At 65.2% G+C, this 57,671-nt stretch carries 48 protein-coding genes and 3 pseudogenes (1 of these 51 running past the window's edge); 22 read left to right on the plus strand and 29 right to left on the minus strand.

What is annotated here, in order from left to right; genetic code table 11:
• The 4 genes and pseudogenes from DN412_RS44020 to DN412_RS10125 all read left to right on the plus strand — a co-directional run.
• Nucleotides 1-269, plus strand: a 269-nt coding sequence (locus tag DN412_RS44020; protein WP_208647589.1) for a hypothetical protein, incomplete at its 5' end; no start/stop codon positions are given.
• A gap of 296 nt (nt 270-565) precedes the next feature.
• Nucleotides 566-685 (plus strand): annotated as a pseudogene (locus DN412_RS10115) (cytochrome c biogenesis protein CcdA); the annotation flags it as partial.
• An 83-nt stretch (nt 686-768) separates the two neighbouring features.
• Nucleotides 769-1,298, plus strand: a pseudogene (locus DN412_RS10120) (thioredoxin family protein).
• Between the two features lie 256 nt (nt 1,299-1,554).
• Entirely contained in the window at nt 1,555-2,904 is a 1,350-nt protein-coding gene (locus DN412_RS10125) for a nucleobase:cation symporter-2 family protein (RefSeq protein ID WP_115014517.1), read from the plus strand.
• Nucleotides 2,905-2,996: 92 nt separating this feature from the next.
• Here DN412_RS10125 and DN412_RS10130 read toward each other — a convergent pair whose 3' ends face one another.
• Complete coding sequence (locus DN412_RS10130) at nt 2,997-4,637, minus strand: hypothetical protein (protein ID WP_115014519.1); 1,641 nt, start codon at nt 4,635-4,637, stop codon at nt 2,997-2,999.
• A gap of 149 nt (nt 4,638-4,786) precedes the next feature.
• Here DN412_RS10130 and blaOXA point away from each other — a divergent pair, with 149 nt between their 5' ends.
• The 9 genes from blaOXA (at nt 4,787) to DN412_RS10175 (ending at nt 15,717) form a co-directional block, all read left to right on the plus strand.
• Entirely contained in the window at nt 4,787-5,626 is an 840-nt protein-coding gene (gene blaOXA, locus DN412_RS10135; RefSeq protein ID WP_115014522.1) for an OXA-1206 family carbapenem-hydrolyzing class D beta-lactamase, read from the plus strand.
• A gap of 293 nt (nt 5,627-5,919) precedes the next feature.
• The gene (locus DN412_RS44025; protein WP_208647590.1) at nt 5,920-6,249 is read left to right on the plus strand and encodes a hypothetical protein; all 330 of its coding nucleotides are present in this window, start codon (nt 5,920-5,922) and stop codon (nt 6,247-6,249) included.
• Nucleotides 6,250-6,522: 273 nt separating this feature from the next.
• Nucleotides 6,523-7,791 carry an ROK family protein gene (locus DN412_RS10145; RefSeq protein ID WP_115014525.1) on the plus strand — a complete coding sequence of 423 codons (1,269 nt, stop codon included), beginning with the start codon at nt 6,523-6,525 and terminating at the stop codon, nt 7,789-7,791.
• Nucleotides 7,778-9,361, plus strand: a complete 1,584-nt coding sequence (locus tag DN412_RS10150; protein WP_115014527.1) for a sugar ABC transporter ATP-binding protein — start codon at nt 7,778-7,780, stop codon at nt 9,359-9,361. The genes DN412_RS10145 and DN412_RS10150 overlap by 14 nt, the downstream gene beginning before the upstream one ends.
• Nucleotides 9,362-9,440: 79 nt before the next feature.
• A complete protein-coding gene (locus DN412_RS10155; protein ID WP_078200294.1) occupies nt 9,441-10,472 on the plus strand; it encodes an ABC transporter permease subunit in 1,032 nt (343 codons plus the stop codon).
• 91 nt (nt 10,473-10,563) lie between these two features.
• A complete protein-coding gene (locus DN412_RS10160) occupies nt 10,564-11,484 on the plus strand; it encodes an ABC transporter substrate-binding protein (RefSeq protein WP_244222623.1) in 921 nt (306 codons plus the stop codon).
• A 44-nt stretch (nt 11,485-11,528) separates the two neighbouring features.
• Entirely contained in the window at nt 11,529-13,025 is a 1,497-nt protein-coding gene (gene zwf, locus DN412_RS10165; protein ID WP_115014531.1) for a glucose-6-phosphate dehydrogenase, read from the plus strand.
• 45 nt (nt 13,026-13,070) lie between these two features.
• Nucleotides 13,071-14,717: a glucose-6-phosphate isomerase gene (gene pgi, locus DN412_RS10170; RefSeq protein WP_115014533.1), complete on the plus strand. Its 1,647-nt coding sequence runs from the start codon at nt 13,071-13,073 to the stop codon at nt 14,715-14,717.
• 28 nt (nt 14,718-14,745) lie between these two features.
• On the plus strand, nt 14,746-15,717 hold the full coding sequence (locus DN412_RS10175; protein WP_115014535.1) for a carbohydrate kinase family protein: 972 nt from the start codon (nt 14,746-14,748) through the stop codon (nt 15,715-15,717).
• On the opposite strand, the gene DN412_RS10180 is transcribed toward DN412_RS10175, so the two are convergent.
• The 4 genes from DN412_RS10180 to DN412_RS10195 all read right to left on the minus strand — a co-directional run bounded on the left by DN412_RS10180 (nt 15,699) and on the right by DN412_RS10195 (nt 19,348).
• Nucleotides 15,699-16,670 carry a Bug family tripartite tricarboxylate transporter substrate binding protein gene (locus tag DN412_RS10180; RefSeq protein ID WP_115014537.1) on the minus strand — a complete coding sequence of 324 codons (972 nt, stop codon included), beginning with the start codon at nt 16,668-16,670 and terminating at the stop codon, nt 15,699-15,701. The two genes, DN412_RS10175 and DN412_RS10180, sit on opposite strands and share 19 nt — an antisense overlap.
• A gap of 220 nt (nt 16,671-16,890) precedes the next feature.
• Nucleotides 16,891-17,589, minus strand: a complete 699-nt coding sequence (locus tag DN412_RS10185; protein WP_115014539.1) for an EthD family reductase — start codon at nt 17,587-17,589, stop codon at nt 16,891-16,893.
• A 26-nt stretch (nt 17,590-17,615) separates the two neighbouring features.
• The gene (locus tag DN412_RS10190) at nt 17,616-18,554 is read right to left on the minus strand and encodes a dihydroorotate dehydrogenase (RefSeq protein ID WP_115014541.1); all 939 of its coding nucleotides are present in this window, start codon (nt 18,552-18,554) and stop codon (nt 17,616-17,618) included.
• Nucleotides 18,548-19,348, minus strand: coding sequence for a dihydroorotate dehydrogenase electron transfer subunit (locus DN412_RS10195; protein WP_244222613.1), 801 nt, complete (start codon nt 19,346-19,348; stop codon nt 18,548-18,550). The genes DN412_RS10190 and DN412_RS10195 overlap by 7 nt, the downstream gene beginning before the upstream one ends.
• Nucleotides 19,349-19,929: 581 nt before the next feature.
• Here DN412_RS10195 and DN412_RS10200 point away from each other — a divergent pair.
• Nucleotides 19,930-21,354: an amidohydrolase gene (locus DN412_RS10200; RefSeq protein ID WP_115014546.1), complete on the plus strand. Its 1,425-nt coding sequence runs from the start codon at nt 19,930-19,932 to the stop codon at nt 21,352-21,354.
• 137 nt (nt 21,355-21,491) lie between these two features.
• Here DN412_RS10200 and DN412_RS10205 read toward each other — a convergent pair whose 3' ends face one another.
• The 17 genes from DN412_RS10205 to DN412_RS10285 all read right to left on the minus strand — a co-directional run bounded on the left by DN412_RS10205 (nt 21,492) and on the right by DN412_RS10285 (nt 38,352).
• Nucleotides 21,492-22,610, minus strand: a complete 1,119-nt coding sequence (locus DN412_RS10205; RefSeq protein WP_115014548.1) for a porin — start codon at nt 22,608-22,610, stop codon at nt 21,492-21,494.
• 172 nt (nt 22,611-22,782) lie between these two features.
• A complete protein-coding gene (locus tag DN412_RS10210) occupies nt 22,783-23,475 on the minus strand; it encodes an ethyl tert-butyl ether degradation protein EthD (protein ID WP_115014550.1) in 693 nt (230 codons plus the stop codon).
• A 35-nt stretch (nt 23,476-23,510) separates the two neighbouring features.
• Nucleotides 23,511-24,941 carry a M20 family metallopeptidase gene (locus tag DN412_RS10215; RefSeq protein WP_115014552.1) on the minus strand — a complete coding sequence of 477 codons (1,431 nt, stop codon included), beginning with the start codon at nt 24,939-24,941 and terminating at the stop codon, nt 23,511-23,513.
• The gene (locus tag DN412_RS10220) at nt 24,938-26,416 is read right to left on the minus strand and encodes an amidohydrolase (protein ID WP_167471080.1); all 1,479 of its coding nucleotides are present in this window, start codon (nt 26,414-26,416) and stop codon (nt 24,938-24,940) included. The genes DN412_RS10215 and DN412_RS10220 overlap by 4 nt, the downstream gene beginning before the upstream one ends.
• A gap of 45 nt (nt 26,417-26,461) precedes the next feature.
• Complete coding sequence (locus tag DN412_RS10225; RefSeq protein WP_115014556.1) at nt 26,462-27,802, minus strand: MFS transporter; 1,341 nt, start codon at nt 27,800-27,802, stop codon at nt 26,462-26,464.
• 322 nt (nt 27,803-28,124) lie between these two features.
• Entirely contained in the window at nt 28,125-29,102 is a 978-nt protein-coding gene (locus DN412_RS10230) for a LysR family transcriptional regulator (RefSeq protein WP_115014558.1), read from the minus strand.
• Between the two features lie 614 nt (nt 29,103-29,716).
• Nucleotides 29,717-30,322, minus strand: a complete 606-nt coding sequence (gene maiA / locus DN412_RS10235) for a maleylacetoacetate isomerase (RefSeq protein WP_115014560.1) — start codon at nt 30,320-30,322, stop codon at nt 29,717-29,719.
• 65 nt (nt 30,323-30,387) lie between these two features.
• Nucleotides 30,388-31,482: a porin gene (locus tag DN412_RS10240; protein ID WP_115014570.1), complete on the minus strand. Its 1,095-nt coding sequence runs from the start codon at nt 31,480-31,482 to the stop codon at nt 30,388-30,390.
• A gap of 182 nt (nt 31,483-31,664) precedes the next feature.
• Nucleotides 31,665-32,579 (minus strand): dioxygenase family protein, encoded by a 915-nt coding sequence (locus tag DN412_RS10245; RefSeq protein WP_115014573.1) that lies wholly within the window; start codon nt 32,577-32,579, stop codon nt 31,665-31,667.
• Nucleotides 32,580-32,610: 31 nt separating this feature from the next.
• Complete coding sequence (locus DN412_RS10250; protein WP_115014578.1) at nt 32,611-33,660, minus strand: asparaginase; 1,050 nt, start codon at nt 33,658-33,660, stop codon at nt 32,611-32,613.
• Complete coding sequence (locus DN412_RS10255; protein WP_115014582.1) at nt 33,657-34,031, minus strand: non-heme iron oxygenase ferredoxin subunit; 375 nt, start codon at nt 34,029-34,031, stop codon at nt 33,657-33,659. Before DN412_RS10255 ends, DN412_RS10250 begins: the two co-directional genes overlap by 4 nt.
• Nucleotides 34,032-34,065: 34 nt before the next feature.
• Entirely contained in the window at nt 34,066-34,620 is a 555-nt protein-coding gene (locus DN412_RS10260; RefSeq protein ID WP_115014586.1) for a nuclear transport factor 2 family protein, read from the minus strand.
• Nucleotides 34,617-35,852, minus strand: coding sequence for an NAD(P)/FAD-dependent oxidoreductase (locus DN412_RS10265; protein ID WP_115014589.1), 1,236 nt, complete (start codon nt 35,850-35,852; stop codon nt 34,617-34,619). The genes DN412_RS10260 and DN412_RS10265 overlap by 4 nt, the downstream gene beginning before the upstream one ends.
• Nucleotides 35,849-36,229 (minus strand): cupin domain-containing protein, encoded by a 381-nt coding sequence (locus tag DN412_RS10270; protein ID WP_115014592.1) that lies wholly within the window; start codon nt 36,227-36,229, stop codon nt 35,849-35,851. Before DN412_RS10270 ends, DN412_RS10265 begins: the two co-directional genes overlap by 4 nt.
• The gene (locus tag DN412_RS10275; RefSeq protein ID WP_115014595.1) at nt 36,226-36,651 is read right to left on the minus strand and encodes a cupin domain-containing protein; all 426 of its coding nucleotides are present in this window, start codon (nt 36,649-36,651) and stop codon (nt 36,226-36,228) included. Before DN412_RS10275 ends, DN412_RS10270 begins: the two co-directional genes overlap by 4 nt.
• 26 nt (nt 36,652-36,677) lie before the next feature.
• Nucleotides 36,678-37,064: a hypothetical protein gene (locus DN412_RS10280; protein ID WP_115014598.1), complete on the minus strand. Its 387-nt coding sequence runs from the start codon at nt 37,062-37,064 to the stop codon at nt 36,678-36,680.
• 19 nt (nt 37,065-37,083) lie between these two features.
• Nucleotides 37,084-38,352: an aromatic ring-hydroxylating oxygenase subunit alpha gene (locus tag DN412_RS10285; protein ID WP_115014601.1), complete on the minus strand. Its 1,269-nt coding sequence runs from the start codon at nt 38,350-38,352 to the stop codon at nt 37,084-37,086.
• 238 nt (nt 38,353-38,590) lie between these two features.
• Between DN412_RS10285 and DN412_RS10290 the strand changes: the two genes are divergently transcribed.
• From DN412_RS10290 to DN412_RS10300, 3 genes are all read left to right on the plus strand, one after another.
• A complete protein-coding gene (locus tag DN412_RS10290) occupies nt 38,591-39,244 on the plus strand; it encodes a TetR/AcrR family transcriptional regulator (protein ID WP_115014604.1) in 654 nt (217 codons plus the stop codon).
• A 459-nt stretch (nt 39,245-39,703) separates the two neighbouring features.
• Nucleotides 39,704-41,041 carry an MFS transporter gene (locus tag DN412_RS10295; protein WP_115014607.1) on the plus strand — a complete coding sequence of 446 codons (1,338 nt, stop codon included), beginning with the start codon at nt 39,704-39,706 and terminating at the stop codon, nt 41,039-41,041.
• A gap of 70 nt (nt 41,042-41,111) precedes the next feature.
• A complete protein-coding gene (locus DN412_RS10300) occupies nt 41,112-41,843 on the plus strand; it encodes a maleate cis-trans isomerase family protein (protein WP_115014610.1) in 732 nt (243 codons plus the stop codon).
• A 19-nt stretch (nt 41,844-41,862) separates the two neighbouring features.
• On the opposite strand, the gene DN412_RS10305 is transcribed toward DN412_RS10300, so the two are convergent.
• Both DN412_RS10305 and DN412_RS10310 read right to left on the minus strand, forming a co-directional pair.
• A complete protein-coding gene (locus DN412_RS10305) occupies nt 41,863-45,276 on the minus strand; it encodes an adenylate/guanylate cyclase domain-containing protein (RefSeq protein WP_115014612.1) in 3,414 nt (1,137 codons plus the stop codon).
• 134 nt (nt 45,277-45,410) lie between these two features.
• Nucleotides 45,411-46,316 carry a LysR family transcriptional regulator gene (locus tag DN412_RS10310; RefSeq protein ID WP_115014615.1) on the minus strand — a complete coding sequence of 302 codons (906 nt, stop codon included), beginning with the start codon at nt 46,314-46,316 and terminating at the stop codon, nt 45,411-45,413.
• A gap of 98 nt (nt 46,317-46,414) precedes the next feature.
• On the opposite strand from DN412_RS10310, the gene DN412_RS10315 reads away from it, so the two are divergent.
• From DN412_RS10315 to DN412_RS10335, 5 genes are all read left to right on the plus strand, one after another.
• Entirely contained in the window at nt 46,415-48,034 is a 1,620-nt protein-coding gene (locus DN412_RS10315; protein ID WP_244222616.1) for an ATP-dependent acyl-CoA ligase, read from the plus strand.
• A 136-nt stretch (nt 48,035-48,170) separates the two neighbouring features.
• Nucleotides 48,171-49,514, plus strand: coding sequence for an MFS transporter (locus DN412_RS10320; RefSeq protein ID WP_115014621.1), 1,344 nt, complete (start codon nt 48,171-48,173; stop codon nt 49,512-49,514).
• Nucleotides 49,515-49,549: 35 nt separating this feature from the next.
• Nucleotides 49,550-50,719 (plus strand): thiolase family protein, encoded by a 1,170-nt coding sequence (locus DN412_RS10325; RefSeq protein ID WP_115014624.1) that lies wholly within the window; start codon nt 49,550-49,552, stop codon nt 50,717-50,719.
• Entirely contained in the window at nt 50,716-51,015 is a 300-nt protein-coding gene (locus DN412_RS10330) for a Zn-ribbon domain-containing OB-fold protein (RefSeq protein WP_115014627.1), read from the plus strand. Before DN412_RS10325 ends, DN412_RS10330 begins: the two co-directional genes overlap by 4 nt.
• Before the next feature lie 96 nt (nt 51,016-51,111).
• Nucleotides 51,112-51,882: a cyclase family protein gene (locus DN412_RS10335; RefSeq protein WP_115014629.1), complete on the plus strand. Its 771-nt coding sequence runs from the start codon at nt 51,112-51,114 to the stop codon at nt 51,880-51,882.
• Between the two features lie 114 nt (nt 51,883-51,996).
• On the opposite strand, the pseudogene DN412_RS10340 reads toward DN412_RS10335, so the two are convergent.
• The 5 genes and pseudogenes from DN412_RS10340 to DN412_RS10360 all read right to left on the minus strand — a co-directional run.
• A pseudogene (locus tag DN412_RS10340) lies at nt 51,997-52,458 on the minus strand (DUF6537 domain-containing protein); the annotation flags it as partial.
• A gap of 176 nt (nt 52,459-52,634) precedes the next feature.
• On the minus strand, nt 52,635-53,801 hold the full coding sequence (locus DN412_RS10345; RefSeq protein WP_115014632.1) for a xanthine dehydrogenase family Fe-S subunit: 1,167 nt from the start codon (nt 53,799-53,801) through the stop codon (nt 52,635-52,637).
• Between the two features lie 8 nt (nt 53,802-53,809).
• Nucleotides 53,810-54,637, minus strand: coding sequence for an FAD binding domain-containing protein (locus DN412_RS10350; RefSeq protein WP_115014635.1), 828 nt, complete (start codon nt 54,635-54,637; stop codon nt 53,810-53,812).
• Nucleotides 54,638-54,640: 3 nt separating this feature from the next.
• Nucleotides 54,641-57,028, minus strand: coding sequence for a xanthine dehydrogenase family protein molybdopterin-binding subunit (locus DN412_RS10355; RefSeq protein WP_425267405.1), 2,388 nt, complete (start codon nt 57,026-57,028; stop codon nt 54,641-54,643).
• 136 nt (nt 57,029-57,164) lie between these two features.
• Nucleotides 57,165-57,671 carry the 3' portion of an N-carbamoylsarcosine amidohydrolase gene (locus DN412_RS10360; RefSeq protein ID WP_115014642.1) on the minus strand. The gene runs 120 nt beyond the window's last position, so 507 of the gene's 627 nt are visible here — the last part of the coding sequence; its start codon lies off the right edge, out of view; the stop codon is at nt 57,165-57,167.

Genomic DNA, 57,671 nt, shown 5'->3' on the forward strand with positions numbered 1-57,671 from the left:
GAAATAAGTCTGTCGAGAAGGTGCGCGAGCCTAGGAGCGAAGCGCAGCAAGGCTGGAGCCTTGCGAGCATTCGCGACGACGGATCGTGCAGCTTATCGGCAGACTTATGCAACGAACTTGCGACTCAGGACACTAGTGTCCTACCGGTGAGGCTTCCTGCCTATACCACCCTGGTCACGGGATGGGAGCCGGCCATCGTCGCGTCGGCCGTCAGCAGGGTCATGCCTTCGCTGAGCGCCTGGGCCACCAGCATGCACACGCAACCCTAGCTAGAAAACTTAGCTAAGCATAGTCCGTCCGGAAATTGCGCCATACCCCGCGCAGTCATTGCGCTGCGGCCGCCTGGGTACTTTGTATCGCTCTGTATTCGGGGCGACGCACGACAAGAAACATTGCATTCCAGGCGGGATGCGGAAACATCCGGGATACGCACGGACGGTGAAATGCGGCTATCACCAGATCAGGAGGCCACCGCCATGCGCATCGCCGCCAGACACTATCCCCAGGCACCCCGCCGCTGGTGCCATGCCCCGCACTGCACGTCGCAGGCCAGCCGGAGGCAGCCATGATCGACACCTTCCTTGCCTTCGCCGCCGGCGTGCTGACCATTGCCTCGCCTTGCGTGCTGCCGGTGCTGCCGATGCTGCTCGGCGCGTCGCCGGGTGAAACCAGCCGCCTGCGCCCGCCGCCATGTACTTCCAGTACGACACCCTTGCCGTCGCCTGGCTGACCTCTCTTTTCCCTGCCGCTCAACCTGGAGCCTGAACCATGCACCGCATCCTTCGCACCCTGCTGGCGACTACTGTCATCGTTGCCGCCCCCTTGTCGCCCAATATGCCGTCGCGGCGCCAGCCGATTACGGCAAGGCGCCCGAATTCACCGGCATCGACAAATGGCTGAACTCCGAACCGCTGACCGTAGCCGGGCTGCGCGGCAAGGTCGTGCTGGTCGACTTCTGGACCTACAGCTGCATCAACTGCATCAACACGCTGCCCCATGTCCGCCAGTGGTACGACAAATACCGCGACAAGGGCCTGGTGGTGGTCGGCGTACACACGCCGGAGTTCGCTTACGAGAAATCCACCAGCAACGTGCAGGCGGCGCTCAAACGCTTTGATATTCACTACCCGGTAGCGCAGGACAACGCCTATGCCACCTGGAACGCCTGGAGCAACCAGTACTGGCCGGCGCTTTACCTGATCGATGCCAACGGCACCGTGGTCTACAAGCACTTTGGCGAAGGCCAGTACGCGCAGACCGAGGCGGAGATCCAGAAGGCCCTGGCAGAGCGCCACTGACCCCGGGGCGCCACGCTGGTTCTTGTCGTTCCGCGCACGGGAGTTGATACAAATTGTATGCAATCTTTGTATCACGGAACGCTTATCCCTGTTATTCTTGCACGCCTGTTGAGGCGGGAGATATCCTCCCCCGCCTCGCTCGCGGGGCAGTCGCCTCTGGCCCGCAGCGTGCAACCAGCGTGCCGGGGCTCCCCCGCCCGGCACCAGAAAACAAGACAGGCCGGAACCATATCCGGCCAGACGACAGGAGACATGAATGGCGCCCTTGCTGTTCAAGGTGGAAGACCGCCCCCCACGGTTGACGACGTTCTTGCTTGCGCTCCAGCATCTGCTGGCGGCCCTTGGCGGCATCATTGCGGTACCGCTGGTCATCGGCGGTGCCCTGAAGCTGCCGCCTGACCAGGTCGTGGCACTGGTGAATGCCGCCCTGCTTGGCTCGGGCATCGTGACCATCATCCAGTGCAAGGGCGTCGGCCCGGTCGGCATCCGCATGCCGTGCGTGATGGGCACCAGCTTCGCCTTTGTCGGCGCGGCCATCAGCGTGGGCATCGAGCACGGCGTGGCCGGCATCCTGGGCTCCGCGCTGGCGGGTTCGCTGGTGATGATCCTGGGCAGCTTCTTCATGCCGGCGATCCGCAAGCTGTTTCCGCATACCGTCACCAGCGTGGTTGTCACCATGATCGGCCTGTCGCTGATTCCGGTAGCCATTGACTGGGCCGCCGGCGGCCACGGCAGCAGCCGCTATGGCTCGCCCGGCAACCTCGCGATTGCCGTCACAGTGCTGGCGCTGGTGGTGGCCGTGGTGCAGTGGGGCAAGGGCATGCTGTCGGCCTCGGCCATTGTCGTTGGCATTGCCGGCGGCTACCTGCTGTGCCTGGCACTGGGCCTGGTCGACTTCACGCAGTTTCACCAGGCGCCGATCATCGCGCTGCCGCAACCGCTGCACTTCGGCATGTCGTTCCCCATCTCGGGCATCGTCGCCATGTCGATTGCCTTCCTGGTGACCATCGTCGAGTCGACCGGCACGTTCATGGCGCTCGGCGCGGCCACGCAGCGGCCGATTTCCGGCAAGTGCCTGTCGCGCGGCATCCTGTGCGATGGCTTTGGCTCCGCCTTTGCGGCGCTGGTTTGCAGCCCGCCGCTGTCGACCTTTGCACAGAACGTCGGCGTGGTCTCGCTGACCGGCGTGGCCAGCCGCCATGTGGTGGCGCTGACCGGCGTGATGCTGCTGCTGGCCGGGCTGTTCCCGGTGCTGGGCGCGCTGGTGGTGACGATCCCGCAGCCGGTGCTGGGCGGCGCAGGCCTGATGATGTTCGCGATGATCGTGTCGGGCGGGATCCAGATGCTCAGCACGGTCAGGTTCACGCAGCGCAATACCCTGATCGTGGCGGTGTCGATCGGCTGCGGCCTGGCGGTGACGTTCCGCCCGGAACTGCTGTCGAAGCTGCCGGCCTTTGTCAACGAAGTGTTTGGCTCGGGCATCACGGTGGGCTCGCTGTCAGCGGTGATCCTCAACCTGCTGCTGCCTGGCGGCAAGGATGAGGAGCAAACGGCCGACGAAGGGCAGCATGGCGGCGTTGGCACCACTGCCGGCGAAGCAGCCTGAGCTGCCAGACATCGAAAAGGCGCGCGGGCAACCTTGCCCGCGCGCCTTTTGCCTGTGATCTGCCCTGAATTCTGAGGCAATAGGTCCCGCACTCACGCCGCCTTGCGCGTTCGCCGCGCCGCTTCCGCTGCAGCATCGCGCAACTCCGGCGGCAGTACGCGCAGTTCCGCGGTGAAGAACGCCCGCTCCGCCGGCCGCAGCGCGGGCAGCTCGGCGGCCAGCCGCTCCACCGCGGCGCACGCCCTGATGGTGGCGCCTTGCTCATGGGCGAGATACCAGGCCAGTTCGAGCAGCAGGTTGGCCAGCTGCAGCGGCCCCAGCCTGACATGGCCGGCGTCGTGGTCTTCCAGTGCAAACGCGGCGACGGCAGACCAGCGCACGAAGCCCTTGGCCGGGGCAAACGGCGCATGGAACGGCCGCAGTGCGTCGATGGCATCGGCCACGGACAGCGGGCGCTGGCGGCGGAACGCGGCCATGCTGTCGCTGGACCTGGCCGGGCGGTCGGACGGCGGCGTATCGGGCCCGCAACTGCCGCGCGCGATGCGCAGCAGGAAGATCGCATTCCACGCGGTACCGCCGCCCACGCCGAACCGATCGCAGATCCACTCCGACAGCCCCAGCCAGCGCATGGCCTGCTGCTGCACCGCGCTGGCGGACAGCGTGCGCTCCGCATCGATCAGCCCGTGCCGCCAGAACAGCCACAGGCTCAGCCCGATATTGGCCGCTGCGTGCTGCACGGCATCGACGGAATCGGCCTCGTACGCGGCCTGCAGCGCGCCCGCGAACGCATCCAGCGCCAGTTGCGCGGCCTGCGCAGTGGCGGCATGCGTGGCGCGCATGGCATCGGCCTTATGCAGCAGCGCTTCCAGGTTCAGCACTTCAAAGCGCACGCGCGGGTTGTAGCGCACCACCAGGCGCAGTTCCGGATCGGCGTGCAGGCGTTCCAGCCCGGCGCGTGCGCCGTCGCCATCGCCGCGCGTATAGCACTCCCATGCCCTCACGACGTGCGCCATGGCCAGGAACGCCGGTGTCGCCGCACCCGCGTCGGCAGCCTGCGCCAGCCGGTCGAAGCGCCTGAGCGCGGCGCGGCTCTGGTCGAGGCGCCCGCAGCGACGCCAGGCCTGGCTTTCCTTGAGCAGCGTCAGCGCCTGCTGGAAACCATCGCCGGCACTGCGCCGTGCCGCATGAAAGGACTCTGCCACCGCTGAACCGTGCGCCCCGGCATGGCCGTCCTGCGCGCTGCGCATGGCCTGCATCAGCTCGCTCCAGAAGGCCATGTCGCGCATCACGTAGCCGACGCCGTCCGACTGGCTTGCCGGCGCCGCCTTCCCGCCGGCGTGAAAACCGAAATGCCGGGCCAGGGCGGCCGGGCCCAGGGTGCGCCCATCGGCAACAAAGCGCAGCCGGCGCGCGCTCGCCGCCGTGATCCAGAACGGCCCGCGGCTGCGGTGCGCCGGGTTGGCCGCGGCGGGATCGCGCTCGCGGTCCGCGCCCCAGCCAACCGCGACCTGCCAGCGCGTAAAGTCGGCAAACGCGCGCGACACCAGCATGCGCAGGTTGGCCGCAGTTGGAAACGCGCTGCGCACCACGGCGGCAGTGACACCGTCCTCGCCGCTGCGCTGGGCATGCCAGATGCGCGCCAGCAACCAGACCGACTGGTAGCGCGCGGGTTGGCCGTCGACCCGGTACGGGGCCGATACATCGATACGGATCGGGGCGGGCGTGGCTGGCATCAGGCAGTCAGGGATGGATCAAAACGCAGGCAGCGCCGCCATGTTACGCAAGTTACAGGGCGTGTGGTTGGCGTTGCGCAAGCGCTCTCCTATGCTGCGCACCACGGTCCGGGCCCGGATTGCCATCCCCTCAACTCCTCTGCACAGCCATGAACCATCGTCTTGCTCGTTTGCTGACGCCGGTGGCGTTCGGCCTCGGCCTGCTTGCCTCGACCCTGCCCGCGCTGGCGGCACCGAATGAAGTCCCGCTGGATGCCGCGCAACTGTTCCGCCAGGCCGATACCACCGGCACCATGGTGATCTACGACCTGCGGCGCGACCGCATGCTGACCTTCAACAAGGCGCGCGCGGCCACGCAGTACTCGCCGGCATCGACCTTCAAGATCCTGAACTCGATGATCGGCCTGGAGACCGGCGCCGTGGCCGACGTCGACCATGACAAGCTGCCGTGGGACGGCAAGGTCTGGCTGGTCGGCGGCAAGGCCATCCTGCCCGACGCCTGCAACGCCGACGTACCGCTGCGCGTGGCTTTCCCCAACTCCTGCGTGCCGGCCTACCAGGCGCTGGCGCGGCGGGTAGGCGGCGCGGCCTACCAGCGCTACCTGAGTGCATCGCACTATGGCAACGCCGATAGTTCCGGGCAGGTCGACCGCTTCTGGCTGAACGGCACGCTGCAGATCTCCGCCTACCAGCAGGTCGACTTCCTCAAGGGCGTGGTGCAGCGCACGCTGCCGTTCTCGCCCGCTACCTTCAGCGCCGTGGACGACATCACGGTGATGGAGCGCACCGCTGGCTACACCCTGCACGCCAAGACCGGCTGGGCCGATTCGACCAGGCCGGCGGTGGGCTGGCTGGTGGGCTGGGTCGAGCGTGGCGGCGACGACTACCTGTTTGCGCTCAATCTGGACATGCTGCGGCCCGAGCATGCGAAGGCGCGGATGGAGATTGCACGCGCGGCGTTGCGCCAGGCGGGGGCGCTGCCGGATTGAGGCGAGCGAGCCGGCAAGATGTCGCGCAGACGCCGCGCCCGCTGGCCGTATCCCCCAGCCTCGGCAATTTCCGCTGATTCTGGACGCTGAGCACCGACACCCTGTATGAAGACGGCTATCTCAGCCTGGCAACCGGGACCGGCACCATCACGCCGGGCCAGCGTCTTAGCGGCAACTTCGTCAAGACATCGAGTCGCACGTCCACCGCGCTACTCAACACCTACGATCCATCCAACGCACTGGCCGAGAACCAGACTGCCATCGCCGGCAACTGGAAGTAGGATGGATTTGCCATGCAGATCGACGACGCGGGCAACCTCGCGGGCACCTATACCAGCGGCACCCGCATCTGCAACCTGCAAGGCACGGTGAAGCTTGCCGAGCCCGGAACGGCCAAAAACTTGTATGCCGTGAACGCGACCGCCGCCAATTCGACTCAACCGAACAGCACGGGCTGTGTCATGTCGACCGGCGTGTTGCACAAGGGCTTTGCCGCGATCCGGCTGATGCCAGCCAACGGCAGCATCGTCGCGACCAGCAGCATGCGCTATGTGCGGACACTTCTGATGGCCGGCAGCACGGGCTACGGCGGCTATTTCACCACGCAGATGTCGAAGCAATAGAGGAAGCCAACGGCAGTCTGCACGCGGGCAAGCACGCATCCAGCCTGCAAGACTGCCACCCGCCTTCTTTTAGCGGCCCACAGATGCGACGGAGCCGCCCTTTCCTTGCCTGTTTCCGATCGGCCGCTGTGCCGCATCCGGCATAAATCCGTCCGTCCTGGGGTTTTCCCGTGGTTGAGTTCTGTTCGCGCATATCATTTAATTCACCATGAATTAATTAATAGCGCTGACCATTCAAGGATCGTCGGGCCAGCCGAACAGGACGGAGACAAGATGACCGCATCCAAAGCGGGCCGTGGCGTGAATTCCGCCAGCCTGCGCCTGTACAACGAACGTGCGCTGCTGCTGGCGCTGCGCCGAGCCGGCGAGGCCTCCAAGGCCGACCTCGCGCGCATGGCGCAGCTGACCAATACGGCGGTCGGCAGCATCGTGCAGACCCTGTCCGAAGAAGGCCTGGTCGAGCAGTCCGGGCGTCGCACGGAAGGCCAGCGCGGCCAGCCCGCCAGCCTGATCCGGCTGCAGCCCAAGGGCGCCTTCGGCATCGGCGTGCGGCTGGACCGGGGCAGCATCGAGGTGGCGATGGTGGACTTTGCCGGCCATATCCTGGCCAGCCGCGCCCACCAGCTGGTCCTGCCCCACCCCGACCAGGCGCTGGAGATGGTGCGGCACGACATCGCCGAGCTGCGCGCCCTGCTCACCCCCGCCGAACAGAAGCGGCTGCTGGGCATCGGCGTGGCGCAGCCCTATAACCTGGGCGCCTGGCTGCGCGAACTGGACGTACAGGGCGAAGCCTTCCAGGCGAGCTTCCGTGCATGGGACCAGGCTGACTTCCCCGCGATGCTCAACGCCGCCACCGGCCTGCCGGTCTTCGGCGAAAACGACGGCACCGCCGCCGCGGTGGCCGAGCTGTTCTATGGCCGCCACCATGCCCAGCATTTCCTCTACGTGTTCCTTGGTCCCGCCATCGGCGGTGGCGTGGTGCTCAATGGCGATTGCGTGCGCGGCGTCTCAGGGAACGCCGGCGATATCGCGATGATGCCGGTGCCGCCCAGCACCCTGCCCTCAGCGCCGTCGGCAAATGGCAACGGCAAGCGCCGTGACATCCTGATCTCGCGCGCGTCGCTCAACGCCCTGACCCGCCACCTGCGCCACCACGGCGTGGTGGTCAACGGCCATGCCGACCTGCAGCGCCAGGTTGAACTGGCGCACCCCGCGGTCGAGGAATGGATTGCGGATTGCGTCGATGCGCTGGCCCCTGCGCTGCAGTCGGCCCTTGCCGTGCTCGACGTGCCGCTGGTGATCTTCGATGCCGATATCGACGGCGGCCTGGTCGCCACGCTGATCGCGCGCCTGCAGCAGGCGCTGGATGAGAGCGCCCCCGAGGCCCGCGCGCCCGCCACCGTGGTGCGCGGTTGCTTCGGCGCCAACGCCGGCGCGGTGGGTGCCGCGTCGCTGCCGATGTTCATGAATTTCTCGCCGCGCGCCGAGCTGCTGCGGGGTGCGTCCGCCATCGTTCCGGAGGCCAGCCATGCCATTGTCTGAAGCACCGCGTACTTCGCCCACGCCAGCCCATTTGCATGGCAGCCATGCGCCGTTGCTCGAACTGCGCAATATCTCCAAGACCTTCCCCGGCGTGAAGGCGCTCACCAACATGGAGCTTACCGTCTACCCTGGGGAAGTCCATGCCCTGATGGGCGAGAACGGCGCCGGCAAATCCACGCTGATGAAGATCCTGTCAGGCGCCTATATCGCCGACCCGGGCGGCGAGTGCCGCATCGCGGGCGAGCCGGTGGCCATCGACGGCCCGGCCACGGCGCGCGCCCACGGCGTGGCCGTGATCTACCAAGAGCTGAGCCTGGCACCCAACCTGAGCGTGGCCGAGAACATCTACCTGGGCCGCCACCTGCACCACCGCGGCATGGTCGACCGAGCCGCCATGGCGCGTGCCTGCGAGGCCACGCTGGCCCGGCTGGGCGCGGACTTCACGCCGCAGACGCCAGTGAATACGCTGTCGATCGCGCAGCGCCAGCTGGTGGAAATTGCCCGCGCGGTGCATTTCGAGACCCGCATCCTGGTCATGGACGAGCCCACCACGCCGCTGTCCACCCGCGAGACCGACCGCCTGTTCGCGCTGATCCGCCAGCTTCGCGCCGAAGGCATGGCCATCATCTACATCAGCCACCGCATGGCGGAAATCGATGAGCTGGCCGACCGCGTCACCGTGCTGCGCGACGGCTGCTTTGTCGGCACGCTCACGCGTGAGGCACTGACGCAGGCCGCACTGGTCAAGATGATGGTCGGGCGCGACCTGTCGGGCTTCTACACCAAGACCCACGGCGAGACCGCGCCGGGCGAGATCATGCTGTCGGTGCGCAATATGTCTGACGGGCGCCGCGTGCGCGGCTGCAGCTTCGACCTGCGCGCCGGCGAGGTGCTGGGCCTGGCGGGGCTGGTCGGAGCGGGGCGTACCGAGCTGGCACGGCTGGTCTTCGGCGCCGATACCCGCACCGATGGCGCCGTGTTCGTGGCGGGCACGCCGCTGGCCGTCGGACCGCGCCAGGCGATCGATGCCGGCATCGCCTACCTGACCGAAGACCGCAAGCTGCAGGGCCTGTTCCTGGACCAGAGCGTGCACGAGAACATCAACCTGATCGTGGCCGCGCGCGACGCCTTGCGCGGCGGGCGACTGAACCGCGCCAGCGCGCGGCAGCGCACGGCCGCGGCGATCCGCTCGCTCGGTATCCGCGTGGCGCACCCGCAGGTCAACGTGGGAGCCCTGTCCGGCGGCAACCAGCAGAAGGTGATGCTGTCGCGCCTGCTGGAAACCCGGCCGCGCGTGCTGATCCTGGACGAGCCCACGCGCGGTGTGGATATCGGCGCCAAGGCCGAGATCTACCGGCTCATCAACGAGCTGGCGCGCTCCGGCGTGGCGGTGCTGATGATCTCCAGCGAGCTGCCCGAAGTGGTCGGCCTGTGCGATCGCGTGCTGGTGATGCGCGAAGGCGAGCTGGCCGGCGAGGTGCCGGGTTGTGCCGATGCCGCCGCCATGCAGGAACAGATCATCGCGCTGGCGACCGGCGCCGGCGAGCAAAAGCCCCCGGTCCTGCATTGAACCGTTGAATTCCGCTACAGGCCGGCAAAGAACGGCCGCGCCGGGGCGGCAAGCCGCCTCGCAGCATCAGGAGACACTTATGCGCAATCCCCTCTCGTCCACGGCCAACGCAGCCCATGGCGCCACCACACCGGCCTCCGCGCCGCTGGCGCGCGCCACCGGGCGTGCCACCACGCAGGAACGCCTGCGCGCACTCGGCATGCTGCCGGTGCTGGTGCTGCTCTGCTTCGGTTTCACGCTGCTGACCGAGAACTTCGCCAGCCTGCAGAACCTGTCGATCATCGCCCAGCAGGCCTCGATCAACCTGGTGCTGGCCGCGGGCATGACCTTTGTGATCCTGACCGGCGGCATCGACCTGTCGGTGGGATCGATCCTGTCGATCTCGGCAGTGGTGGCGATGCTGGTTTCGCTGATGCCGCAGCTGGCCGCGCTGAGCGTGCCGGCGGCGCTGCTGTGCGGGCTGCTGTTCGGCCTGGTCAACGGCGCGCTGATCGCCTTCATGAAGCTGCCGCCGTTTATCGTCACGCTGGGCAGCCTGACCGCGGTGCGCGGGCTGGCGCGGCTGGTCGGCAACGACAGCACGGTCTACAACCCGGACATCTCGTTCGCCTTCATTGGCAACGGCGACCTGCTGGGCGTTCCCTGGCTGGTGGTCATCGCCGTTGCGGTGATCGCGGTGTCGTGGCTGGTGCTGCGCCGCACGGTGCTGGGGTTGCAGATCTACGCGGTGGGCGGCAATGCCGAGGCCGCGCGCCTGTCGGGCATCAAGGTCTGGGTGGTGCTGCTGTTCGTCTATGCGGTGTCGGGGCTGCTGTCGGGGCTGGGGGGCGTGATGTCGGCGTCGCGGCTGTATGCGGCCAACGGGCTGCAGCTGGGCCAGTCCTATGAGCTGGACGCGATCGCCGCGGTGATCCTGGGCGGTACCAGCTTTGTCGGCGGGGTCGGTTCGATCGCAGGGACGCTGGTGGGCGCGCTGATCATCGCGGTGCTGTCCAACGGGCTGATCCTGCTGGGTGTGTCGGACATATGGCAATACATCATCAAGGGCCTGGTGATCATCGGCGCGGTCGCGCTCGACCGCTATCGCCAGAAGGGCTCGGCCCGTACCTGAGATGCGGCCGCACTGGAGACAAAGCGTGATCAAACCCATCCTCAAGGCCCTGGCGGCGGGCTCGCTGGCAGCGCTGTGCGCGGTGCCAGCCATGGCACAGGTGCCCGCGCAGACGGCGCCGGCTTCAGACACGCAGGCCGCGCAACGCCCGCTCAGGAAAGTCGGCGTGACCCTGGGCTCGCTGGGCAACCCGTACTTCGTCGCGCTGGCCCGCGGCGCCGAGGCCGCGGCCCGGCAGGTCAACCCGAAGGTAAAGGTGACCGTGCTGTCGGCCGACTATGACCTGAACAAGCAGTTCATGCATATCGACAGTTTTATCGTGGCCGGCGTCGACCTGATCCTGATCAATGCCGCCGACGCCCGCGCCATCGAGCCTGCGGTACGCAAGGCGCGCAAGGCCGGCATCGTGGTGGTGGCGGTCGATGTGGCCGCGGCCGGCGCCGATGCCACCGTGCAGACCGACAACATCCAGGCCGGCGAGCTTGCCTGCGGCTTTATCGCCGACCGGCTCAAGGGCCGCGGCAATGTCATCATCCAGAACGGCCCGCCGGTGTCGGCGGTGCTGGACCGGGTCAAGGGCTGCAAGACGGTGCTGGCGCGCCACCCCGATATCCGCATCCTGTCCGACGACCAGGATGCCAAGGGCTCGCGCGAAGGCGGGCTGAACGTGATGCAGCTATACCTGACACGCTTTCCCAAGGTGGATGCGGTCTTCACCATCAACGACCCGCAGGCCGTTGGCGCGGACCTGGCCGCGCGCCAGCTCAACCGCCGCGGCATCCTGATCGCCTCGGTCGACGGCGCGCCTGACATCGAGGCGGCGCTCAAGGCCGACACGCTCGTACAGGCCTCGGCCAGCCAGGACCCGTGGGCCATTGCGCGCACCGCGGTGCAACTGGGCGTTGGCATGATGAATGGCCAGCGCCCGCCCAACCCGACCGTGCTGCTGCCGTCCACCCTGGTGACGCGCGCCAATGTCGGCCAGTACAAAGGCTGGGCCTCGCCGCGCTGAGCGGCATGGCCGGTCCCTCCACCCTTTCTTCTATTTGCTGATCCATGATGGCTAGCCACCCTGCCGGCGCTCCGGCGCCTGAACCTGCCCCGGAGTTCGATTTCGTATTGTTCGGCGCCACCGGCGACCTGGCCCGGCGCAAGCTGCTGCCGGCGCTGTTCGACGCCCATGCCGCCGGCTCGCTGCATCCGCGCGGGCGCATCCTGGCGCTTGGCAGCCAGCCGCTGTCGCACGACGCCTACCTGGCCATGCTCAACGATGAAGTGCTGCCGGCACTGGCGGGCAATGCCGCGGCGGCCGCGTGGCAGGGTTTTCTCGACCGCATCCTGTACCTGCAGGTCGATGCCAACGCCGATGCCGGCTTCGATGCGCTGGCCGAACTGGTCAATGCGCGCGCGGCACCGGTGGTGGTGTTCTACCTGGCCACGGCCCCGCACCTGTTCGTCACCATCTGCGAGCAACTGGCGCGCGTGGGCCTGACCGGCCAGCGCAGCCGCATCGTGCTGGAAAAGCCGTTGGGACACGACCTGGCCTCGTCCGAAGCCATCAACGCGGAAGTGGCACGGCACTTTGCGGAGGACCAGATCTACCGGATCGACCACTACCTGGGCAAGGAGTCGGTGCAGAACCTGATGGCGGTGCGCTTTGGCAACGTGCTGTTCGAGCCGCTGTGGCGGCGCGAATGGGTGCGGCAGGTGCAGATCACCATTGCCGAAGAGCTGGGCGTGGAGCGCCGCGGCAACTTCTACGACGGCATCGGCGCGCTGCGCGACATGGTGCAGAACCACCTGCTGCAACTGCTGTGCATGGTCGCGATGGAGCCGCCCACCAGCCTGTCGGAAGACGCCATCCGCGATGAAAAGCTCAAGATCCTGAAGGCGCTGCGCCCGATCCGGCCCGAGGACGTGGCCGAGAAAGTGGTACGCGGCCAGTACACCCGTGGCGCCGCGGGCGGCGACCCGGTGCCCGGCTATGCCAGCGAGCCTGGCATAGCGCCCGACAGCCGCACCGAGACCTTCGTCGCCATCCGCGCCGAGATCGCCAACTGGCGCTGGGCCGGGGTGCCGTTCTACCTGCGCACCGGCAAGCGCATGCAGTCGCGCGTGGCGGAGATCGTGATCCATTTCCACGACGTGCCCTACCCGCTGTTCCCGCATCCGCTGGGGGTCATGTCCGGTAACCGGCTGGTGATCACGCTGCAGCCCGAGGAGAGCATCCGGTTGTATTTCCTGACCAAGCAGCCGGGCGACACGCAGGCGCTGATTCCCGCGTCGCTGGACCTGCAGCTGACCCATGCCGCGCCGCGCGTGCGGCGCGTGGGCGCGTACGAGCGCCTGTTGCTCGACGTGATCCGCGGCCGGCTCGGCCTGTTCGTGCGGCGCGACGAGCAGGTGCAGGCGTGGCGCTGGGTCGCGCCCATCCTGAAGACGTGGGAGAACTCCCCCACGCCGCCCAAGCCCTACACCGCCGGCTCCTGGGGCCCGGCGGCCTCCAGTGCCCTGTTGTCGCGCGACGGCATGGCCTGGCATGAAGAGATGTAGTCCACGTATTGACTTGTATTGCCCAAGTATTGCGGAGCACCCGAGATGACCACTTCCCTACCCGCCTGGCAAGCCCTGCGCGCGCATGCCGACACGCTGCGCGGCAGCCATATGCGCGACTGGTTCGACGGCCCGCGCGGCCCGCTGCGCGCCGAGCGCTTCACCGCCGAAGCCTGCGGCCTGACGCTGGATTACGCCAAGAACCGCATTACCGACGAAACGCTCGAATTGCTGTTCACCCTGGCTGATCAGGCGCGCGTGGCCGGGCGGCGCGACGCCATGTTCGGCGGCGACCCGGTCAACACCACCGAACACCGCGCCGCGCTGCATATCGCGCTGCGCGCCTATCCGGAGGATGGCTATCGCGCGCTCGGCGTGCCCGTCGGCGCTGACGTCGCCGCGGTGCTGGCCCAGATGGAGCGCTTTGCCGGCGCGGTGCGCTGCGGCGCCTGGACCGGCTTTGATGGCCGCAAGATCACCGACATCGTCAATATCGGCATCGGCGGCTCGGACCTGGGCCCGCGCATGGTCTGCCGCGCCCTGGCGGACGCGCAGGCCAGCGAGCAGAACACTGGCCCGCGCATGCACTTCGTGGCCAACGTCGACGGCAGCGACCTGGCGCGCACGCTGTCCGGGCTCGATGCCGCCACCACGCTGGTGATCGTCTGCTCCAAGACCTTCACCACGCTGGAAACCATGGCCAACGCCTGCACCGCGCGCGACTGGTTCCTGCAGCAGGGCGTGACCCGTGCCGGACTGGCCCGGCATTTCGTGGCGGTGTCGACCAACCGCGACGCGGTGGCCGAGTTCGGCATCGACCCGGCCAATATGTTCCCGTTCTGGGACTGGGTCGGCGGGCGCTTCTCGCTGTGGTCGGCGGTGGGCTTGTCGATCGCCGTGGCCATCGGCTTCGAGCGCTTCCGGCAGCTGCTGGACGGCGCGCGCGCCATGGACCTGCATTTCGCCAGCGCACCGCCTGAGCGCAACCTGCCGATGATCCTGGGCCTGCTCGACGTCTGGTACCGCAGCTTCCTCGGCGCCGGCAGCCGTTGCGTGGCACCGTACTGCGAGCCGCTGGAACTGCTGCCGGCCTTCCTGCAGCAACTGGAGATGGAAAGCAACGGCAAGTCCGTGCGGCTCGACGGTGGCGCGCTCGATGCTGGCTCGGCCGCGGTGGTGTGGGGCACGACCGGCACCAATGGCCAGCACGCCTATTTCCAGATGATGCACCAGGGCTCGCAGCTGGTTCCGGTAGACTTCATCGCCACGCTGGAGCCGGTCAGCGACCTGCCCGGCCACCATACCAAGCTGCTGGCCAACTGCTTTGCCCAGGGCGAGGCGCTGCTGCGCGGACGCACCGCAACCGAGGTGCGCGCCGAAGGCGTGCGCGACGAGGCCCTGGTGCCGCACCTGGTGTTCGAGGGCAACCGGCCCAGCAACACGCTGCTGCTGCAGCGCCTGGACCCGTACCACCTGGGCGCGCTGCTGGCGCTGTCGGAGCATCGCACCTTCGTGCAGGGTGCGCTGTGGCAGATCAATTCCTTCGACCAGTGGGGCGTGGAACTCGGCAAGAAGCTGGCCGCGCCGATCCAGCGCGAACTGGAGGGCATGGCCGACGCGGGCGCGCACGATGCCTCGACCGCCGCACTGATCCGCCGCGCGCAGGCGGTGCGGGCAACGACCGCGAGCTAACCCGCAGCAGACAACACAGGAGACACCGATGTCCACGCCCCTTCCCCGCTATGTGGTGTTCGGCGAGGCCCTGACCGATATGGTCCGCCAGGCCGATGGCAGCTGGCTGGGCCTGCCCGGCGGCTCGTGCTGGAACGTGGCGCGCGTGGGCGCCCGGCTGGGCATTGCCACCGCCTTTGCGGGAGCTGTCAGCCAGGACCTGTTCGGCGATGATCTGGCGCAAGCCAGCGCCGAAGCTGGCCTGGACGGCCGCTTCCTGCAACGCGTGGCACGCTCGCCGTTCCTGGCCTTTGTCGCCTCGCGCCATCCGCCGCAGTATTTCTTTGTCGGGGACAACAGCGCGGACCTGCATTTCGAGCCGTCACGGCTGCCGCAAGGATGGCGGCAGGCCGCGCAGGTGGTCCATTTCGGCTCGATCAGCCTGGTGCGCCAGCCGCTGGCCGCACGGCTGTGCGAAGAGGCCACGCAGGCCGCGTGCGCCGGCAAGCGCATCGCCTTCGACCCCAACTTCCGCGACCTGATGCGCACGCCCGGCTACCAGGACGTGCTAGCCCATATGCTGCGCCTGGCCACCTACGTCAAGATTTCCGACGAGGACCTGGCCGGGCTGTTCCCCGCGCTCGATACCAGCGCCGCGCTGGCACAAGTCCGTGAGATGGCGCACGATGCCACCGTGATGCTGACGCGCGGCGCGCACGGCATGACGCTGCTCAAGGGCGATACCGCCATCGAGCAGCCGGCCATGCGGGTGGAAGTGGCCGATACCGTGGGCTGCGGCGACGCGGCCATGGGCGGCTGGATGGCCGGTGTGCTCGGCAATGCCGCCGACCTGGCCGCACAGGCGCGGCTTGCCAGCGCGGCGGCAGCAGTCGCCGCGACCCGCGCCGGCGCGTATCCGCCGCTGCGGCAGGAAGTGGATGCGCTGCTGGCCGCTACGGCAGGAGCGCCGGCGTCAGCAGGCGCAGGCCAAGCCTATAGGCCTCACGACCCCGCCTTGTAATTCGTATCCTTGACGATCTTCACCCACCTCGCCGCATCCTCGGCAATGGTTGCGCCGAACTGCTCCGGCGTGCCGCCCACCACCTCATAGTCGATCGCGGCCAGGCGCTGCCTGACTTCCGGCTGCGCCAGGATGCGGTTCACTTCCTGGTTCAGCCGCGTGACGATCTCCCTGGGCGTGCCGGCCGGCGCCAGCAGGCCTGCCCGGGAATTGAAGGCCATGCCGTCAAAGCCGGCCTCGTGCATGGTCGGCACATCCGGCAGCGCGGGCGAGCGTTTGGACGCAAGCACCGCCAGCGGGCGCAGCTTGCCGGCCTTGATCATCGCCATCCCGTTGAACGGGTCGATGGTCATGTCGACCTCGCCCGCCACCACCGCCTGCATCTGTGGCCCGGTGCCGCGGTAAGACACGCTGACCACGTCCGGCGTACCCGCCGCGGCCTTGAAGCTGGCGCCGATCAGCTCGATCATGCTGCTGCCGGCCGACAGGCTCAAAGGCCTGGTCTTGGACTTGGCCAGGGCCACGAACTCCTGTACGGTCTTGGCCGGCACCGAGGGGTGGACCACCATCACGAAGCCGATATTGCTGATCTGCGAGATCGGCGCAAAGCTCTTCAGCGGCTCATAGCCCGCCTTGTACAGCACCGGGCTGAGCGTCTGCGCGCCGGCGGTGTTCAGCAGCAGCGTGTAGCCGTCCGGCGCCGCGCGCGCCACCATGTCCGTGCCGATGATGCCGTTGGCGCCGGGGCGGTTTTCCACCACCACCGACTGCTTGAGCGCCTCGCCCAGCTTCTGCGAGATCAGCCGCGCCACCACGTCGGTGGCCCCCCCAGGTGCGAACGGCACCACCATGCGGATGGGCTTGCTGGGATAGGTGTCGCTCCAGGCCAGGGCGGGCATGGCGCCCAGCACGGCGGCGCACAGCATCAGCCGGCGGCGCGAGTTCGGTTTCATCGGGTTGTCTCCTGGACGGCGGTTGTCATAGGCCGGCGCCGGCATGGCCAGCCTGCCATGCCGATATTCATAATTATGAATTAGATTTTACGCACATAAATTACATCGTCAACCGAGGGTATGTGCGGACAGCCGCCGGGCCCAGGCATGGGCAGTGCTGCGCGGTAAAAAAGGGGGGCGTGCACTGGCCGGCGAGGTTTGGCCGGGGTGTGCATTGCGATCAAAGCATGTAGGTGTACGTTGCCATCGGGAAGTGGACGTTGCTGCCGTGGAAGCGGGGGAACATCTCGAAATCCGCGCGCATGTCATGCCGGACAGGGGAATTCATCGCCGCGGTAATGGCTGCCGCACTGTCGAAGACCAGCTTGTTCCGTTGCATGTAGTGAACGCGCTTCCATGGCATCGCATCCACCCAGTCCACCCGCGTGAAGATCTCGATTTCGCGTACCCCTGGAAAGAAGCGCATGATTTGCGGATGGTGGGACAGGTAGTAGTTCAGCCACGCATCGAAATCGTCGGCGTATCCGGGATAGTGAACCAGGAAGCTGCATGGCACGCTGTCGGCGGGCGTCCGGCCGACAGGATCGTCGACGGGGAACGGACGCCGGGCCATGACCTGTTGCGTGACTGTGCACCCTTGCAAGCCCGGCAGCGCAAGCCGCGCCACGGCCTGAAGGTGACCGTCCGCCGCGATTGCCGCTTCCAGCGCCGCGAGGGTGTCGAAATCCAGCTGCATCGCAAATGGCGGAGAAGGACCGTCATCCGTGTAGTAGTCCTTCGCGCTTTCGGGCGTATAGAGCCGCGCGCGACGCAGCTGTGGCGTGCCCCTGACGATGTCGGCAACCCGCTGGAAGTCCTCGGCCCCAATACGGACAGCCAGATCCGCGCTCTCGAAGGTGACAAGATAAGAAAATTGCACGATGTGTCTCCCGAGTCCTGTGCCCGTCAGTGCCCTGCCCCCGCCGCAATGGCGGGCGCATCGAACAACTCCATGGCGCCGATGAGGTCACGCACCCGGGCGACACCCTTGCGCTCGCAGTACGCCACGATGCCATCGACGACGTTGAGCATCGTTTGCGGAGAGAGGAAGCTGGCCGTGCCCACCTGCACGGCTGTCGCGCCAGCGAGCAGGAACTCGATGGCGTCCTCCGCTGTCGTGATGCCGCCGCATCCGATCACCGGAATCGTCACCGCCTGCGCGCACTGATAGGCGATACGCAACATGATCGGCTTGGTGGCCGGCCCCGTCAGGCCGCCCATCAGGTTGGCAACCCGGGGACGGCGCGTCTCCACATCGATCGCCATGGCCAGGATGGCATTGCTGACGACAAGCGCGTCCGCGCCAGCGGCCTGGGCCGCCAGTGCAACTTCCACGACATTGCCCGCATTGGGTGTCATCTTGGGCCAGACTGGCAGGTCAGAGGCGGCCTTCATGGCGCGAACCACCTGAAAGGTCGCATCGGGGTCCATGCCGAAGGCCTGCCCGTCCTTCTTGAGGTTTGGACAGGACACATTGGCCTCGATCGCCGCCACCCCCGGTACGGACAGCTTGCGCGCCAGCCTGCCAAACTCTTCCACCGTGTTTGCCGAGATACTGGCGATCAGCGGCGGCTGGTATGCCCGATAGAAAGGCACCGTCTCCTTCAGATAGTAGTCCCCGCCCTTGCTCGGGATACCGATCGAGAATAACGTCGCGTCCTTGAATTCCGCCACGCGAGGCGGCGGATTGCCTTCCCGCAAGTCGTCGGTGATCGTCTTGGTCACGATGGCGCCAAGCCGGTTCAGGTCGAACACATCGGCCAGGCCTTCCGCAAAGGTGCCGGACGCCGGCATGACCGGATTCTGCAACCTGAGCGAGCCAATTTCCACACTTAGATCTACCACGATACGGTCTCCTGGAGGTCGAACACGGGGCCTTCCCAGCAGACCCTGCGATAGGTGAGATCCTGCGTGTCCGCCTGCTTGCGGAACGGCCGGACGCAGGCAAAGCACGCGCCCAGTGCGCAGCCCATATGCTGCTCAAGTGCAATCTGTCCCGGGACGTCAAGGTCGGCGGTAATCCGCTGCAGCAACTGCAGCAGCCGGTTCGAACCGCAGGTGGCAACGTAGTCCAGCCCGCGCGCCGCGTGCGTGCTGCGGATCAGGGCCTCGACGTGGTCCACCTGGCTGGTGCCGTCTTCGTCCGTGACGATGAGCACGTTGGCGCCGGCCTCCTTGAGGTAGTCCGCCGACATCACCAAACCCTCGGACCTTGCGCTTAGCACAGCGGTGACCGACACCCCCTTGCTGCGCGCCCAGTCTGCCAGGGGCGTCAGGGTCGCCAGCCCCACTCCGCGGGCCAGCAACAGGATGTGCCCGGCGCTGGCAGGCACGGTGAAGCCGCGGCCCACCGGTCCCAGCGCATCCAACGTATCCCCGGCGCGCAGGCCGGCCAGGCCTCGCGTGCCCAGGCCCTGGACCTTATACAGAAACTCAATCGTCCCCTCGTGCGGCGACACCCTGTACAAGCTCATGGGCCGGCGCAACAAGGCGGCACCGTTCTGGTCCGGCGGGCAGGCCAGATGGAAGAACTGCCCAGGCTGTGCGCGTAATGCGACTTCGGGCCCATTGACGATGAGATGCTTGTATTCGTCGTTCACCCACTGGTTGCTGACCACCCGGCAAAGATTCTCGGCCACCGCGAATTGCGGCTCTGGCGCGCAACCCTGCGATGAATGGCAGCACTGCGGTGCCTCCACTGCGTCCTCTAGCTCTAACATCCGACTTCCTCCATATAGGGGTTGCTATGTCCTCGGCGGGTGGCGCCTCCTCCATGTCCACCGGGCTACGGGTACCAGTCCGTGAGGCATGCGCGTCTCGGCGACTGCGAACTACCTCTGCCGATATCGATGGCGTCACCGCAATCGAATAACGAATATCATTCTATTTTTCGGCCAGGCGAAAGTCAAGGAAGGTTACTTGCGTGTACAGCGTTCGCCGGTCTATTGCCAGCCGTGTGCGTCCCTGGAAGACAATCGTCCCATTAGCGAATTATGTTTTCCTATCAGGGATACCCATTTACGCGGTCCCCGCTCCAGCCAGATGCTGAAACCGGTGGGCAACGCCAGGCCGTCGTGACGCCACGGGGCCTTCCGCACGCGGGTGAAACCTCGCTTCAAGGGGGGCAACCAGCAGTGAACGCCGGCACGTGCGCCAGCCTTCCGCAAGCCCGGTGGGAGGACTAGCCTGTCAGGCCAAGTGACCATCCACCGGAGTTCCAGTGAAACACATAGAAAGCGTCGTCGACCTCGTCGAGACGAAGCGGCACCAGTACATCTCCCTGGCCAACAATATCTGGTCGTTCGCCGAGATGCGTTACGCGGAGTTCCGCTCGGCGGAGCTGCATGCCGCGCAGATTGAACAGAGCGGCTTCAAGGTCAGGCGTGGTGTGGCTGGCATGCCAACTGCCTTTGTCGCCGAGGCCGGCTCCGGTGGGCCGGTCATCGGTTTCCTTGGCGAGTATGACGCGCTCGCGGGCCTGAGCCAGGAAAGCGGCGCGCTCAGCTGCATGCCGGCGGCCGGGGCTGAAAATGGCAACGGGCACGGCTGCGGCCACCATCTGCTTGGCACCGCAGCACATCTGGCCGCGGTGGTGGCGCGAGACTACTTTGCCGCCAACAATATCGGAGCGACCGTCCGCTTCTATGGATGCCCGGCCGAAGAGGCTGCCGCGGGCAAGACATTCATGGCGCGCGATGGCCTGTTTGACGACCTGGATGTCGCGCTGAGCTGGCACCCTTCAGTCGCCAACTCCGTCTTCATGAACGCAACCCTGGCAAATGTCCAGGCGTATTTCCGCTTTCATGGAAAGGCATCGCATGCTGCCTTGGCACCCCACCTGGGACGCAGTGCGCTGGATGCGGCCGAGCTGATGAATATCGGCGTCAATTACCTTCGTGAGCACATGCCAGATCAGGCTCGGGTACATTTTGCGTACATCAATTCCGGGGGCATCTCGACCAATGTGATTCCCGTGCTTGCGGAAGTCCTCTACACGATCCGGTCCCCGCGGAGCGACGACGCCATGGACCTTTTCAAACGGGTCAAGGATATTGCCGAGGGCGCGGCGCTCATGACCGGAACCCGCCTGGAGATTGTCTTCGACAAGGCGGTCTCGAACGTCCTGCACAATGACACCCTGGATCACGTCCTGGATCGCAATATGCGCGCGATCGGCGGCTTTGACGTCAGCGCCGACGAGACCCGCTTTGCTACCGCGATCCAGTCCACGATCGCCGAGGAGGATCTTGCCAACTCCTCCCGCCACTTTGCCGCCGCCTTGCGCGACCCGCGGCCGATCGTCCCTGAGATTCTTCCTTATTCCCCCGACGTCGTACGTCCCGTCACGGGATCGACCGATGTCGGTGACGTGAGCTGGGTCGTTCCTACCACCCAATGCCTGACAGCATGCTACGCATTTGGCACCGGTTTCCATTCCTGGCAGATGGTGTCGCAAGGGAAGCTCTCGCTGGCGCACAAGGGCATGCTGCTCGCAGCCAAGACGCTCGCCGCCACGGCAATCGATCTTGCCGGAAAACCGGACACGCTACTGCAAGCCAGGGAAGAACTCCTGCGCAAGCGGGGTCGTCGTCCGTATGCATGTCCGATCCCGCCAGATGTCCTTCCGCCGCCTGCGCGCGCATAGGCAGGAAGCGTGATTTCCGGGGGCGCTGCCAGGCGCTTCCCCGGGATATTCATCCCCACTTTCTCACCTTCGAATCCTTCCACACCGAGCGGCGCCGCGCATTTACGTGCGCGGCGCCGCGCTCATTTCGATGCCCGTCAAAAGCGCGTCCGAATACCCAAGGCAACGATGCTGACATCGTCACCGGGCTGGCTGAGCACCACATTCGCCAGTGAACCGATGGCCTTCTTCTGGTTCAGCACATAACCCAGACGGGCATACAAGGCCGACGTCTTCGACAGGTTGTAGTCGTAGCCAAGCCCGATAGCGAGGGAATTACGGTCCGATTGCCCGGCAACGGTGCGGTAGACCGCCGAAAACTTGATCCAGTCACGACCATTCGGCACACTGAGCCCGATCATGTGGCTGTTAGCGACCAGGTAGCCCTCCTTGTCCGGGTTGGTCATGTTGTACTCGTATGTCAGATTCACGCCGCCCTTGAACGTGTACATCCCGCCTGCGCCCAGCCACCGGTTCTTGAAAGAGCTCAGGCCTGCCGTGGGGTCGGTCTTGATCACATCGTAGAAGGCACCAAGGTAAAGCGGTCCGTTCGTATATTCGACCTGCGCGCCCTGGAAGCTCGCCTTGGGAAACCCCGGGGTCGTGACGCCGCGCGGCGCATACAAGTATTCCACCTGGAACCCGCCGATGATCGGCGTGGTGTAGGAAATCGCGTCGCTGATCCGGGAGTCGCCAATGGTCGCTCCCTTGCCAAGATCGGAACTCAGCGCCACCAACGATGCGAGCGGCGAGAATGCGCCGACGCCATAGAAGGGATCGATATTGGTTGAGAGCTCGGTCGGATACTGCCGTCCGAGCCGGATGCGCCCCCATTGCGTGGACACCAGGGACACGTTCGATTCCCGGTTGAACAGGCTCGAATCCCCCTGCATGGTGGTGCCACCGGCAGTGCCGTTCTTCAGCTTGAGCGCACTTTCCAGATTGAAACGAACGGACCAGCCATTTCCCAGCTGCTCGACGCCCGCAAAGCCGATGCGGGATGTAGCGCCGGCACCGCTCTCCTCCTGTAGCAGCCGGTTGCTTCCCGCGCGGGAATACTGGATCCCTGCGTCCGCTACACCATAAAGGATGAGGCCGCTCACTCCTGCCAGGACATCCGGCCCCAGTATCTGAAACGGCTCCTGTGCATAGCCCACGGAATAAAAGGCAAATGAAGATCCGGCAACAAGGCGTGCGACCTGCTTCATGGATAACATGATTTCTCCGACTACTTTATTAGGGATGATGAAATCCCGTCCGCTAGGAGCCAGGCCGTGCGGACAAGTTATTGTTTTCAACGGACGAAGCCCCCCACGGCCTTGAAAACCAAGGCCGGCCCATTTGAATTGAGGGGAAAATGCTGCCGCCCGACCGCGGGCGGCCAGTGAATTACGGCGTGATGACCCGGGTGAGCATCGGGTAATGAATCGCACCGCCACTAAATGCCGGGAACGATGCGGAATCCGCCCGCATCTTGTCTCTCACCGGTGAACCAAGCGCTGCCAGCAACGCCTCGGCAGAGGGAAAGGACAGCATATTCCTTTGCATGTAGTCCACCCGCTCCCATGGCATATCGTCGTACCAGTCAACGCGCGTGAAGACGTTGATCTGGCACACGGAAGGATATTCCCGCATGATTTGCGGATGGTGCCTCAGGTAGTATCCGAGCCAGTCATTCAGGTTTTCCGCAGCCCCGGGGTAATGGACCAGATAGCTGCAGAGTTCGGTTTCCAGACCTACGGGATTCAAGCGGTGGAAATTGCGCGTCAGCATCGCCTGGTGATTCACGCGCATGCCTGGCTGAGCGAGCAAGGTCGATGCGCCAAATTCGCGGTACAGAAACCCGCCCCGACAAACCTGGGACTCAAGTTCCGGCAGGGTGGCGAATTCCAGCCGCAAGGCAAGCATCGGTCCGGATCCGTCGCGGTGGTAGGTCTGCACTTCGGCAGGCGTATATAGCTCCGCGCGTACCAGCCCCGGCGTCATGCGGACGGTATTGGCCAGTTGCGATATCTGCCCGGAATCAAGACGCAGCGTAGGATCGGATGGATTGGGGGCGGTGAGGAAGTACGAGAATGTCATGACACGAAGAATGAATATCAGAGAACCAGGCCAACTCAGCGGCCTCGTAGTGGCGCCGCAATAACGTCCGGCGGAATCGGGCTGATGTAGCTGCGCCCACCAGTGCGCCACCGGTGCTCTGCCTTTGCTTCGGCAATCCACTCCGGATGTCGGAACATATCCAGGGCGGTCGCCGCCATGACCTTGGCAGCGTGCAGCATTCCCTTATGGGCAGCCGGCAGCTTGCCCTGGGCAACGAGCTGCCAGGTGTGCATATGGGTTCCCACGGCGTAGCAAGCGCCGAGGTACTGGGTCGTCGGCGCAATCCAGCTCACGTCGCCCACATCGCTGGACCCCGTCAAGGTGCCAGGCTCGCCTGCCAGCGCAAGCGGCGCCTGCCACAGCCCGCGGGCGTTTGCCGGGCCGTTATATGAAGCCATGCACTCACGCAGATCCTCGTCGGTGAAACTGGCTTCCAGCCGCGCGGCAAAAGCGTGGTCGGACTCGTCAAAAGGCGGACTGCCCAGCGCCTCGAGATTGCGCATCATCAGGTTCTCGATGACGCCGTTGCGAATGACATTTGAGCAGGCCCGGTCAAACTCCATCGTGACAGATGTCTCGGTCATTAACGCCGCCGCCTCTGCGATCTGCTGGACGCGCTCGAACAGCTCACGCGCCCCCACGATATCCGGCGCGCGCACGACATAGAGCACCTCTGCCTTCTCCTGCACGACATTGGGCGCCTTGCCGCCTGCGTCGGTGATCGCGTAATGCACCCTGGCCTCCTGGGGCATGTGCTCGCGCAGGAAATTCACCCCGACGTTCATCAGCTCGACAGCATCGAGCGCGCTCCGGCCCAGGTGCGGCGATGCCGCGGCGTGTGACGCAATGCCCGAGAAACGGAATGCAGCCTGAATGACAGCGAGCGCCTTGTACTTGAAGATTCCGGAGAAAGGCCCGGGATGCCAGGTCAACGCAAAATCGAGATCGTCGAAAACGCCTTCGCGGGCCATGAAGGCTTTCCCAGCTCCGCCCTCCTCCGCCGGGCAGCCATAGTATCGAACGATACCCGCCCGGCCATGCCGGGCGTTGCCATCCCGGGCGGCGACGGCAGCGAGCATCGCGCCCACGCCAAGCAAGTGATGGCCGCAGCCATGTCCGCTGGCCCCTTCGCAGAGATGGCGCGCCTCGACGGCCCCCGGCTCCTGGCTCATGTTCGACAATGCGTCGTACTCCCCCAGGAATCCCGCAATGGGACCGCTCTCGCCGGCCTCAGCCATGAACGCGGTGGGCAGCCCGCCAAGATTGCGCGTGATGCGGAAGCCCTCGCGCTCAAGCAATTCAATCTGGGCCTCGACCGACTGAAATTCCTGCCAGCGCGTCTCCGCAAGATCCCAGATACGGTCCGCCAGCGCGACATAGGCGTCCCGCCTGGCCTCGATCACGTTGCCGACGAGGTCCGTGTGTCCTTGTCCTTCTGCTCTCACGCGCTGACTCCTGCATATTGATTTGGGAAGGCACCACGCATCGTGCCGCGTAGCCGGGCTGCAGGCTTGATCACGGGTGGCCGGACGTCATCCGGAATCGCGCATTGGTACGGATGCTCGGCCGCTGCTTGCCGGAACTCCTCCTGTGCCCGTGCGAGGGTTTCCGGATCGGTAAACAGTCCGGCAGCGGTTGCTGCCATGATCTTTGCCGTGTGGGTCATGCCCTTGTGGGCCACGGACGCCTTGCCCTGTGCGACAAGCTGCCAGGAATGGAAGGGCGTACCGAGCGCAAAGCACGCGCCGAGGCACCGTGCCGTCGGCACAACCCAGCTCACGTCGCCGACATCCGTCGAGGCGCTGAGGACCGCCGGCATGACCTCCGCCGGCAGCACGCCCTCATGCAGCACCCCCGACAGCCGCTGGGCGCCGAATATCTGCAGGCTCGCCTTCGCTTCCTCCGGAGAAATGGCTGCCTGCATCCGGGCCGCAAAGGCGCGATCGGCGTCGTCGAAGGGCGTGGGCCCGAGCGCCTGCATCCGCGCATACATCAGCTCGGACAGGACATTGTTGGGGCGCATATTGGACATCGCCCGCTCAATGCGATACGCCATCGAGGTACCGGTCATCATGGCGGCGCCTTGCGCGATCTTGCGCAGGCGCTCCATGATCGACTGCACCACGGCAAGCTCCGGGGAGCGAAGCTGGTAAACCACCTCCGCCCTCGCCTGCACCACGTTCGGTGCAATGCCTCCGGTATCGTGGATGGCGTAGTGCAGCCGTGCATCGCTAGGGATATGTTCCCTTAGGTAGTTGGCCGCCACGTTCATCAGCGTCACTGCGTCCAGGGCGCTGCGCCCGAGGTGCGGAGCGGCCGCGGCGTGCGCGGCTACGCCGGAGAACGTGAAGCGGACATGGATGGTCGCAAGCGTGGCCATCGCGTCGATGGCAAGGATGCTGGCCGGATGCCACGTCAGGGCCGCGTCGAGTCCGTCGAAGGCACCGGCCCGGGTCATGAAGACCTTCCCGGCGCCACCCTCTTCCGCCGGGCATCCGTAGTACCGCACCCGCCCGGGGCGCCCGGTGCTCTGCAGCCAGTCCTTCACCGCGAGGGCAGCCAGAAGCGTGGCACCACCCAGCAGATTGTGCCCGCAACCGTGTCCATTTCCCGCGGCGACGCGCGGAGCCCGCGCCGTGACGTCCGCTTCCTGGCTCAGTTGGGGCAATGCGTCGTACTCGCCAAGGAAACCAATGACCGGCCCCTCGCTGCCCGCTTCCGCGATAAACGCGGTAGGAATCTCCGCCACGTCTCGCGTCACGCGAAAGCCGTTCGTTTCGAGTTCGCGGACCTGGAGTTCGACCGACTCATGCTCGTCGTACGCCGTTTCCGCGAAATCCCAAAGACGATCACTCAGATGCGAGCAAAGCGGACGGTAAGCCTCGATTCGCTCGGCGATTTCCTGGTCAATCTTGTGCATGTTCCCTGAACGCTCCATCCCCTGGACCTCCTGCTTGGTGTCGATTCAGACCCGGACCGGCCGGTCCAGCGTGCCGGCGCATCCCTCTGCCTTCCGGTTCCGACGGAGATACAGCCAGAACACCGCACCGAGGGATACGACATTGGTAGCGACCAGGTACCAGGCAGGGCTCATGGGATTGGGGAACACGCTGGCCATCCAGGCGACGACCAGTTGCGCACTGCCGCCAAAGATCGTGGTGGGAACGCTGTAGCAGATCGATACGCAGGTGCTGCGAACCGCCTTCGGAAAAATCTCCGGGATGAAGCAGAGATGAAACGGCGCCATCAGCACGCGGAAGAAGGTCAGCACGGCAATCATGGTCAGGAACACACTGCCGCTGCCACGCTCGATCACCCAGGAGAACACGGGCAGGATCGCGATCACGGAAATGAACTGCGGAAGCACGATCAGCCTGGACCGTGGGTAACGGTCATAGAGGAGACCCGCGAACAGCGAGGTGACGATCCCGACCGCTCCGGTAGTCAGTCCCACCAGCATGGAAGTCGACGTGGGAAGGTGCAGCACGCGAATGCCATACGAGGTCATGTAATGACCGACGATGTAGACGGTCACGGTCGGGCCGATCAGCACACAGCATGCGATCAGCAGATCGGGCAGATGGCCGCGGACAATGGTCGAGATCAGCTCGCCGGTATCCTTGACGGCACTCTCGGCATCCAGCGTCTCATGCAGCTTGTTTCGGATATACAGGCCAACCGGGGCGATCAGCAGGCCGACGACAAACGGAATCCGCCATCCCCAGGCCGCGAGCGCGCTTTCCGACATCACCGAGGACACGATGTAGCCAACCATGCCGCCAAGCAATGCGGCAATGCCTTGGGTGGCAAGCTGCCAGCTCGTATAGAAGCCCCGGCGGCCCTCCGAAGCCATCTCTAGCAGGTAGGTCGTGGCGGGTCCGGTTTCACCGCCCGCGGAGAAGCCCTGCAGAAGGCGGCCAATGACCACCAGGACGGGGGCAGCAAGCCCGATCGACTGGTACGTCGGCGTAAACGCGATAATGGCCGTACCTAGGGCCATCAGGCCGATCGTGAGGGTCAGCGCGGCCTTGCGCCCCGCCCGGTCCGCATAGGCACCGATAAGGATCCCGCCGAGCGGCCGCGCGACGAATCCGGCGCCGAACACGGCGACCGATGCAATCAGTTGACTGGCGGGCGAGAAGGAAGGAAAGAATGCCTTGCCGATGAATACGGCGAAAAAGGCATAAACAGTGAAGTCGTAGAACTCAAGCGCATTGCCGGCCACAACCGCAATGATGCTTCCTCGGGATGAGCTCTTCGCTTTCTTGCGGATCGCCGCGTCGGCTGTGATTGCGTCCTGGGGCACATCTGTCTCCGTGTTGAACTGGTGATGACACTGTCGTCACCACGCAATAAATAGTGGCCCTCGTTTTTAAGAACGTCAACGTGGCGGCTTCTCGGAACACCGGACGCTTGCCTTGGCACGCTGTCCACTGGCTTGCCAAACGCTATGGAATGTGCGTATCCCTTCAAAGGAAAAATGATGTGCTTCACGGGTCCCGGCGAGCATCGCCGGCCCCGGGCACATGCCTGGTGCCATTTCACTATTCGGCCCGCACCTGAATGGGGATGAGCATGAATGCTCGCGAATGGCAGGATGGGGATTTCGGGGAATGACGCCTACTTTCCTACCCTTCAGCCGGAATGTTGTCCTTGTCCTTGAGCAGGCACTCCACGGTATGGAAGAACCGGCGTTTATCCGCGTCCGTGGAATGCTCTGACTCGCGGATCACCGCTATCGTCGCCTCGATAAAGCATTTCGCCGGCGCACTGAGCGGAACGCCGCGCCGGTAGGTAATCGTGATTTCCGCATCGGCCAGCGCATCCCGGATCGGAAGCACACACAGCCCATCCTTTGCGACAAGCAGCTCTGCCATTGGCCATGGCATCAGGCTGAGCAGGTCGGTCCGGGCGATCAGGCTGTTTGCAACGGCACTCGAATGCGATATATGGATCCGGGGAGCGCAACGGTCGCAATACTCCTGGAACGCAGCCTGGAAGGCGCCGTCCTCACCCTTGTAGTTGCGGCTGAGGATCCAGCTGGCACCGGCAAGCTCCTGGAGCGAACGGCATGACGCCAAGGGATGCCCCGCCCGTGCCACCACGGCGTATCCCGTCGAGAACAGCGACAGCTGATTGAACTCGGCGGGCGCTGGCGAATAAGACCGCCCGATCGACAGGTCCAGGGTACCGTCACGAAGCTTTGGCAAGGTCAGGGACGGAAAGCTCTCGAAAAATTCGAGCTGGGTCTCTGGCATCAGCGTCTGAAAGCGGGCAATGATCTCCCCCAGCAGTGTCATGCCAAGCCATGACGGCACTGCAACCTTGAGGGTTCGTTTACGCTGACTGACGAAGGCCTCCATTTCATCGCGAGCGCGTGCGATAGCCGCCATTGTGAAACGCGCATGCTCGAGCAGGACCTGGCCCGCTTGTGTCAGCGTGATTCCCGTGGTCTCGCGGACGATCAAGGTAACCCCCACCTCCTCTTCCAGCTCACGCACAGCTTTGGTGATTGCGGCTGGTGAGTAGTCCGTATTCCGGGCGGCATTTCGAATGCTGCCGCTATCGGCGATCGCAACCAATGCGCGAAACTGATGCAGCTTCATGATGAGGTATCTGTGTGATCGGGGGCGGGAATCGCGGCAACCAAAAGTGTACGCCAACACAACGGCTGACCCGCTGACGTCAGCGCCATACAGGGCGGCAACCAACAGTGAACGGCAACACCAATAGCGCTCGTCCGACCTTGCTCTCCACGCAGGCTTTTGTCGTCACCGTCCTGAGGTGCGCCGCCCGCCCGACAAGGCCAAAGAGCCTCCGAAGAGGCGCATTTGAACATTCATTTGAGCGATGGCAGGCGCACACCGATGCTTCGCCGCGCAATCAGCGGACGAAGGGCAATTTGGTGCACTGCCCGGAGAAGGTGTGGCCAGAAGGGGGATGGAGACAGGGCCGCAAGGGGGCCAGAACTGGCATGCGGCGACCACAACAAAGATACGACGGCAGCCGTCAAGCAGCGTCCGGACACGTGTGTCCCTCGCTCATGAGGGCGGCTTTCAGGGGATCACGCCTCCGACACACAGCGACCGGCTGGCGTGACCTCGTCCTCGCTCAGCGCATCCCGCAGACGGAAATCGACGCTGCAGAAATTCGCTGCAGGCCGCTTTTGCCTGGCGCGCCGTGAGTCGGACAAGCAGCACGTTTGCATGTGCGGAAGTCGTTAAGGGTCGCGAAACGCAGCCAATGCAAGGCAACTCTGTTCGATGCCGACCAGTCTCGGATAGGTGGTAAGGTCAACTCCGAACCGCCTTGCATTATTCAGCTGCGGAATCAGCCAGATATCTGCAGCCGAAGGTTCATTGGAGAAGCAAAACCTTGTGGTTCCGCCATGAACGAGATGCTCGCAAGTCGCCAATCCATCGGATATAGCGCGTCTGGCAATGACCGAAAAGGCTTCCGGTGGCGATCCGGCTTGGTCAAGCCATCGCGAAAGCCTTAGCCCCTGAAGCGGGTGAACATCGCAGCCAACGACACTAACGAACTCCAGAATTTTCACGCGACATGCCTGGGTCAGGCCAAGCAATACCGGCTTTGGAAATTTGGCATCCAACCAAGCCATGATGGCAAGCGATTGCGTAATCACAAGCCCGTCATTCGTTATCAACGCCGGCACCAAGCCTTGCGGGTTAACGGAACGGTACTCATGACTGAGCTGCTCACCAGCTGATAGGTCGACTTCTACAATATCAAGACTAGCGCCCTTCAGCGCAGTTGCGATCCGTACGCGTCGGCTTGCCGAGCTGTTTCGGAATGAGCATAGCTTCATTAGTTGCGCAGCTCCGTTTTCAGTGAGGCTTCCATGCGTTCCGTGGAGCGGCGAGATCGCAGCGTCTAGAAGACGTGCTTGATGCCGATCATGGTGCCGAACTGATTGCCGCCGGGGACGGGATTGGAGCCGGTCTGCCCGCCGCTGACCGACGCGGCAAGCTGACCGCCGTTGTCGATAAAGCCGGCAGTGGCGTACACCGAGGTGCGTTTGGAGAAAGCGTAGCTGCCGCGCAATGCGTACAGCATGGCCTTGTTGTCGCTGTGGTGGTACCTCTGGTAATAGACCTGGCCGGCGAGTGTGAACGCTGGCGTGATGTCATAGGCAGCGCCGGCATACCAGAGATCGCTACGCGGTGTCGGGCTGCTATCGTTATCGCGACGCAGCCAGCCCAGCCCTAGCTTGGTCTTCGCGAGAATCAAGTAGCCATTGAGCGACAGGCGATCGTCCGTGAAACTGCTTTTGGTCAGGCCGCCAAACGCGCCGGGACCACCGCGCAGCGAATCGTAGGCCGCGGCAACGCCCCACCAGTCGGTGCTGTATTGCAGCAGGGCAGACCATTCCCGGCATGCCCGCGGATCGGCCGCGTTCTCGCCAGCGCAATTGGCGCCGGAGGGACTCGGTCCGGCGTTGACCGTGTCGCGACCGAAGCTATAGGTTGCGCCCAACGTCAGCCCGCCAAACGTGCCCTTGTAGGAGATGGCGTTGTCGGCGCGCGTATTGGGGATATAGCTATCCAGTGAAGCGGACCCGTAGACGTTCGGTCCAAGGATGTCCGGATCGAGCATGGCCCAGAACAGCATGGTGTACTGCCGGCCGAACGCAACCTGGCCCCAGTTGCCCGACAGGCCTACCAGCGCTTGCCGGCCAAACAGGCGCCCACCCTGGTTGGACACGCCGGAATCCGGAGCGAAGCCGGACTCCAGCACAAATATGCTTTTCAGCCCCCCACCGAGGTCTTCGCTCCCCCGCATTCCCCACCGTGAGGGCACCGTCCCTGTCAGGCTTGGCATGCGGACCACGCTACTCTTGGGTGCGCCGATATTGTTCACGTACTCCACGCCGGTATCGACCACACCGTAGATCGTGACCGATTGCGCGGCGGCCATCAGAGGGGCCGCCGAAAGAACAGCAAGTAACGTTCGCCCGTAGTTAGTCAATTTGCGTTTCCCTGTTTCTCAGTGCTGTGGTCGATGCTTTGCGGAAGAGGACGACCCACCGTCGTCCCCGCGAAAGCGGGGACCCTTGACCTCCTGGAGACGCTGGATTCCCGCTTATGTGCTCCGAAGAGGTTTTAGCGGGAATGGCGGTAGCAGTTGAAGCGTTATCCGAATGGCATGAATCACGCGGCCCTGGCGTAGCGGCTGGCGGGCGTGGCTTCGTCCTCGTTGAGCACGTCCTGCAAGCGGAAATCGAAGCGAACGCGGGTGAATGGCGCCTGCACACCGAGGGATTCATAGCCTGCCGCGCTCTGCACCGTTTCCAGCTCAACGACCAGCCCGTCGCGGGTGGCGAACGCAAAATCGTCATCCAGGAAGGTGTCGCCCGGAATATTGATCTGCGTGGTCAGGGCGCGCTTTGCGCCGCCAGAGACGAGGAAATGGATATGGGCCGGGCGGTTCCCGTGGCGGCCAAGCAGTGCGAAGAGTTCGGAGACCGGGCTGTTCGGCGGAATGGCGTATCCCGGCGGGAGGAAGCTGCGGAAACGGTAGGCGCCCTCGCCGTCGGTCTGGATGCGCCGGCGCAGGTTATAGTCCGGCTGATCCGGGTCGAAATGGGAATAGCGGCCCAGTTCGTTGCAATGCCAGACATCGACCACCGCGTTCGGGACAGGATTGCCCTGCACGTCGAGGACGCGGCCTTCCATCACCAGCGGTTGGCCCTTGCCTTCGTTGCCTTCATCGAGCTTCACCTCATGCTGGTGCAGCGGCGCGCCGGCAATATAGAGCGGGCCTTCGATCGCGCGCGGCGTGCCCAGCGCGCGCTGGGCCGCGCGGTCGGCCTCGTCCTCGCGAATATCGAGCAGCCGGTCGAAGCCCAGGCCGGCGGTAATGAGGCCGACCATGTCGGCCTGGCCCAGCCGGGTCAGCCACTTCGTTGCGGCCCAGAATTCGTCCGGCCTGACGTCGAATTCGTCGATGGTCTGGAACAGGTCGCTGACAATACGCGCGGTAATGGCGCGCACGCGTGCGTCGCCGGTTTCCACCTGACGGGTGTTCACCAGGTCGAGCAGTTGATGAATATCGAGTTCGGACATCGCTGTCTCCTTATGTGTGTTGTGGGGCAACTCAGTTCTCAAGCAGCCACTGCTGCAGCAACCCAGGATCGCGGGTCTGCGTCAGCGCCAGCATCAGCAAGATGCGCAGTTTCTGCGGCGACAGGTCGCCACCCGCCAGCACACCGGCGGCGCGCAGGAACGCCTGCGGCGGCACCATGCCGCGCGACGCGCGGGTGGACTGGACCACGGTTGTTCCAGCGCGTACGGCATCGGCCAGGCCCTGTGCCTCGGCATTCGCCGGCCGGCCAGGCGGCAGTCCCGCGCTGACAAGGCCCGCGCAGCCGGCAGCCACCAGCGCATCGATCGCGGTGCGGTCGGCGCCGGCATACGACATGACGATGTCCACGCGCGGCAATGCTTCAAGGTTCGCCAGGTCCAACGGGGGCAGGACCCGGCGCCGCACCGGCAGCCGCCGCATGGTCACGGCGCCGCTGGCCTCGACGCGGCCAAGCGGGCCGAACGGTGGCGCCTCGAAGGCATTGAGATCGAAGCTGGCGGCCTTGGTGACGTCCCGGGCGGCGAAGATATGCCCGTCCATCACGACCAGCACGCCGGCGCCGCGCGCCGCGCCGGACTGCGCCACCGCGAGTGCCGCCCGCAGGTTGGCCGGCACATCGCTGCCCGCCGTGTTCGCGGGGCGCTGCGCGCCTGTGATGACCACGGGCTGGTCGAGCGTGAGCGCCAGGTCGAGGAACCATGCCGTCTCTTCCAGCGTGGCGGTGCCGTGTGTGATCACAAAGCCGGCCAGGCCCGGATCGCGCCGCGCGGAGTCCTCGATCAGGCGCGCCAGCGCCAACCAGTCCGCCGGCGTGATGCCGGTACTGCCCAGCGCGCGGAACGGTACCGGCACCAGTTCGACCGCATCTGCCACATCTCCAAGGCTGCCGAGATCATCCAGCAACTTCTCAATAGGGTGGACCACGCCACTCTCGCCGTATTCCACCCAGTCGAAGCGGTGCCGGGCGTGCATGGCAAAGGTACCGCCGGTGCCGATCACGGCGATGCGAGGCTGGGCGGTGTTGCCTGCGGACATGGCAATCGTGTCAGCGACAGCGTTCATGACTTCTCCGGCGCGGCAACATAGACCACGCCGGCTTCGACCTTCACCGCATGGCAACGGGCATCGCGGGTCAGCGGCGCACACATGGCTCGCCCGTTGCGCACATCGAACAGCCCGGCGTGCAGCGGGCATTCGATGCCATGTCCGTCCATTTCGCCGTCCGACAGCAGCGCGTTGCCGTGTGTGCAGATGTCATCCAGCGCATAGACCGCTTCATCGACCTTGAACAGCCCGATGCGATGGCCGTCGACATCCAGGCCATGGCAATCGCCGGCGGCAAACAAGGCACCGAGCTCGCCGGCGCGATACCAGCGGATGACGTTTTCGCGTGCCTGTGGTTCGCGGACCGGATTTGCTTCCTCGGCAATCATGTTGCTTCCTCCCAAATGTATTCAGGCGCGTGGCTCACACGTGCCGCGCCCGGTCTGCCATCCTGCTGTCCAACCCCGCCAGCGTCGCCACCAGCGGCATGGGGCCCTGCCCCAGCGATGTCATGTGGATTCCGGCAAAGCGCATGCGGCAGCAGCGCCAGTCGTCATCGGCGTCGCGACAGTAGTCCTCGTGCGTGGTAGCGGCGAGCAGGACGGCATCGTGGTTGTCTTCGCGCAAGGCCAGCTGCCAGAGGCGCCAGACGCCTTGCGCGCGATCGCCGTCGATATTGAGTTGCGGGCTGCCGTAGTAGTGCACCGCGAAGCACCAGGGCGATCGCTGGAACCAGTCATGCAGTTGTGACCGGCCGACAAGCGAATCGCCGAATCCCCGCCCGCCTTCCCAGATGGCGTCCTCGGTGAAACACAGCGCCTGCTCCCACGCCACCTCGCGCATGGCGTCGTCCGCCAGGCGTGTGTAGTCGGGCCTGTACTTGGCATCGGCCAGGGAGGCATAGCGGGCCTTCAGGGCCCGGATCGCCTCGACGGCCTCAAGCCGCGCCAGCCGCTGTTCGGTGGTGGGTGCGCTCATGACGCCAGCGCCTTGAGCGGGACCGCGGTGTCGGCGAGACGGCTCCGTTCGACCCGCGTGCCGTTGCGCACCAGCGCTTCGAGGTGCTTGCGGTCGCGCCCGTTGTTGATCAGGACACCGCCAACGACTTGCTCGCCGCGCAACAGCAGCATGGTGGCGGGATCCCCGGACACGCCGTGGCGCACGATGATCTCGTCGGCGTCGCCGGGTTGCCCGACAACCTGGATGTTGTGCCCGAACTGGTCGGTCCACATCCACGGGACCTCGACGTACGGCTCGGTACGGCCAAGGATGAAGCCGGCCACCGCTTGTGCCTGGTTCTCGGCATTGCGCCAGGTCTCCTGCCGCACGGCGCGCTGGTACAACGGGCTGTAGGTCAGCGCCACATCGCCGGCAGCAAAGCACCACGGCGCGATAGGACTGCGGCAATCCGCGCCCACCGGAACGCCATGCTCGTTGGCGATGCCGGTGCCCTGGAGGAAATCCACGTCGCTGTCGATGCCCACTGCCGCCAGCACGACATCCGCGGCCAGGGCCCAGCTATCGCCATCGCGCGCGACCTGGACACGCAGGGCGGTGCCGTCGCGCTCGATGCGGCTGACCTGCACGCCGGTCTCGATGCGCGTGCCGTTGCCCGTGTGCAAGCCATGCAGCCATTCCGAGGCCGCGGGCGGCAGGCAACGCGCGAGAATGCGATGCCCTGCCTCGAGCACGGTCACGTCCGCCCCAAGCGCCGTGGCGCTGGCGGCCACTTCCATGCCGATCACGCCGGCCCCGACGATCGCCACGCGCCGGCCGGGCGCAAGCATCTCGCGCAACGCAAGGCTGTCATCGATGGTGCGCAAGGTGACAACACCCGGAAGGTTCGCCCCCGGAATGTTGAGCGCACGCGCGCGCCCGCCGGTCGCAACGACCAGCCGGTCAAAGCCGATCGTGCTGCCGTCGCCCAGGGTCAACAGCCTGGCCTCGGCGTCCAGCGCGCTCGCGCGTCCGCGCACATGCTCGACCGCGCTGCCATCCATCCAGAAATCGGAAGGGCCCAGCACGAGCTCCGCCGCGGAGCGCTCGCCCTTGAGCAGCTCTTTCGACAATGCCGGCCGCTCGTACGGTGCGTGCGGCTCCTCTCCCACGAGGGTAAGGCGCTGGTCGTAGCCCAGCGCGCGCAAATGTTGTGCGACGCGCCCGCCGGCATGGCCAGCGCCCACGATGACGATGTGTTCGGGCGTGTTCATGCTGCGGCTCCGGCTTGAGCGCCCGATGAGGTGCGGTTGATGACGCGATACAGGCGCCCGCCCTCGGTGTCGCAGGTCCAGCAGCGGGGCTCGGCACTGGGGATGATGATTCCCTCCCCTTTCGACAGGCGATAAGTCTCGCCGGCGGCCTCGATCGTGAATGCGCCTTCCAGCACCGCAGCCACTTCCTCGCCCGCCTGACCGGCCGCAGCGCTCAGTGTTTGGCCCTGGCTGAGCACGTGGATGGCGATGTCGAAGGCGTCGCCGCTGGCTTCATGGCGCGTCGGTCCGGTCGAGGTCGAAGACCCGGCCGCCACGCGACGGCAAAGCGCCTGGCTGGTGCGTGCCCCGGCGTCGGGATGTCCTTGTGCGCTCATGCCCGCTCTCCCTGCTCTCCCCGGTCGGCCAGCGGGTAGTAAGGCACCGTATCCTCGGCGCCATACTCCTTGCGGGCGGGTGTCACCACGTTCAGCCGCATGCTGACGCCGGCGGGCTCGAAGCGATTGCTGCCGTAGTGCATCAGGCCGGCGGGGATCAGCAGCGCATCGCCCTGCTCCATGACGGTCTCGTGGTCGCCGGCTTCGCCCAGCCCTTCAAATACGGAGCAGGCTCCCGAGAACTGCAGCGACGCTTCCTCGCCATGCTGGTGGGATTTCGCTGGCAGGTCCCTGCCGGCGGTCTCGACGAACTTGACGACGGCAACGCTGACCGTTTCGCCAAACATATGTTTCATGTACAGGCCATCGGCAACCACTTCCTTCAGGTTGTTGTCGATGGCGAACACTCGGCATTTCGGCATGATGGACTCCTCTGCGACTGGGGCGATCAAAGCGCCGGGGCCAGCTTGAAAGCCTCGTCGGCCACGAAGCGGCGCGGATCGAAACCATCGATCACCGCCTGTTGCCGGTAGAACTCGACGGCCGGCGCCACCTCCGCCAGCGACAGCAGCAGGTTCATCAGCGCCTGGGCCTCCGCCGGCATCGCGCCGGGTTCGAAGGTGTCCAGGTACGCGGTAATCGCGTCCAACTCACTCAGCATGGTCTGCGCAAAAGCGCGGATCTCTTCCATCGAGGCGCGGTGGCGCTGGATATTGCGCGCGGTTTCGGTCGGCAAGCTCCAGTGCGCGATCGCGTTCAGGTGCGCAAACCGCTCGGGCAAGGCCGCCGTGCGTTGCGTCTGCAGGCCGCCGGTATTGATGATCTTTTCTTCCATGACTTCGCTCCGCTATCTCTTATTGCTCTGCGCCGACCAGGCGGTCGACCACGTGGGCGCCATGGCGGACGAGGATTTCGCTGTCCTGCAGGATCATGTGCGTCTTGGCGCCGGTTTCCGCCGCTGCCTGGGTACGTTCCAGCGTGCTCATGTCCTCCAGCAGTACGTCGCGCAGGGCGACCTTCATGTATTCGAGGAAGAAGCGCCCGCCGGCGGTGGTCATCTCGGGGTAGTACACGCGCCCCTCGAACAACATCTTGTTGTGCGCGATCGGGCGGAAGGTGTAGGCCTGGTAATAGTTCGGCCGCAATGAGACGTAGAAGTCCGGGAAGATGACGTTGATGTCGAACAGCCAGTTCTTGCTCTGGGTCCAGTTGACGCCCTTGGGCAGGGCCTCCAGCGGGAACTCATGCTTGGCGCTGCCCATACCGGCGCGCAAGGCCGCTGCTGCGATCGGGCGCGATGCCGCGGATTCCGCCAGGGCTTCCGCCGCGGCCGCGCCGCCGCTGGTCACCGCCTTCGGGTTACCGTAGACCGACTTCTGGTTCCCCGCCAGCGACAGGCGCCGGTGCAGGTCCCCACAGACGACATCCAGTGGCCGCATGCTGCCGCCATCGCCCTTGTCGATCGCATCCGCGATGGAATTTCCGTGGACGTAGGCAACGTGATACGCCTCCTGGAAAGCATCGAGAGCGAGCTTCCAGTTGCAGTTGACAACGCTGGTCCACTGGAACGCGCAAGTCAGCTTGTCAAACGGATAACCCTCCACATCGCCATAGACCGGCTTCATGAACTCGGCCAGCGTCTGTTCCGGCTTGGCTTGCATATTGACGAAGATAAATCCCTGCCAGACGTCGCAAGAGACTTGCGAAAGGCCATAGTCTTCGCGCTGCATGTCAAAGAAGCAGCCCTCCTCCGGCACGCCGGTCAGGCGGCCGTCGAGATCATAGGCCCAGCCATGGAACTTGCAGAAGAACTTGCGCGTGTTGCCGCACTTTTCATAGACGACCTGGTTCAGGCGGTGCGCGCAGACGTTATGCATGGCGCGGATCTGACCCTGCTTGTTGCGCACGACGATGATCTCGGTGTCGCAGACCGCCAGTTCCTTGACGAAGTAGTCGCCCGGATTGGGGATCTCTTCCACGCGGCCGACCTGCAGCCAGGTCTTCTTGAAGATCTGGGCCTTTTCGCGCTCGTAGTACTCGGGCGAGATATAAGGCTCGACCGGGACCGGACCTTTGCCTAGTTCCGGGTAGCGGTCAGTGAAGAACGTCTGCTGCGATGTCATTGCGCATCTCCTCCTGGATGGGGACATCGGCGATGGGACTCGCCGTCAAATAATGAATGCCATTTTATTTTGAGGCGAGGAAAAGTCAAGGCAAAATAACAGAGACCTGCATCCAGACAGCTCCGTCGTCACTCGTGCCCCGCCTTGGTACAATACCGAACCACGTTGGGGCATCAGATGCACCAGGTACACACGTCAGATGGGAAGACGGCCCGGCAGCGGGCGGGAAGGAAGGGCAATGCCACAAGTCAAGAAACCAGGGATGCGCGAGGCGATTCTCGCGGCGGCGTTCGATCTGTTCTGCCGCAAGGGCTATACGGCGACAACGATGTCGGAGATCGCGCGCGCGGCCGGCATGACCGTGGCAAACCTGTACGTGTACTTCGATTCCAAGCTGCTGATCTTCTACGAGATCTATACGCCGTGGCTGCTCGCTCGCGTGGACAGCCTGCGCGAGTCGGTGCAGAAATTCCCGACGCCCCGCACGCGGCTGCGGCGCATTCTCGTCGGCCTGTGGGGTGACATTCCCGCCGCCGATCATTCCTTCGCCAACGCGATGATCGAAGCGCTTGCCAGTGCCCCCAAGGACACACCCAAGCCCAACAACCTGCTGGAACAGTGCGAAGTCGCGATCACTGAGCTGGTCCTGGAAAGCCTGCCGCCCGAGCGCGCCCACCTGGCCTCGGACCGGCTGCTGGCCCACATCCTGTGGATGGCCTACGACGGCTTCGCCATCAACAGCCGCATCGGGGATACGCGCGACCTGGAGGCGATCGCCACCCTGATGACGGACATGATGCTGGGGCCGGAGGAAACCAGGGAAGCCGCGCCCCGCGGCAAGGGCCGTGCGACGCGCTCGCGCAAGGACCTGGCAACCTCCGCGGCATCCTGAGCGCGCCAAGGGGTCGGCCGACGGCCCCTTCGAATAACAAATGATACTCATCAGGTAGCGCGCACCGCACCTCGCGGCCCCGCATTCCGTTTCCCCTTCGCGCCCTGATTCTTTCTCTCCCCGCAGCACTATCCTTCTTCCATGCCGGCCGACGACTGCCGGCATGGAAGGACGCCGGTCGCACCTGAAACTCCGCCGATTTCCGGGTAGCAACGCCAAAGTCGGCAACGCGCCGGCATTGCTCTTGCAAGCTGTGCGTGGAGAACTGGCCCAGGCGACACCCGGGCGTGACGTCCAACGTGGTGATGACGGGCTGTTCCGCCTGCGCCTAGGGTATGTCCTGATGCCGCACGCATATAAACGAATACTACTATTTATTCGCCTGCCGCTCATGAAGGCCTGCCGCACCACCCGCCGGCAGCTATCGCCCCCATCCAAGCCGCCCCTGGAGTCTTCGCCATGCATGCAGTTGGTACTTCCGAAACCACCCGATCCGTGCCGCAGCGGACCACCTATCTCGTCCTGCTCCTCTGCTGGGGCGCCATCCTCTCCGAGGGCTACGACATCGGCGTGATGGGAACCATCGTCCCGGCGCTGATCAACGATCCGCAGTGGAAGCTCACCCCCCTCGAACTCGGCCAGATGAGCAGCGCCGCGCTGGTAGGCACCTTGTTCGGCGCTTACCTCATCAGCCCGCTCAGCGACCTCACGGGCCGGAAAAAGCTCCTGATCGCTTGCGTGGCGCTGTTCTCGCTGTCGATGCTGGCAGCGGTCTGGGCCCCGACGCCGGCAATCTTTGCCCTGATCCGCGGCATCGGCGGGCTGGGCCTCGGTGGTGTCATCTCGGTCGCCGCCGCACTCACGGTGGAATACTCACCGCCCTGGCGCCGCAACCTGAATTTCGCACTGATGTATTCGGGCTACCCGATCGGCGCGGTAGTCTCGGCACTGGCGGGCATGGCGTACATGGAGCAATACGGATGGCGCGCCATCGTGGCCATCGGCGCGCTGCCGCTGCTGTTCATTCCGGTCCTGATGCTATGGCTGCCGGAATCGCTGGAGTTCCTCGTCGGCAAGCACCGGCATCGGGAGGCCCAGGCGCTCGCCGAGCGTCTCGGTGTGCAGGCGCCTTCCGCGCCCTCCGCAAGCGCTACGCCGGCGCATGACGACACGCCGCGCACGCCATTGAAAGACGTGTTCACCGAGGTCTTCTCGCGCAAGAACGCGTTTGGGACGATCTGCCTGTGGGCCGCGCAATTCATGGCAATCACGGTGGTCTATGGCCTGGGCACGTGGCTGCCGCAGATCATGCGCAAGAGCGGCTATGACCTTGGCTCCAGCCTGTCGTTCTTCGCGGTCTTCAACGTCGCCGCGGCAATCGGTGGTGTGATGATCGGACGGATCGCCGATTACTTCGGACCGCGCAAGACCATCGCTGCCAGCTTCCTGGTCGGGGCCGTGTCGATCTTCGCGCTCTCGCAAAAGAATGTGTTGCTGGTCAACTATGTACTGGTCGCGCTCGCCGGCTTTGGCAGCATTGCCGTGGCGCTGGTGCTGCTGGGCTATATCGCGAACTACTATGCGCCGCATGCCCGCGCTTCCGCGACCGGCTGGGCGGTTGGCGTCGGCCGCTTCGGTGCCATGACAGGTCCGGTGCTGGGCGGCTATATGGCAGGGCTGAACGTGAATCCGGTGTGGAACTTCGTCATGTTTTCGGCAGCCGCGGTACTGGCGGCGCTGGCGGTGTACATCGCGCCGACACCCGAGCATGTGAAGCACGCCCGAGGCACGAAGTAACTCCCGGAAACTGGCCGGCGTCGCTCGCGCACGAGACGGTGCCGGCCGTCTCTGTCAACAGGAAAGCAACATGAGTCTTGGCTTTGGCTATCGGGCACGCATTGGCCACCTTTACCCGTCCGGCGGACTGTGCGACTTCGAAGTGCAACGGATGGCGCCACCCGGCGTGCAGTTCGTGACCACGCGCATGCCGTTCGCGCGCACCTCGCTGGAAAGCGACAAGGCCGTTGTCGCCGATGTGGAGTCTCACGCCGCGCTGCTGGCCACCGCCGGGGTCAGCCTGATCGCCATGAATTGCACGGCAGCGAGCATGGCGGTCGGGGCCCAAGTCATCAACCAGCGCATCTTCGACGCAACGGGCATCCGCTCGGTCACCACCACCGACGCCATTCTCGCCGCCTTGCATGCGGTCGGCGCGGGCCGTGTCGCACTGATGACACCCTATCCGCGCGAGGTGGTCGAGATGGAAATCGCGTTCCTCGCCCGACACGGTGTCGAAGTCGTCTGCGAAATCGCGGACCCTTGTTCCACGCCGATTCAGCAGGGCTCGTTTCCTGCCTCGCACTGGGCTGACCTGGCGCGGCAACTCGATACCGACAACGCCGATGCGATGTTGATCAGTTGCGCCGGCATCCAGATCAGCGACGTCATCGAAGCAATCGAGCGAACCGGCAAACCCGTCATCACCAGTAACCAGGCTCTGCTCTGGCACTGCTTGCGCACGCTCGGCCTGGCGGATCGTCCCACGGGATTCGGCAGCCTGCTGGCGGGCAATTTCGAGAAGGGAGCATACCTCGCTTGACGAGGTGAGCCAGCGCTTCTCAGTCGCGCTGGCCGGATGGTCGCGCAGCATCCAGCAGTGCCCTGGCCTGCTGCCACTCAGCGGTGTCGAACCCTTCCGTGAAGGACTCATGCAGGCCGGCCAGCATCTGCCGCGCTGCTTCCGCCTTGCCCTGGTCTTGCCACAGCCGAGCCAGGCCCAGCACCGCGCGCAGCTCTGGCGACTTCGCGCCTTGCTGGCGCGCAATGGCGATGGACCGATGAAAGCACGCTGCCGCCGCTTCGTGGTCAGGGGCCCCGTCCGGGCGATGGAGAAGCAGTTCCGCCTGGAGCCGATGCAACTCCGCTTCAAAGAAGCATTCCCCCGTGTTGCCGACCGTGGCCAGCGCGTCAGCCAGCACGTCCAGTCCCGCCTGCGCCTGGCCGGCGTTCTGGTAGGTCTCGGCCAGCAGGGCCAGGAAATAGGGCCGCCCCAGCTCAGCGCCCGTGGCCTGGTAGGCGGCCAGGCCCTGGCGTATCTGGGCAATGCCCTCCTCGCTGCTCCCCTGCTCGGCCAGCGCCCAACCCCGCAAGATGGTTCCCCATGCGAGCCAGAACGGAAATCCTTGCTCGGTCGAGAGCGTGATGGTGGCGTCGGCGCACTCCCGCGCCAGTTCCGCCTCATGCCGCAGTTGATGCAATTCAGCGGCAAAGGCCAGGCCAAGTGCGAGGCTGAAAGGATGAGCAAGCCTGCGGGCCAGCGCCAGCGCCGCCTGGCCAGCCTTGCTGGCCTGAGCCGGAAAGCCCTGCAGCCATAAGACCCATGCCAGAAGGCAGAGTCCACGGACGCCATGGTCCATCTCATAGAGTGCGTCATGGGCCTGACGCCGTTCAGGGTCATAGTAGGCAAGCCCCCGCTCCAGGTGAGCCCGGGCCTGTGGGAACTTGCCGAGAAAGAGCGACGATCCTCCCAGCGCGATATGAGCGTGTTCGAGCAACACCGGGTCTTGTGCGTTCTCAGCCAACCCGAGCAGCGCCTCCCCTAATTCATACGCCGTGTGATGCTGCGCACGAAGTGAAAAGAAAGTGCGCAATCCCAACTTCACCTGGAACAGCTGCGGGGTTTCACCACTGTGTTCGCACAAGGTCAGGGCTCGGGCATAGTTGGCCTCCACCTCCGACGAGGCATAACCCCTCGCAGCAATCAAGGCGGGGCCAAGGGTGACGCGCAAGGCAAGATCCTGGCGTGCGCGTTCGGGCGCGTCGGGCAGGCGCTTGAGCAGCTCCAGCGCCGTACTCAGGTGACGGATGGCGTCAAGATGCGCCGAGCGCTCAAGGGCCTGGCGCCCGGCGCAATGCAGGTACTCCACCGCCTTGGGGATGTTGCCGCTGAGACTGTAGTGATGTGCCAGTTCGCTGCAGTGGTCTCTCAAGTGATGCCGGAAGAGGATCTCGATGGCCCGGCCTGTGCGCTCATGCAACGCACCGCGCTGTTCCGAGAGCAGAGAGTGGCCTGCGACTTCCTGGGTGAGGGCGTGCTTGAACGCATACTCGACTTCCGGGAATGCCGGCCGCCCGTAGATAAACTCTCCGGCCTGCAGGCCGGCCAGCAGTGGATAGAGGCGCTCCTCCGACTGCCCGGTGACCTGCCGGATCAGGCTCAAGGGGAATTCCTTGCCGATCACGGCCAGGGTCTGCAGCAGTTCCTTCTGCGCGAGTGGCAACCGATCCATGCGCGCCGCGAGCACGCCCTGTACCGTGGTCGGAATATGCAGCGCGGCCGGGGTCTTTTCGATGCGGTAATGGCCGGGTTCACCGAGCAGCGCCTTCTCCTCGGCCAGGGTCTGGACGACCTCCTCCATGAAAAAGGGATTGCCCTCGGTTTTTTCCAGGATGAGCTGCCTGAGCGGCGCGAGGCTAGGGTCATTGCCCAGCAAGTCGCCGAGCAAGCCTTGCGCCTCGGCTGGACCAAGTGGGTCGAGCCGCAATGCCGTGCCATTGTCCTTGTGCCCCCAGGCGCACTGATACTCGGGGCGGTAGTTCACCAGCAGCAGAATCCGGGCTTGCGCCGTTCGCTCGATGAAGTAAGCGAGAAAGGCTTCGGTCTCGCTGTCCAGCCACTGAAGGTCCTCGAACAGCAGCTCGACCGGCTGATTCAGGCTCTCGCGCACCAGCAGGCGCGTGATGGCCTCGAACGTGCGCTCGCGCCGGAGGCTGGCGCCCATGTCCGCCAGCGCCGAGCCGAGCTCGCTGATGCCCAGCAGATAGAGCAGGTAAGGCATGAGGTCTTCGAGACTGCGCTCCAGCGTGACGATCTTGCCCGCGACCTTCTCGTGGCAGCGCCGCTTGTCGTCCTGGGCAGTGAGCTGGAAATAATTCCTCAGGAGTTCGATCAAAGGCAAATACGCAAAGGCTTTGCCGTGCGACACAGAGAAGGTCTCCAGCACCAGGCAGCCGCTCTGCGAGCGCGCCTTGAACTCGTGGAACAGCCGCGACTTGCCGACCCCGGCCTCCCCCACCACCGCGACGATCTGCCCGTGTCCGGCGGTGGACTGGTCCAGCGCCAGGTGCAGCGCCTCCAGTTCGGCTTCACGGCCCACGAAGCGGGCCAGGCCGCGGTGCGCTGCCACTTGCAAGCGCGTGCGCAATGCCCCGAGACCAAGCACTTCATAGACCGCGAGCGGCTCGGGGATGCCTTTGACCTGGGCGTCTCCCAGCGCCTTGAACTCGAAGTATCCCTGCGCGAGCCTGTGGGCGGATTCGCTCACGAGAATGGACGAGGGCGCGGCCATCGTCTCCATCCGCGCGGCAATGTGGATCGTGTGCCCCACCGGGTCATAGTCGGTGTGCAGGTCGTCCTTGCGGATCGAGCGCACCACCACCTCGCCCGTGTGGACGCCCACCCGGATCTGCAGCGAGATGCCCTGCTCCAGCCGCAACCGGTCGCTGTGCCGGCGCATCGCCTCCTGCATGCGCAGCGCCGCGTACAGCGCGCGCTGGGTATGGTCCTCATGGGCGATGGGCGCGCCGAACAGCGCGAGGATGCCATCGCCCAACGACTTGGCCACGTAGCCCTCGTAGTAATGGACGGCCTCCATCATCAGCTCGATGACGGGGGTAATCAGGCGGTTTGCCTCTTCCGGGTCCCGGTCGTGGATTAGTGCGGTCGAGCCCGCCATGTCGGCAAACAGCACGGTGATGGTCTTGCGTTCGCCAGCGGTCTCTCCGCGGGCTTCCAGCGCCGCCTGCTCGGCCCGGATGCGCTCGGCCAGGTGCGGTGGAGTGTAATGAACGGGGGCGGCGGACGAGGCTTGCGGTATTTCGCTGACGGGCTCGCCGCAAGCGTTACAGAAGCGCGCCGCAGGGCTCAGTTCGTGGCCACAGCGCGCGCAGAGGCGCGCCAGCCGGTTGCCGCATTGCTCACAAAAATTGGCGCCAATGGCATTCTCAAACCCGCAAATTGTGCAGCGCGCCATGGGAGCCTCCCCGGACTTCCTCCGGGTAAATTAAACGCCCCATTGCCTTTCATCGCAAGACCGACTCGTCTCTGCATGATCGCCTGGATCGGGCTGAGCGTTGCGCGGCGCACTTGGGGCGCTCCTCTGCCTGCCTACTCTCTCAAGGTCTCGATGATCTGTTCGCGCAGCCACTGGTTACCCTCGTCATTGTCGAAGCTTTCATGCCAGTGCACCGTGACTTCGACCTTGGGAATCTTGACCGGCAATGGATAAACGGTGAACTGCCCGTGCTGGTTGAACGCTTGCGCCACGCGTCGCGGTAGCGTGACCATCCAGTCGGTGCGCTGCAGGATCTGGGGCGTCACGGTGAAATGCGGCACCTGAAGCGCGATACGCCGCTGCAGGCCGGCGGCCCGCAGTGAGTCGTCGATATTGCGGTGACTGCTTTCGCTTGGCGCCACCGCGATATGGGAGAGCTCGAGAAAACGCTCCGCGGACAGGCTGCGCGCCGGCAGCCCGGGGCGCTTGCGTGTCATGCACACGTAGTCCTCATGAAACAGCAGCGCATATCGTGTTACCGGCCTGAGAGCGGACAGATTGCCGATGGCGAAATCGAGCTGGCCAAGCCGCAAGGTTTCTTCCACCTGAGCCACCGGCACCTGCCTGACCTCCAGTTGCATTTGCGGCGCGACCTGCTGCAGCTTTTCGCATAACGGGGGCAGGAAGACCTGTTCTCCGATGTCGGTCATGGAAAGGCGAAATACCCGCTCGCTGGTGCCGGGGTCGAAATGTTCCGTGTGGCGCAGGGCCTCGCGGATCGACGAGATGGCGCGCCCTACCGGCTGCGCGAGTTGTTGTGCGGTGGGCGTAGGCAGCATGCCCTCGGGGGTGCGCACGAAAAGCGGATCGTCGAACAATGTGCGCAGGCGCCCCAACGCATAACTGATGGCAGGCTGCGAGAGCCCCAGGCGATTGCCAGCGCGTGTGAGGCTGCGCTCTTCGAGGATCACCTGGAAGACGCGCATCAGGTTCAAATCGATGCTATTGAAATCAGTCATACTTATTCAGAAGATAATCTGGATCAATTTGACGTATATATTACCCGATCCTATACTGGGCCTCACATGAATGATTACGTGGTGCGATGGAGACAAGTGTGAAGCATTTTGACGGCGTGGAATCTGGCGTGGCGAGTCAATACACATTGCCGGCACTGCTGGCCGCGCGTGCCGCGCGGCAGGGGGACTCGGCGCTGTTCTCGGATCGGCAGACGCGCTGGACTGCCAACGATGCCTGTGCCGTGGCGGCGCGCCGTGCCGGCAGCCTGGCAGCCCAGGGCGTCACTCGCGGCGACCGGGTGGCCCTGATGTGTTCGAACCGGGCCGAGTTCATGGAGATCGTGCTCGGCTGTGCCTGGCTGGGCGCGGTGGTGGTGCCGATCAATACCGCCTCGCGGGGTCTGCAGCTCGAACACATTCTGAAGAATTCCGGTGCACGCCTGTTGGTGGCCGAGCCGCATCTGGTCAGCGCGGTGGCGGCGCTCAATGCCCAGGCGCTCGCGCTCGAGCAAATCTGGCTGATCGGCGAGCGACTGGAGGAAGCGTCGGACGAAACTCCGGTGCCTTCCCAGTGGCGGTCCATGCCGATGCCGCCGCCCGGTGCCGCGCTTGAGGCAGCGGCGCTGGCCGACAGCGACCCGCTGGCCATTTTGTACACGTCGGGCACCTCGGGGCTGTCCAAGGGCGTGATTTGCCCGCATGCCCAGTTTTATTGGTGGGGGCGCTATACGGGAAATCATCTCGGGCTTCGCGAGGGGGATGTGCTCTACACCTGCCTGCCGCTGTTCCACACCAATGCGCTCAATAGCTGGTATCAGGCATTGCTCCACGACGCCGAGCTGGTGGCAGACCGCCGTTTTTCCGCGAGCGGCTTCTTCGATGCGCTGGTGGCAACGCGCGCCACCGTGACGTATGTGCTGGGCGCGATGGTTCCGATCCTGCTCGGCCGGGAAGTCACGGCAGCCGAGCGCGAGCACAACGTCCGCATCGCCCTGGCACCTGGCGTGCCGGCCCAGTTTCAGGAAGCCTTCACGTCGCGCTGCGGCATCGCCCTGCTCGATGGCTACGGTTCGACCGAAACCAACTTCGCCATTGGTGGCGGCATCGAGCACCAACGCCCCGGCTATATGGGCCGGGTGGTGCCCGGTTTCGAGGCGCGCGTGGTGAACGACGTAGACCAGCCGGTAGCGGACGGTGAGCCTGGCGAACTGATCTTGCGGGCCAGCGAGCCGTTTGCGTTTGCCAGCGGCTATTTCGGTATGCCGGAAAAGACGGTCGAAGCCTGGCGCAATCTGTGGTTCCACACGGGCGACCGCGTCGTGCGCGAGGCCGACGGCTACTTTCGCTTCGTCGATCGCCAGAAGGACGCGATTCGCCGCCGCGGCGAGAACATCTCGTCCTTTGAAGTCGAGCAGGTCATCCTCGCCCATCCGGCAGTCGAGACCGCGGCGGTGTATGCCGTGCGCTCCTCGCTCGCCGAGGACGAGGTCATGGCGATGATCGTCCTGCGCGAGGATGCACGACTCGATCCGCTGGAGCTGATCCGCTACTGCGAACCGCGCCTGCCTTATTTTGCCGTGCCGAGATATCTCGAACTCACGCGCGATCTGCCGAAAACCGAGAACGGCAAGATCCAGAAGTACAAACTGCGCGAACGCGGCATCACGGAACAGACCTGGGATCTGGATGCGTCCGGATACCGGCTCAAGCGCTCATAAGATCGCGCTGCGAGCGGCCCTCACGAAGCCTGCTCGCCATCCAATAAAGAAATAAAAGGATGCACGCCACGCCGCACCATGGCCGATGCAACCTGCAGCAGCAAACGCATCCATCCAGGTATGCAGGAGACAAAGCATGGCCAGCACGCCAACTCTATCAACCGCCACAGACTACGGCACGCACGACGGGGTAGCGCCACCCCAGCCAGTCGATGCCAAGGCGTTGCGCCGCATCGTCATCGCCTCGGTGGCCGGCAACGCGCTCGAATGGTACGACTTCTTCCTGTATGGCACGGCTGCGGCACTGGTGTTCGGCGAGCTGTTCTTTCCCCCGGGCAGCGACCCGCTGGTCGGCACGCTGGCGGCCTTCGCCGGTTTTGCGGTCGGCTTTGCCGCGCGGCCGTTCGGCGGCATTCTGTTCGGGCATATCGGCGACCGCTACGGGCGCAAGGGCGCGCTCGTGTGGACGCTGTCGATCATGGGCGTCGCCACCTTCCTGATCGGCTTGCTGCCAACCTATGCCCAGATCGGCCTGTGGGCGCCCGCTTTGCTGGTGCTGCTGCGCCTGCTTCAGGGCATTGCATCAGGCGGAGAATGGGGTGGCGGTGTGCTGATGATCAGCGAGAGCGCGCCGCCCGAGAAGCGCGGCTACTACGCTTCGTGGAGCCAGCTGGGCGTCGGCGGTGGCTTTGTGCTGTCATCGGTGGCGTTCTTCGCGGTGCAGGCCTTGCCCAAAGCCGACTTTATGAGCTGGGGCTGGCGCTTGCCGTTCCTGGCCAGCATCCTGATCTTCGGCGTGGGCGTCTACATCCGCTCGACCTTGCCCGAGAGCACGGAGTTCGCCAAAGCCGCGGCCGCCGGCCGCAAGGCGCACCTGCCGGTACTGGAGGTCATTCGCAAGCATCCCAAGGAGATCCTGATGGCGATGGGCTTGCGGGTGGCGGAAAACGGCGGTTCTTACATCTTCCTCGCCTTTGCGCTGGTCTATGCCAAGTTCATCGGGATCTCGAACCAGATCGTCCTGGCGGGCGTGATGGCATCGATGTGCGTCGAACTGGCCGCCATGTTGCTCTGGGGCAAGCTGTCGGACCGCATCGGCCGCAAGCCGGTTTACATGATCGGCGCCCTGGGCCTGATGGTTGTCGCCTTCCCCTTCTTCTGGTTGCTCGACACCCGCACGCCCGAATGGATCTGGTTCGCCTTCCTGCTTGCCAACCCCTTGTGCCATGGCGCGATGATCGGCACGCAACCGAGCCTGATGGGCGAACTGTTCAGCACGGAAGTGCGCTACTCCGGCATGGCCCTGGGTCACGAACTGGCTTCGGTGTTTGCCGGCGGCCTCGCGCCGCTGGTAGCGACTGCCCTGCTGTCGCGCTATCAGTCCGCGACGCCGGTTGCCTGGATGCTGGTCGGCATGGGCGCGATTACCGTGATTTCCCTGCTGTTCACGCATGAGACGGCTCGCCGGAAAGCGCGATGAACGAATGGCAACCCGCAACGCAGGAAACTTACTGAATGCCAAACAGCAACTATGACAACGCGATCCTGGCGGCTGGCGTGGAAGTGCCATACCGCCGCCAGGCACCGCACGAGAGCACCGCGGACCTGCTGGCCCAGGCGTTCGACGCCGCGCTTGCCCAGTCCGGCTTCAGCGCGCGCGAGATCGACGGTCTCGGCGTGGCGTCATTCACGTTGGCACCCGATCACGCGATCGATATGGCCTGGCGCCTTGGCCTCAGTCCTCGCTGGTGCATGGACGATTGCCATGGGGGCGCCAGCGCGATCAATATGCTGCAACACGCGGTGCGGGCGATACAGCACGGCGACGCATCGGTGATCGCCCTGCTTAGCGGCGATCGCTTTACGCCGGCCGATTTCAGGCAGCTGGTCGAGAACTACAACGTGACGACCCGCACCTACCTGAGGCCGCTCGAAAACGGTGGCCCGAACAGCGTATTCGCGATGCTGACGCAACGGCATGCGCGTCGTTACGGACTGACACGAGACGACTACGGCGCGGTGTGCGTGACGCAGCGGGCCTGGGCAGCGCGTAACCCTGGCGCGGTGTACCGCACCCCACTCACGCTCGACGAGTACCTTGCTGCGCCGATGGTGGCCGATCCGCTCGGGCGCTTCGATTGCGTGCCGGTGGTCTGCGGCGCGAATGCGGTGATCGTGGCTCGCTCCGACCTGGTGCGGCAGGCAGGCCCCGCGGTACGCGTACGGGCGCTGGAATGCCGCTACAACCTCGATCATCAGGCCGGTGACGGCTTGCAGACCGGGCTTGCCGCGCTCGCAGACGACCTGTGGCGGCGCGCCGGCGCCGGTCCGCAGGACATGGATCTGGTCTCGGTGTATGACGATTACCCGGTCATGGCGTTAGTGCAGCTGGCCGATCTCGGGTTCGCTCCGGACGGGGATCAGCGTGGCCTGATTGCACGCATCGCTGCGCACGAATTGCCGGTGAATACTTCAGGCGGCCAGTTGTCTGCCGGCCAGGCGGGCGCCGCTGGCGGCATGCATGGCCTGGTCGAGGCGATTATCCAGTTGCGCGGCGCTGCCGGCGCACGGCAGGTGGCGGGGGCACGGCTTGCGGCCGTGAGCGGCTACGGCATGGTCGAATATCGCTTTGGCATGTGCGCCAACGCGGTAGTGCTTGAGAGCGTGAGCGAGGGAGCAAGATGAAACTGACCGTTTTTCATTGCCGGCAATGCGGCACGGTGCATTTTCCCGCACGCTATCGTTGCCCGCACTGCGGCGCGGCGGACTGGGAGGAGCAAGTCACCGAAGCCGGCACGGTCGAGGAGACAACGGTGGTACGCCATCGACTCGGCGCGCAGCCCGGCGAAGACGTGCATCTGGCAACGGTCAGGACGACTGCCGGTCCTGTGGTGATTGCGCGTCTTGATGGCGCCGTGCACCCGGGTGACGCGGTCTCGCTGGAACTGGACGACGCGATGCGCATTCTCGCCCGTGCATGAGTCGGGTGCGAGCCATCATGAGCGTTGCGGGCACATGAAAGCGGACGAGCGAGGCAAAACGCTGTCCGTTGGCAACCTTAGGGAGGAAGTACCAAGATGCTAGTAGAGTTTGCACAAGCACTGCAAAGCGGTGCGATTCGCGTGGTAGACCTGAGCCAGACCTTGCATCCACGCACACCGATCATTCCTCTTCCGCCCCAGTTCGGGCAGAGCGCGCCCTTCCGGCTGGAAGAGATCTCGAACTTCGACGAGCGCGGGCCAGCCTGGTACTGGAATAACATTTCGTGCGGCGAGCATACCGGCACGCATTTCGACGCGCCGGTTCACTGGATCACCGGCAAGGACTTTCCGAACAACGCTACGGATACCATCGACGTGCAGAAGTTCCTTGCGCCGGCGTGCGTGATCGATGTTTCGGAGGAAGTCCGCGAGAATCCCGATTACCTGCTGACCATCGAGCGCGTCGAGCAATGGGAAGCGCAGCATGGCCGCATCCCGGCGGGTTCGTGGGTGCTGATGCGCACCGACTGGTCGCTGCGCACCGATCCGGCCGACTTCCTGAATATCCGGGAGGACGGCGGACACACGCCCGGCGGGCATCCTGATTTGCCAGCATTTCTCGCCAGGGAGCGCGATGTGATTGGCTGGGGAACGGAAGCCGTCGGCACCGATGCGGGACAGGCTTACGCCTTCAAGCACCCCTTCCCCTGCCATGCCAACATGCATGGCAACAACAAGTTCGGTCTGGCAAGCCTGGTCAACCTGGATAAATTGCCGCCGACCGGCGCGGTGCTGGTCACCCCGCCACTCAAGATCCGGCGCGGTTCGGGTAGTCCGTGCCGGGTGCTTGCCTTGATCGAGGCCTGACGACGGACGCCGACAGGCTGCACCGGGGCCTCCGAGTCCCCGGTGCTTGCCTCCGGATGTGAACTAAACCCGATCTCTTTACCGGCTCAGACCAGCGCGTGGTAGGCCAGCACGCATCAGGTAGCCGCGCAGCGAACTGGTGGTGACGACACGGCCGGATTGCGCAAGGCGGCGCACCAGGTGGTGCACGACATGCGGCTGCATCAGCCAGCGGCCAAGACCAGCCGGCAGCGTCTCGCAGATCTCCTCGAGGCGCGGGTGCATGAACTCATTGATCGCCAGCAACTGGTCACTACCTGCATGGACCTCGCCGCGCACGCGAGCGAAGCGCGAGCCGCGGGTCTTGAGGTCCGCAACCCGGATGGTGTCTTCGTATGACATCCACAGCGCCAGGTGGCGCGCCGTTTCGCGCAAGAGCGTGATGTCGTCCTGCGCCAATGCGCGCCGCACGGCGGCCATGCGGTCCAGGTAGAGGCTGGCGTAGGCCACATCCTGGTAGTCGATCATGCGGCGCACGCCTTCGATCACTATCTGCAGGATCCCGGCAGGCTGCTCGTCGCGGGCGCGCTGAAGCACCTGTCTCCGCAGCTGACGACGACCTGCACGCTCCGTCTCCAAATGGAGCCCAGTATAGGTTCGGATCCTATATCAGTAAAATTCATTGTAATTATCAAGCGCATAAGTACTACTGATATTTTGCACGGTCGACGTGTGCCACTACAAATTGCCGCGCGGCACTGCATGGGCCGGGGTCAGCCAATGCCGAACCACCGCTTCACCCGCTCCCATAGCACGCCAACGAACAGCGCCACCGGGTTCAAGCGGACGACCTGGTTGCGTTCGGCATCGCTCAGCGTCGGGTCCATCCGGCGGGACACCGACTTGCCGAAATCGGCGATCATCCGGCGCACGAAATCGCGCACCAGCCCTGAGCGGGAGAACTGCGCCAGCGGTCCCTGCAAGGAATATTGCAGGTCGACGGCAACTTCAGTCTCGGTGACTGAGAGCGCTTTCAGCTGGTAGGCAATATCGCCCGCGGCCTTGGAGTTGCTCAGCGAATCCTGGCCCGCGCCTTTCAGCACGCCGCGCCGGGCGGCGTCGTCGCGCTGCAGGCGCGCGGCGCCCTCGAACTTGGCCGACATCGGCCCGAACTTGATGGCGATATGGCCCTTGACCTTCTCACCGGCCACCTCCGTCAGCACCGCGCCGGGCAGGCAGCCGGCCACCGCCGGCAGGTCGGCCATGAAGGCCCATACTGCATCCAACGCGTAGGGCACGGCAAAGCTGCCCTCGATGCGCGACCAGCCCTTGCGGTCGGGCGAGCGCTCCGGCTCGGCGCCGGCACCGGCGGCGAGGTGCGGCAGCGTGCCAAGCGCCTCGTCAGCGACCGTGAAGCAGGCAAACGGCGCCTGAGCGGCTGATGCAGTGGCATGCCGTGCGATCACTCCCGCGGCGGCGCGGCGCGCGTCCAGTACGGACCGGATCGCGGCGACGATGCCCATATAGCCCGTGCACCGGCACAGGTTGCCCGACAGTTCATGGCGGATGGTCGCTTCGTCGGCGTCGGGCAGGCGCAGCACGATATCGCGCGCAGTGGCCAGCATCCCCGGCGTGCAGAAGCCGCATTGCAACGCGTGGTGCCGGTTGAAGGCCGTGCGCAGGTCGGCCATGACAGCATCATCCTCATAGCCTTCGACCGTGACGATGTCGGCGCCCTGGCAGGCGCCCGCAAACGTGATGCACGAACGCACCGGCTTGTCGTCGAGCAGCACGGTGCAGGCGCCGCACACGCCATGTTCGCAGCCGAGGTGGGTGCCGGTCAGCCGGTGCGTGTCGCGCAGGAAGTCGCCCAGGTGCGTGCGGTCAGTGCACGCGCCGGATACCTGGCGGCCGTTGACGGTAAATTCGATGGTCTGCACGGCGCTCCTCAGTTCAGCAGTTGCGTGACGCAACGCATCACGACGGTACGGTATAGCTTACGGTCGATGGCGTCCTTGCCCGGCGCGGCCTGCGCCACGGCATCGTCCACGGCGCTGGCTGTGAGCGCCGTTGCGCCTTGCGCGGCAACGGCGCGGGTCAGGCCGGGCAGCACCACCGGCGGGCCGTCCAGCGCGCCCAGCACGATGCGCGCAAAGCGGCGGCTGGCATCGAAATACGCGGCGCAGCTCGCTTCGGCAAACTCGCCGGTCTTGCGGCACAGCTTCTGGTATCCCCAGCGGCTGTGCCCGGTGAGGGGCGGCACCCGCACGGCGGCAATCAGTTCTCCGTCTGCGAGCACCGTGGTGTAGGCTCCGATCATGAATGATTCCATTGGGACGTCGCGCGTACCGGCGCCTGACGCAATCTCGATGCGGGCGCCAAGCGCGGACATCACCACGACCCAGTCCGCGGCCGGATCGGCATGTGCCAGGCTGCCGCCGACCGTGCCGCGGTTGCGGATGGCGCGGTAGGCAATGCCGCCGGCGACGGCCTGCAGCATGGTGCCGCGCAGCGGCGCGAATACGCCGTCTTCGATCTGGGCGTGAGTCACGCAGGCGCCGATGCGGACCCCGTCAGGCGTGGCGGAAACCTCGCGCAGTTCGGCCAGCCCGGAGACGTCGACTACGGTATCGGGGCGGGTCAGGCGCAGGTTCAGCATGGGGCCGAGCGATTGCCCGCCTCCCATGGTCTTGGCTACATCGGTGCCCGCACCCAGGCGGGCCAGCGCGTCCGGCAACGAGCCGGGCGCATGGTAGGAAAAAGCGATGGCTTTCATCGGTCAGGCTGCCTTTTTGCGTGGTACGCTGGCCGCGGCCGCATCCAGCGCTTCCAGGATCTTGCGCGGCGTCAGCGGCGTTTCCTTCAGCTCGACGCCGAAATCGCGCAGCGCATCGTTGACGGCATTGAAGATCGCCGCCGGCGGGGCGATGGCGCCACCCTCCCCCATGCCCTTGGCACCGAACTCGGTATGCGGCGACGGTGTCTCGAAATGATGGATGCGGATCGACGGGATCTCGGTCGGCCCCGGCAGCATGTAGTCCGCCAGCGTCGAGGCCAGCGGCTGGCCGTTGCCGTCATAGCGCATCTCTTCGAACATCGCGGTGCCGATGCCCTGCGCCACGCCGCCGTAGGTCTGGCCTTCGACCACCATGGGGTTGATCATGGTGCCGCAGTCCTCCACCACCACGTAGTCCAGGATCCCGACATGGCCGGATTCGATGTCGACCTCCACCGCGACGGCATGCGTGGCATAGGTGAAGCTGCCGGTATCGACGGCCGGCTTGAAGCCCATGGTTATCTCCAGGCCCTGCGCGTCGACATCCGGCGGCAGCAGGTGCGGATTGATGTACCAGGCGTTGGCGATGCGCGCGATCTCCACCGCGCCGGCATCGCCCGCGCTCACTGCCCCGGCCTGGAACGCGACGGCCTGCTCTGGCTGGCCCAGCATATGCGCGCCGATCTTCAGCAGGCGCGGCAGCAGCGCCTTGCAGGCCCGCGACACGGCGCCGCCCGACATCACCAGCGAGCGCGAGGCATAGGTGCCGGTCGAGAATGGCGTGAGCCCGGTGTCGCCGTGCACCACCTTGATCCGGCCGATATCGATGCCGAGGATCTCGTTGGCGATCTGCGCGAAGGTGGTCTCCATGCCCTGCCCGTGCGAATGCACGCCCACGCGCACCTCCAGCCCGCCATCCGGCGTGATGCGCACAGTGGCCGAATCGAAGCCGGGAATCACCGGCGTGCCCCACGCCGCGAACACCGAAGTGCCGTGCGCCGACTGCTCGGTGTAGGTGCCGAAGCCCACGCCGACATAGGTGCTGCCCTGCGGGCCCGCCTGCTGGCGCGCGCGGATCGCAGGCAGGCCGATCATCTCCATGGCCTTGCGCACGCTGGCGGGGTAGTCGCCGCCGTCGAAGTGCTTGTTGGTGACGTTGACATAGGGCATGGCCTCGGGCGGCACCAGGTTCTCGCAGCGCACTTCCCACGGCTCGCGCTTCACCTCGCGGGCGATGGCATCGATCATCAGCTCCATCGCAAAGCAGACACCGGTGCGCGCGACGCCGCGATACGGCACAAAGCCCGGCTTGTTCGTCGCCACGCAGGTGGTCTCGCAGCGATAGCCATCGAAGGCATAGGGCCCAGGCAGGTTGCCGATCGCCTGACCCGGCTCCAGCCCGATGGTGAACGGCCAGACGGAATACGCGCCGCCGTCGATCACGACCGTGGCATCGAGCGCCAGCAGGCGGCCGCGGGCATCGGCGTACGCCGTCAGGTCATAGTGGTGCTCGCGCGAATTGGCGCCGGCGGTGAGGTGTTCGCGCCGGTCCTCGATAAAGCGGAAGGGGCGCTTGTAGGTCATCGCCAGCCAGGCGATGCAAAGCTCTTCCTGCTGCAGCACGCACTTGTAGCCAAAGGCGCCGCCCACGTCGGGCGAGATCACGCGTACGCACTCCTGCTCCAGTCCCAGGCAGTGGGCCAGGATAGTGCGGATCATGTGCGGTACCTGGGTGGCGCTGTACACCACCAGCTGGTCGAACTGGTGATCCCAGCAGGCCAGCACCGCCTTGCCTTCCATCGGCACCATGCACTGGCGCGCCAGGTCGATGCGGCGACGCACCACGACCGAGGCCTCGCGCTGCCGCGCCTCGAAGTTCTTGTCGGCAGTCAGCGTCAGAAAGGTGTTGTCGCGCCAGTGCTCGTGCACGCGCACCTCGCCGGCGAGCTGGCGGGCCTGGGTCACGTCGGTCAGCGCCGTCAGTTCTTCAAACTCGACCGCGACCTGCTCGGCGATGTCCTCCGCCTCGGCGCGGGTCGGCGCGAACGCCATCGCGACCGGCTCGCCGACGAAGCGCACCTTGCCGCTGGCCAGCGGCGGCTGCGCGGACGGCTGGTAGGAGGGAAAGGCCGAGTCGGCCACGATGTCGCTGGCCGCCGCCATGTCCGCGCGCACGATCACCGCCGTGGCATGGCCCGCGGGCTTGGTGACCGACAGCAGCCTGGCATGCGCCACCGGGCTGCGCAGGAAGGCCACCTCCTGCAGGTCTGGCATGGCGATATCCGCCACGAAGCGGCCCTTGCCGTGCAAGTGCCGGGCATCTTCCTTGCGCGCCACGCGGGCGCCCACGCCCTGGCCGCGCCCAGCATCCGCATGATGATCCGGTTCCATCGACGATGTCATTGCCCTGTCCGTCCCGAAGATAAGCCCTGTTTATTCAGCATACTGACCAAATCCTATGGAAACGCCTGCGGGATTGTCAATTGCGGCTTTACCGCATCTCGCCCGCGCGGCGCTGGCGACGCGCCTATTCCCTCACGCCAATGGCGGCAAGCCCGTCCAAGCGCGTAGCCACGGTTGCGTACTTCTGTGCCATGTCGAACAGGTTTGCCTCGTGCGGTCCGAGAGCCCGGTCCCCCACGCAATCGGACAGCACCAGCGGGCGGAAACCATACTGCATGGCATCCACCACGCTGGCACGCACGCAGCCGCTGGTCACCGCCCCGGCCACCAGCAACGTGCGCACGCCGCGCTGTATCAGCCACGCCGCCAGCGAGGTGCCGAAGAAGGCCGACGGCACGGTCTTGCGCACCACCAGCTCACCGGCGCGCGGCGCCAGTTCTTCGACGATGGCGCTGTTGGGCTCATGCTCCTTCAGCGACAGCATGTTGGGCACCTTCATCGAGAAGACGTTGTGGTCCGCGCCGTCATCCGCATACACGATGCGGCTGTGCGCAATCGCCCAGCCCTCGCGCCGCGCCACCGACAGCAGCGGCACGGTATTGGCGATGGCCTCGCGGATATTGCCGCCGCC

Origin of the sequence: Cupriavidus lacunae, assembly GCF_003353055.1 — a bacterium.
GTDB classification, from domain to species: domain Bacteria; phylum Pseudomonadota; class Gammaproteobacteria; order Burkholderiales; family Burkholderiaceae; genus Cupriavidus; species Cupriavidus lacunae.

Bases quoted from the DNA above. Each gene is read 5' to 3' on its own strand.
- DN412_RS10125 (WP_115014517.1), top strand. From the start codon at position 1,555: ATGGCGCCCTTGCTGTTCAAGGTGGAAGACCGCCCCCCACGGTTGACG.
- DN412_RS10130 (WP_115014519.1), bottom strand. From the start codon at position 4,637: ATGCCAGCCACGCCCGCCCCGATCCGTATCGATGTATCGGCCCCGTAC.
- blaOXA (WP_115014522.1), top strand. From the start codon at position 4,787: ATGAACCATCGTCTTGCTCGTTTGCTGACGCCGGTGGCGTTCGGCCTC.
- DN412_RS44025 (WP_208647590.1), top strand. From the start codon at position 5,920: ATGCAGATCGACGACGCGGGCAACCTCGCGGGCACCTATACCAGCGGC.
- DN412_RS10145 (WP_115014525.1), top strand. From the start codon at position 6,523: ATGACCGCATCCAAAGCGGGCCGTGGCGTGAATTCCGCCAGCCTGCGC.
- DN412_RS10150 (WP_115014527.1), top strand. From the start codon at position 7,778: ATGCCATTGTCTGAAGCACCGCGTACTTCGCCCACGCCAGCCCATTTG.
- DN412_RS10155 (WP_078200294.1), top strand. From the start codon at position 9,441: ATGCGCAATCCCCTCTCGTCCACGGCCAACGCAGCCCATGGCGCCACC.
- DN412_RS10160 (WP_244222623.1), top strand. From the start codon at position 10,564: ATGGCACAGGTGCCCGCGCAGACGGCGCCGGCTTCAGACACGCAGGCC.
- zwf (WP_115014531.1), top strand. From the start codon at position 11,529: ATGATGGCTAGCCACCCTGCCGGCGCTCCGGCGCCTGAACCTGCCCCG.
- pgi (WP_115014533.1), top strand. From the start codon at position 13,071: ATGACCACTTCCCTACCCGCCTGGCAAGCCCTGCGCGCGCATGCCGAC.
- DN412_RS10175 (WP_115014535.1), top strand. From the start codon at position 14,746: ATGTCCACGCCCCTTCCCCGCTATGTGGTGTTCGGCGAGGCCCTGACC.
- DN412_RS10180 (WP_115014537.1), bottom strand. From the start codon at position 16,670: ATGAAACCGAACTCGCGCCGCCGGCTGATGCTGTGCGCCGCCGTGCTG.
- DN412_RS10205 (WP_115014548.1), bottom strand. From the start codon at position 22,610: ATGTTATCCATGAAGCAGGTCGCACGCCTTGTTGCCGGATCTTCATTT.
- DN412_RS10210 (WP_115014550.1), bottom strand. From the start codon at position 23,475: ATGACATTCTCGTACTTCCTCACCGCCCCCAATCCATCCGATCCTACG.
- DN412_RS10220 (WP_167471080.1), bottom strand. From the start codon at position 26,416: ATGCACAAGATTGACCAGGAAATCGCCGAGCGAATCGAGGCTTACCGT.
- DN412_RS10230 (WP_115014558.1), bottom strand. From the start codon at position 29,102: ATGAAGCTGCATCAGTTTCGCGCATTGGTTGCGATCGCCGATAGCGGC.
- maiA (WP_115014560.1), bottom strand. From the start codon at position 30,322: ATGAAGCTATGCTCATTCCGAAACAGCTCGGCAAGCCGACGCGTACGG.
- DN412_RS10245 (WP_115014573.1), bottom strand. From the start codon at position 32,579: ATGTCCGAACTCGATATTCATCAACTGCTCGACCTGGTGAACACCCGT.
- DN412_RS10250 (WP_115014578.1), bottom strand. From the start codon at position 33,660: ATGAACGCTGTCGCTGACACGATTGCCATGTCCGCAGGCAACACCGCC.
- DN412_RS10255 (WP_115014582.1), bottom strand. From the start codon at position 34,031: ATGATTGCCGAGGAAGCAAATCCGGTCCGCGAACCACAGGCACGCGAA.
- DN412_RS10260 (WP_115014586.1), bottom strand. From the start codon at position 34,620: ATGAGCGCACCCACCACCGAACAGCGGCTGGCGCGGCTTGAGGCCGTC.
- DN412_RS10265 (WP_115014589.1), bottom strand. From the start codon at position 35,852: ATGAACACGCCCGAACACATCGTCATCGTGGGCGCTGGCCATGCCGGC.
- DN412_RS10270 (WP_115014592.1), bottom strand. From the start codon at position 36,229: ATGAGCGCACAAGGACATCCCGACGCCGGGGCACGCACCAGCCAGGCG.
- DN412_RS10275 (WP_115014595.1), bottom strand. From the start codon at position 36,651: ATGCCGAAATGCCGAGTGTTCGCCATCGACAACAACCTGAAGGAAGTG.
- DN412_RS10280 (WP_115014598.1), bottom strand. From the start codon at position 37,064: ATGGAAGAAAAGATCATCAATACCGGCGGCCTGCAGACGCAACGCACG.
- DN412_RS10285 (WP_115014601.1), bottom strand. From the start codon at position 38,352: ATGACATCGCAGCAGACGTTCTTCACTGACCGCTACCCGGAACTAGGC.
- DN412_RS10290 (WP_115014604.1), top strand. From the start codon at position 38,591: ATGCCACAAGTCAAGAAACCAGGGATGCGCGAGGCGATTCTCGCGGCG.
- DN412_RS10295 (WP_115014607.1), top strand. From the start codon at position 39,704: ATGCATGCAGTTGGTACTTCCGAAACCACCCGATCCGTGCCGCAGCGG.
- DN412_RS10300 (WP_115014610.1), top strand. From the start codon at position 41,112: ATGAGTCTTGGCTTTGGCTATCGGGCACGCATTGGCCACCTTTACCCG.
- DN412_RS10305 (WP_115014612.1), bottom strand. From the start codon at position 45,276: ATGGCGCGCTGCACAATTTGCGGGTTTGAGAATGCCATTGGCGCCAAT.
- DN412_RS10310 (WP_115014615.1), bottom strand. From the start codon at position 46,316: ATGACTGATTTCAATAGCATCGATTTGAACCTGATGCGCGTCTTCCAG.
- DN412_RS10320 (WP_115014621.1), top strand. From the start codon at position 48,171: ATGGCCAGCACGCCAACTCTATCAACCGCCACAGACTACGGCACGCAC.
- DN412_RS10325 (WP_115014624.1), top strand. From the start codon at position 49,550: ATGCCAAACAGCAACTATGACAACGCGATCCTGGCGGCTGGCGTGGAA.
- DN412_RS10330 (WP_115014627.1), top strand. From the start codon at position 50,716: ATGAAACTGACCGTTTTTCATTGCCGGCAATGCGGCACGGTGCATTTT.
- DN412_RS10335 (WP_115014629.1), top strand. From the start codon at position 51,112: ATGCTAGTAGAGTTTGCACAAGCACTGCAAAGCGGTGCGATTCGCGTG.
- DN412_RS10350 (WP_115014635.1), bottom strand. From the start codon at position 54,637: ATGAAAGCCATCGCTTTTTCCTACCATGCGCCCGGCTCGTTGCCGGAC.
- DN412_RS10355 (WP_425267405.1), bottom strand. From the start codon at position 57,028: ATGGAACCGGATCATCATGCGGATGCTGGGCGCGGCCAGGGCGTGGGC.